Genomic DNA, 57,671 nt, shown 5'->3' with positions numbered 1-57,671 from the left:
TCGCAGTTATTTACAAACACTACAATTAGGGCTCGTGTCTGAGCAGTTGGTTTGTGAAAATAAACGCTTTTACGAAATCATCGTAATGAGTGCGTCATCATCGCAGCTCATCACCCGCATTGGACAGCAAATGTGGCAACTAACAAGTAAAGAGCACCAAGCTTATGTAAAGCAATTATGTGCTCATTACCAACGCATGTTGAATCAAGACGCCGATTATTATCAGCCAGTGCTTGATCAATACAGTGCATTATTATCTTAATTAGAGCTAACTTAATTAAAGTTTATTAATCTCTTGTTTTACGTTGTAGCTTGAATCGGTGACAATGGCTTCGAGCGTTTGCACACGTTCTCTTAACTCTTGCAGCTCTTTTGTCACTTCTGCTACATGCTCGTTCGCTTCTTTTGAATTTTTTAAGGTGCGTGATTTGAATTCGAGGTGCTTTTTATACATATCATAAATCACCCCAGATCCCACAGATATCAGCACAATTAACACCACCATGGTAGTACCTGACATACACTTCTCCTTCCTTTTTAGTACCCAATACCAATTCACTATAATACTTAATCATTTTGAGTGATTAAACCTGTCGCTAACTGCGTTAAAAATTTCTCATTTAGAACAACTAAATAACGAAATTTTTGCCTTGTTATCAACGAGGTTTTATTGCCTCAAAATAGACTACTTAATTAAGCGAATTGGTATAATAGAGTATAGGTTGTATTTAAAAATGCAATTTGCATTCTGTTACAAGGTGTTTCGTTTTAAAAACGGCTTGATACGGATAAAGCCAGTGACCAGCATGGTGCCTGCTATAACACACAGTGCGCCAACTAAGGTATTCGGCCCAATTTGTTCATCTAAAATTAGATTACCCCATATTATGCCAAATAGTGGAATCAAAAAGGTAACAGTCAGTGCTGAGGTTGGGCCAATATCATCAATCAAACGGAAAAACAGGATATATGCTACAGCAGTACACAGCACACCGAGTGCTACTACACCAAGCATAACTTCGTTACTTGGCATTTCTCTGGCAGGAATAATAAAAATAAGCGGGAGTACCATAATACTTGCCGCCCACATACTGCCATGCGCGTTATCAAAAGCAGACAACTTTGGTGCATGTTTGGTGTAATGGGATGCAATGGCATAACTGAGTGAAGCACACAGCGCAGCAACAATTGCCGTAATGGCTTGGCTGTCGATAGTGAGACTATTTTGCCCCACTAAAATGGCCACGCCCGTTAAACCTAACAGCAAGCCTAGCAGCATACTTTTAGTGGGTTTAGTTTTGCTCCAAATAATACCGACGATGGCACCCCAAATTGGGGTTGTTGAGTTTAATATTGATAAGGTTGAAGCGTTAATTGTTTGTGCTGCATAAGCAAACAATAAAAAGGGAATGGCGGAATTAAGCGCACCAATAATGAAAAAATGCTTTTTGTGAGTCGCGAAAGCCAGTTTCTTGCGTAAGTACAGCGCAAAAATAAACAGTGTTATTGCTGCAAAGCCAACTCTTAGCTCAATTAATACCGCAGGGCCTAAGCTATTAGCTGCCATGCGCATAAATAAGAAGGAAGCGCCCCAAATAGCAGCAAGGATGAACAGGCGTAATAAACTTGGCAATGACATGGTTTTACATTCTTAATTTTTAAAACCTGAGCATAACAAATTTATGCCCCAATACTCGCCATTTTCGGACTATTAATCAGTTGATTGTGGAAGTTTTTTTTCGAAGTCAGATTTAACGATTTCTAATGCTGCTAAAACGTCTTCGGCAGGCACATCGTTTTGCTCTAAGAGCATAATGAGATCAACAGCGATTTTTATGTAGTCAGGAGCATTTTCTAAGTCACTGCTCATTCTGTAATTCCTTTTTTTTCGCAACTTGGCTGATGGCTACATCGATAGCTGTTTGTACGCGTTGCTCCATTTTTATTCGCTCTGTTTGTGGTAAATAAAATTCCATATCAACGTCATAGCGAATATAGCGAGCAGGTAATTGATTAAGTACGGTACAGCATAAATCCGCCATAATATCATCATTATACAACGAATCTAACTTGCGCTTAGCGATATCTTCAATAACAAGTTTTTCATAGTAATTGTGGATGTCATCATGCAATTTCATATACCAACAACCTAGTAGAAAAGTCATATTTAAGTGTATACCAAGCCTTAGAATAAATCGACAGCGGCTCTAAAAAGCTGACCATGAACATCAACCAAACGGCTTACATTTCGTTGATAGCCACCGCCCATGGCTGCAAAGAGTGGGATTTTTGCTTCCTTTGCTTGGCTTAATACTAAATGGTCACGTTGATACACGCCCTCTAAACTGACTTGAAAGTGTCCTAACTCATCATCCGTTGCGATATCTGCGCCGGCGTTGTACAAAATGATATCAGGCTGGTGGAGTCTAATTGTTAAGGCTAATGCTTGATTTACTGTCTCAAGGTATTCAGCATCTGAGGTGCCATGCTCTAAAGCAAAGTCGTAATTTGATTGCTGCTTGATACGCGGAAAGTTTTGCTGGCAATGAATAGAGCAGCTAATGATTTGAGGGTGTGCTTGTGTCACTTCGGCTGTGCCATCACCTTGGTGAACGTCACAGTCAAAGATTAATACGGTATCGGCTTGTTCGCTCTCAATTAAGTGTGCTGCGGCTATTGCTAAGTCATTAAAAATACAAAAACCACTACCATAGCTCGTAAAAGCATGGTGATAACCGCCACTTAAGTTAAATGCAGCACCTTGTTGTAGTGCAAATTCAGCACCTTGAATACTTGCACCGACAGAATAGAGTGTTCGTTCGACTAAGGCTTCAGACCAAGGAAAGCCCATTTTTTTTATCGCTTTGCTGTCAAGGCTACCTGTTAAAAAAGCGTCGACATAATCAGGGTCATGGCATAGAGCAAGCTGCGTGCGAGTGGTTTTTTGTGGGGTAATGAAGTGCTGTTCATCAATAAAGTCGCTAACAAGCTGCCTTAACATGCGATATTTTTCAATCGGAAAGCGGTGACACTCGGGTAAAGCTAACGCTGAATAACTTGGGTGGTAGTAAAACATTATCTCAGCTGCTGTTTTTCTACTTGTTGAATTTTATCTTCAGTGGCTGAAATTGCTTTTCGACAGCGACCCAAACGAGCGTGTAAAGCTAAGATCTCTTTATTTATTTCAGTGGCCTTTGCTGGGCTAGCTGCATCAAGTTTAAGCTTTCTTTCTTCAATCATTAAAACTAAGCGGCGCTCAAACTCATGGTTTTGCTTGAGCTCATCGTAAAGTTCATGTGAAGACTGCATGATCTTTTTAACTGCTTGTTTATATATTTGTGGCTTGCTCTTGGGTTTAAAACTGTATTTGTTCTCTTTTGCCCACACAGGTGTTGATTTTATAACATTAAAAACAGCCTGAACTTGCTGTGCAATTCGCTCTAAAGCATATTGGTAAGCGTGACGATGTTCTGTTGGGGGCAGGTTAGCTAACTCTTCTTCTATTTCAGCTACATAATCTGCAAGTTTCATACTTTTAGTCGCAAATACCGCCTTATCAAACAAACTTGGTTGTGCCTGCATGTAGCGATTTTTAGCAAATAGGTTGCCGTTATCAAATTGGCTTGCTTGATGTTTAAGCCTAGATATTTGCTCGCATAGTTTGTCAAAAGCAGGAGAATGCATTTACAAATAAGCCTCATAGATTAACTTTAATGCTAACACTATAACCACAGTATTAAATACTGGGCGGATCATTTTACTACCAAATTTAATTGCTGAATGCGCACCTAACCAGGCACCTAACATCAAGAAAAAGCCCATTGTTATACCAAGCAAAAAGTTAACATGGCCCAGCGCAACAAAGGTGATCAATGAAATAAAGTTCGAAACAAAGTTCATTGAGCGAGCAAGCCCACAATTTAGCAATAAGCTCATCTTGTATAATAGGCTATTTGAGGCAGTCCAAAAGGTGCCAGTACCAGGGCCTGCTAAACCATCAAAAAAACCAAGGCCCAGCCCTTGTAGCCATTGTTTAATTTTGGTTTTGCTATCAAGCTCAGGCAATTCGTTATGCTCTGTCGTACTTAAACTGCCAAAGAGACTGTAACAAGCCACTAAAATAATCACCACCGGTAGTAATTTATTTAAAAACTCAATACTCAAGTAATCTACAACTAATGTACCTACAAGTGCCCCTAAGGCAGTTGCTAAAATAGACGCAGCCCAAAACCGGGGGTTAAATAACTTTTTCCGAAAATATGTCACACTTGCAGTTAATGAGCCAAAACTGGCTGCAAGTTTATTGGTCCCTAGAGTGAGATGCGGTGGTAAACCGGCTGTCAATAAGGCTGGTACAGTTAGCATGCCGCCACCGCCAGCAATGGCATCAATAAAGCCTGCAGCCAGCGCTACTGCGCAAAGGAGTGCCCATGTTGTTGGATCTAAAGCTAATTCAAACATTAATAATCAATTTGTCTTTTAAAGGGTGGCAAGGTATCGAGCATGGCTTTGCCATATCGTTTGGTCACTAAACGGCGATCAAGAATAATAATTCGTCCTTGATCATTCTCTTTTCGAAGTAGTCTACCACAGCTCTGTACTAATTTCTTTGCTGCATCAGGTACAGTAATAGACAAAAATGGATTCCCCCCCTTACTTTGCACAAATTCAGCCTGCGCTTCTTCTATAGGTGAGGTAGGCACCGCGAACGGAATCTTTGTAATGACGAGGTTTTCTAAGTATTTACCCGGTAAATCTAGACCTTCTGATAGGCTTTGTGTGCCAAATAAGTAGCTTGCGCGACCTAAGTCAACATTCGCTTTATGCTTTTTCAATAATGCTTCTCGAGACATTTCACCCTGAACTAATACGTCAATTCCTTTGCTGCGCAGTGCTTTTACTACGTGATCCATCTGCCAATAAGAAGCAAACAACACTAAATTAGCTTTTTTATCATCAAGAAACTTAGGTAATTGTTCAGCCAAGTGATCACTAAAGGCTTTATCTGTTGGCTCGATGTGGCTTGCAGGAATATGCAGTGTTGCTTGTTTAGGATAATCAAACGGCGAGGGAACTTTGATGTATTTGACGCCTTCTTCTTTGGCTAGGCCGCATTCATAAGCAAAATGATCAAATGAGCCAAGTGCAGTTAAAGTAGCTGAACAAAGCACAGCACCAGCACATTGATTCCATAATTTATCTTTTAAGTAATAGCCAACTTCAATAGGGCAATCACTGAGTAAGTGGTCGTGATGGTTCTTATACTCTAGGCGTTTGATCCATCGAGCATGGGGAATACCTTCGCCTTTTGTTGCATAACTAAACCACAATTTGTTTAATAACTCTAGACGGTTAATGTAATGACCACTTTCAGCCAAGATAGGATCAGCTACATAAGGTTTTATATCGCCATCGCTTACGTCTTGTACCAAGGTATCGTGCATTTTGTTTAGTGCTCTTAGAGCATCAAGAGTGGCATCGCTGATATCTTTTGCTTTAGCATGTAAAGATGCAGGGATCTCACCGTGCTCAAAACGATAGGTATCATCACTGTTGTAGCTAAAATCCGCATTATCAAGAATATCACGTACGACTTTTAAGTTTTTTGCAGCATCATTGATACTGTCACTCAGCTTAAAATTTTGCCCAATTGCTTTTTGTCCTACTAATACATTTGCCATTTTACCAGCAAATTTAACAAGCTTGTCGAGCCAATCTATGGTGCCTTTGATTGTTGCTGCTGCAGATGAGAAGTCTCGGGTGATGTGAGCTAAATGGTGTGCTTCGTCAATTACGTAAATAGTATCGTCAGGCTCGGGAAGAATCTTACCACCACCGAGGTCTAGATCAGCCAGCAGTAAAGAATGGTTGATCACCAACACATCCATTTGCATAAGACGCTGACGCGCCATATGAAAAGGGCACAGCTGATGAGCACGCATTTGTCGTTGGCATGAGTGCTTATCGCAGGCTATTAAATTCCAAACTTTATCGGGGATAGTATCAGCCCAACTATCTCGATCACCTTGCCATTGCTTTTTTGAGTAAGCATCATAAAGTTGCTTTAAGCATTTGGTTTCCATATCTGAGAGCGGCGATGATAGGGTCGGCATAAACTCCATTTGCGTTTGGCTATCGCCATTTACTGCCGCACTGAGTTTTTGCGCACATATATAGCGCTGTCGGCCTTTCACTAAATCAAACTTAATATCAAGGCCTGAGTGTTCTTTAAAAAACGGCAGCTCTTTATTGATTAACTGCTCTTGTAGGGCAACGGTGGCCGTCGAAATCACTAATTTCTTTTTTTTGGCCATCGCCAAAGGCAATGCACCTAAACAATAAGCAAGCGACTTGCCGGTTCCTGTACCAGCTTCAATAACACAGATGCGTTGGCTTTTATGGTACTCGCCAGCCAGCGTTTTTGCTATTTCGGCAACTAAATAGTTTTGACTACTTCTAGGGCGGTAATCGGTGAGGTTATCAGCAACATGCTTATGAATTTGCCGAATTGTTTTTTTTAAAGAGTCAGAAAGCATGCCCAGATAACCTAAAGTATGTATATAATTACAGTAATGAATTTTAGAGATTTAACTGGGCAACTACAAGCGACTTGTTACTTTAATTAGCTAATCCACTTAGCTTTGTTTAACTAAAATGCCTAAATTTCCGAAAAAAGGTCTAATAACATGCAGTTAGTTTCTGGCTTTATTCTTTCCACCCAATGCTATGATAGCGCTAAAGGCATTTCTATTGTGGTGTGGATATTATCTCAGCAGGGGCCTGTAAAGCTAATTAGCTCTTTACAACACGCTGTGTTTTTTATTAATAAATCACAATTAGACGCTGCAAGAAGCGTGTTCAACGAGTATGGGATCATCTGCGAAATTAAGCATGTGAAGCTTAAAAGCTTCATGCAGCAACAAGTGGTTTCTTGTTATTTCTCTTCATTGAAACATTATTACAACGCAGCTAAACGACTCAAAGCACAGCATATAAAAGTCTATGAAGATGATATCCGCCCAGTCGATAGGTTTTTAATGGAGCGCTTTATCAGAGGATCTGTTTGGGCCAAAGGTCGTTTAATTAAAAGCCACCCATATCCAGTATTAACTGATGCTAGATTCAAAAAAAATAGCGAGTTTATGCCTCGATTCTCAAGCTTGTCACTCGATATTGAATGTAATGGTGAGGGAGTACTATTTTCAGTTGGCTTAGTGGGCGAAAACATCGATATGGTGTTAATGATAGGACAGCCACAAGATACCAGTGAATTGCCATTTAGCATTCAATGGTGTGTTGATGAAATTGATTTACTAGACCACCTTTGCTCGCTTATTCAAACTATAGATCCAGATGTGATTATAGGTTGGAATGTCATTGAGTTTGATTTTACTGTATTACATGCACGTGCTGAAGCGCTTGGGGTTGAGTTACCTTTAGGGCGCAATAAAGAAAAAATGCAGTTGAGAGTTGGTAGCTTTACCCGCTTAACTATACCTGGTCGGGTTGTGATTGATGGTATCGATACCTTAAAAAATGCAACCTATCATTGCGATAACTTCAGTCTTGCCAATGTAGCAAGCATTGAGCTTGGCGAAGATAAACTGATTAGCACCGACGACCGTCTTGCTGAGATCATTCGTCAGTTTAATGAAGATAAACTTTCACTTGCGAGTTACAACAGACAAGATTGCATTTTAGTACTGCGTATTTTTGAAAAGCTTAGGTTACTCGATTTTGCAGTTGTACGAAGTCAGTTAACAGGTTTAGAGCTTGAAAGAATGGGGGGATCTGTTGCCGCTTTCACTAACCTCTACCTACCTTTATTACATAGAAGTGGCTATGTAGCTCCCAATTTGGGGGATCATGGCCTAACATTTGATAGCCCCGGTGGCTATGTTATGTCATCACAACCAGGGCTTTATAGAAATATACTCGTGCTCGATTACAAAAGCCTGTATCCATCGATAATGAGAACATTTTGTATAGATCCACTTGGCTTGATTGAGGGTTTAAAAAGTCCAGAAAATGCAATAGAGGGTTTTAATCAAGCGCTATTTTCACGAACCGAACATCACTTACCTGAACTGATTCGAGAGCTCGCTGCTAAAAGACAGGTCGCCAAAGATAATGACCAACCTATGCTCTCGCAGGCGATTAAGATCATTATGAATAGTTTATATGGAGTGTTAGGTTCAAAAGGGTGCCGCTTTTATGATCCACGCTTGTCTAGTTCAATCACTCTGCGTGGTCATGAAATAATGCAAACTACCAAGCAGTGGATTGAAGAATGGGGTTATGAAGTAATTTATGGCGATACTGACTCGACATTTGTGAAATTAGTTGATGAGCTGAATCCTCAAGACTGTAATGAAATCGGTACGGAACTGGCAAGAAAAATAAACATACGTTGGCAGCACGAGTTACAACAACATTATAAAATAGACAGTTTTTTAGAAATTGAGTTCGAAATCCACTATAGCCCTTTTTTTATGCCCACGATTAGAGGAAAAACAACGGGTTCTAAAAAGCGATATGTCGGAAATGTGGTTAAAGATGGAATTAGCGAACTTGTTTTTAAAGGAATGGAAACAGTTAGAAGTGATTGGACTGAATTGGCTCATCAATTTCAAAGAGAGCTTTTCAAAATTTTATTTAGTGAACAGAATAGTCAGGATTTAATAATCCAAGTATTTGATAATTATGTCAAAAAGCTTTATGCAGGTGAATTTGACTCAATGCTAGTCTACCGTAAACGATTAGGGCAGCATTTGACAGACTATCAAAAAAATATCCCTCCTCATGTTAAAGCAGCTAAGCAATATATAGTTAAAAATCCTACTGTTAGCTTCAAGCGTGGGCAAATAATTGAATATGTGTACACCGATTGTGGCGCTGAGTACTACACAGGTAAACATCATTACGATTATGGTGTTTATGTTAATAAGCAATTGTTGCCAATAGCTGAAATGATAGTTGCAGATTTGGGTACTATTGTTTCATTTGGAAATAATAAGCAAATTCGAATGTTTTAAGGTCTGAACATTGCTTTTTGTCCCTATTTTTAAGGGTTTTAGCTAGAGATGTCTTTGTACGAATTTTGCGCGATAGATTAAAGTTTGGTTTCATTTGTGGTTTTTTATTAATTTTTTATAAACAAATCTCTGGATATTTTGTTTAATTTGTTTATTATTTGTTGGTCGCAGTCCTGATGTGATAACAAATAATAAACAAGCTTATGCTAAATATAGCCACAATATAGTGGTCCAGGGAGAATCAAATGTTAAATAAAAAAGTTTCTAAAGCAGTTCGCTTAGCGATTGCTTTTGGTGCTGCATCAACAGCTGCATTTTCTGCATCGACTGTTGCAGCTGAAGACGACAGTGCAGAGAAAGTTGAACGCATTCAAGTAACAGGTTCACGCATCAAGCGTACTGACCTTGAAGGTGCATCACCTGTAATCAGCATCACATCTGCTGATATCAAAATGGAAGGTGATTTCACTGTAGCTGACGCTCTTCGTTCAAGTTCATTGAACTCATTCGGCTCATTCTCAGAGCGTTCAGGTAGCTCTGCTCAGTCTCAAGCAACTATTAACTTACGTGGTGCGGGTTCACGCCGTACACTTGTGCTATTAAACGGTCGTCGTTTCCCAGGCTCACCAACACTAGGTGGTGCGTCAGCTAACTTAAATGCTATTCCTATGGCGGCAGTTGAGCGTATCGATATCATGACTGAAGGTGCATCATCTATTTATGGTTCTGATGCAATGGCTGGTGTTGTTAACGTTATCCTAAAAGACAACTATGAAGGCTTAAGCTTCAACGTTGGTGCTGGTCATCGTGATCAAGACGAAGGAACAACGTCTTCAGAGTTCTCAGTAGTAGGTGGTATCTCAAACGATAAAGGTAACATCACGTTTGCATACGATTACCAAAAACGTGAAGGTATCAGTGATGGTGCACGTGATTACACTAAAGCTAAAATCGGTGATTTAGATGGCGATGGTGATATCGAAGCGTACACTGCAGATACTGTTGGTTGGTCTTACTACGGTGCAACAGTTCTTTCTCCTGACTTCTCACAAGCAAAAGCATCACTATTATGTGATGATTTAATTGCAGAGTACGGTGAAAATACGTTCCGTCGTGTAGATGCAAATGAAGACTGGGGTCCAGGCTCTGAGTATTGTATGTATGCGTTTGCAAACGTATCTTACAACACAGCATCAATCGACCGTAACACATTATACATCAGCTCTAACTATGAAATCGCTGAAAATGTAGAGTGGTTTGGTCAAACAATGTTTGTTCAAAACTCATCATTTGGTCGTTATGCTCCTCCAGCTGCTCCTTGGACTGGTATGTCTGCAGACAATGAGCACAACCCATACGGTGAAGATGGTGCATACGGTTTATTCCGTTGGGTTGGTATCGGTACTCGTGACGGTAACGTAGACGACTACAACATCGATTTAACAACTGGTTTACGTGGTTTCCTTGATTGGAACAACGCTTCATGGGAAGTTTACTACCACCGTAACAAAGCAGATAACAAATCTGTTGGTCAATACTACCTTTCTTATTCTGGTTTAGCTTATAACCAAGCTAATGATATTGATTTAGGTTCAGATGAAGGTGTTGCAAACATGAAAGCAACAACACTTCAAGAATCTTCATCGACTTTTGACCAATACTTTGCTGGTATTGGCTTCGATTTATTCGAATTACCTGGTGGTCAAGTATCACACTACGTAGGTATGGAATACTTTGAGCAAACTTATGCAGATATCTACGATGGTCAATCAGCTGCTGGTTTAATCGGTGGTTCAGCAGGTAACTCATCACAGGGTAAACGTGATGTAACAGCATTCTTCTTCGAGTCAGTACTTCCAATTACTGAAACTGTAGAAGTTAACTTAAAAGCTCGTTACGATGACTACTCTGACTTCGGTGACAATATTGCTCCTGCGGTATCTGCTCGTTGGCAAGTAGCTGATAACATCGTTATCCGTGGTTCATATTCTGAGTCTTTCCGTGCACCAGGTCTTGACCTTCTAAATGCTGCACGTACATTCTCAGCTGAATCTGCTATCGACTATGCAAATGGTTCAACTACATCGCGTCAATATGACACTTATTACACGCAAAACTCAGAGTTAGATGCTGAAACTTCAGATTACACTAACCTTGGTATCGCGTGGGATGTAAACGAAAACCTTACTTTCAAAGTTGATTACTTCCAGTTAGCGATTGATAATGTAATTCAATCTAAGTCTCTTCAGTCTTTACTATCTGACGAAGCTGCAGGCCTAATCTCTGCTGTATCAGTAGATACAGACACTTCAAATGAGACTTTCTATCTGAAGCGTGCTGCATCAGGTACTCTAGTTGAAGCAGGTACATCTTACTTCAATGGTGCTGGTTTCGAAATTGAAGGTATCGACTTTACAATTGCTGCAAACCTTGAAACTGGTTTTGGTGACTTCCGTTTCCAAAACGTGAATAGCTTTGTGCTTTCGTATGACCAAGAAGTAGGTGGTGTTGTACAAGATACATCTGGCTGGTCAGGTCAACCTGAGCTTAAGTCTGTTGCAACGGTTGCATGGTCTTATGAAGATCACTCACTAGCGTGGAATGCAACATACACAGACAGCACTACTGAAACTGAAAAAGATGAAGATGGTGATGGCTACTATGAGCAAACAGGTAAGCTTGATAGCTGGTTAATTCACAACTTAACTTACACTTATAATGCAGGTGCATACGGTGCACTTACTTTCACTGTTAATAACTTAACAGATGAAGATCCAGTGTTATCATCAAACGGTACTTGGGATAACCAAGACCTTTATAATAACTTTGGTCGTGATTATCGTGTAAGCTATTCAATCAGCTTCTAATAAAGTTTTTTGAAAGTAAAAAGGCTGAATTTATTCAGCCTTTTTTTATGGAGTATACATGAGCGACCATTGGACAAATTATTGGCAACAAGGACACCTAACCTCATTTGGAAACGGGTTTAAAAAAAATTACCAAGGATCATTACAAGAGTTCTGGTGTAGTTTCGCGACTAAGCTAGATCCAGACTCATTGGTTCTGGATGTTGGCACGGGCAATGGTGCCTTAATTCAGCTGATACAAAGAGACAAAAAGTTAAATTGTGTTGGAATCGATCAGGCAAAAATTCATCCCGAGGTTTCAAAGAGTGTAGGCGGAACCTTTCTGTCAAATACAGCCGTTGAGAATTTACCATTTAAAGATGATGACTTTTCGTCTGTTATTGCACAGTTTTCTCTAGAGTACAGTCAACTTGATAAAAGTATCTCTGAGGTTTTTCGTGTATTAAGTGCTAAGGGAGTATTTGCATTTGTCTGTCATCACCCTGAATCAATAATTGTAAAGCCAAATGCAAATATTTTAGCGGCAGCAAACTTTGTTAGACAAGAGTTAACATCATCTCTAATGGCTTTGATTAACGATCTTGATAGAAAGCAGCTGGAAAGTGCAAAGCATTATTTCAATGAAATTGAAATAAAAATGAAAAGTGAATTTATAAATAGTTTTGATGCTTTAGTGGGGACTAATTTACCTGCGTTCATAAACTTCTTGCGTCAAAATCAGAATAACAAAATAGACTTCAAAAAAGCGTTGTCTCTTTTTATGAATGAATTAGAGCTTCTAATTCTTAGGTTAACTGAGTTAGTAAATGCTGCTAACCAGTCAGCACTTTTGATCGAACAAGTAGAAACAATGAAAGTCAATTGTGAAGTTGGGAAAATCTTTGATAACAATCAAGATGAATTACTAGCAATTTACATTATGGGTGAATCGATTCTTTAAAACCCTCATTTAGATTTAGAAAAAGAAGTAGCATTTAATAAATAGATGTTACTTTTTTGAAATCCACCTCCTTTTTTGCCTGTCATAGATAATTTATTTTATTTCAATTGTTAATTTTGATTGTTGCATTTATTAACTATCAAAAAGCTGTTGATGTGGGTTTTCCACGCTTTTTCTGTATCTTTAAGCAATTATCTTGTACCTAATATTAACGTATTTGGTTTATTGTTGATTATTTGTTTATTGTTTAAATTTCCTTATAAAACAAAGGTTAAAAAAAAGTTGACCAAAAGTTGTACCTGATATTAGTATTTGATAGCTCTAAGGGGGGCTTTGACCCTTTAGTGTTAAATAAATAAATTAATAAAGTCATAACATGGATATGACCAGGGAGAATCAAATGTTAAATAATCAAGTTTCAAAAGCAGTTCGCTTAGCGATTGCTTTTGGTGCAGTGTCAACTGCTGCATTTTCTGCATCGACTGTTGCAGCTGAAGACAACAGTGTAGAAAAAGTTGAACGCATTCAAGTAACAGGTTCACGCATCAAGCGTACTGACCTTGAAGGTGCATCACCTGTAATCAGCATTACATCTGCTGATATCAAAATGGAAGGTGATTTCACTGTAGCTGACGCTCTTCGTTCAAGTTCATTGAACTCATTCGGCTCATTCTCAGAGCGTTCAGGTAGCTCTGCTCAGTCTCAAGCAACTATTAACTTACGTGGTGCGGGTTCACGCCGTACACTTGTGCTATTAAACGGTCGTCGTTTCCCAGGCTCACCAACATTAGGTGGTGCGTCAGCTAACTTAAATGCTATTCCTATGGCGGCAGTTGAGCGTATCGATATCATGACTGAAGGTGCATCATCTATTTATGGTTCTGATGCAATGGCTGGTGTTGTTAACGTTGTATTAAAAGACAATTATGAAGGCCTAAGCTTTAACGTTGGTGCTGGTCATCGTGATCAGGACGAGGGGACAACGTCTTCAGAGTTTTCTGTAGTAGGTGGTATCTCAAACGATAAAGGTAATATCACGTTTGCATACGATTACCAAAAACGTGAAGGTATCAGTGATGGTGCACGTGATTACACTAAAGCTAAAATCGGTGATTTAGATGGTGATGGTGATATCGAAGCGTACACTGCAGATACTGTTGGTTGGTCGTACTTCGGTGCAACAGTTCTTTCTCCTGACTTCTCACAAGCAAAAGCATCACTTTTATGTGATGACTTAATTGCAGAGTACGGTGAAAATACGTTCCGTCGTGTAGATGCAAATGAAGATTGGGGCCCAGGCTCTGAGTATTGTATGTATGCGTTTGGTAACGTATCTTACAACACAGCATCAATCGACCGTAACACATTATACATCAGCTCTAACTATGAAATTTCCGATAACGTAGAGTGGTTTGGTCAAACAATGTTTGTTCAAAACTCATCATTTGGTCGTTATGCTCCTCCTGCTGCAGAGTGGGAAAATATGTCTGCTGATAACCCACACAACCCTTATGGTGTAGACGGTGCGTATGGTTTATTCCGTTGGGTTGGTATCGGTACTCGTGACGGTAACGTAGACGACTACAATATCGACTTAACTACTGGTCTTCGCGGTGACTTCGACTGGAACAATGCTTCATGGGAAGTTTATTACCACCGTAACAAAGCAGATAACAAATCTGTTGGTCAATACTACCTTTCTTATTCTGGTTTAGCATATAACCAAGCTAATGATATTGATTTAGGTTCAGATGAAGGTGTTGCAAACATGAAAGCAACAACACTTCAAGAGTCTTCATCGACTTTTGACCAATACTTTGCAGGTATCGGCTTCGATTTATTCGAATTACCTGGTGGTCAAGTATCACACTACGTAGGTATGGAATATTTTGAGCAAACTTATGCAGATATCTACGATGGTCAATCAGCTGCTGGTTTAATCGGTGGTTCAGCAGGTAACTCATCACAGGGTAAACGTGATGTAACAGCACTGTTCTTCGAGTCAGTTCTTCCAATTACTGAAACTGTAGAAGTTAACTTAAAAGCTCGTTACGATGACTACTCTGACTTCGGTGACAATATTGCTCCTGCGGTATCTGCTCGTTGGCAAGTAGCTGATAACATCGTTATCCGTGGTTCATATTCTGAGTCTTTCCGTGCACCAGGTCTTGACCGTCTTAATGCTGCGCGTTCATTTTCAGCAGAAGACGCTATTGACTATAGAAATGGCTCTACAACAGAGCGTCAGTACAATACATACTATACACAAAACTCAGAGTTAGATGCTGAAGAATCAGATTACACTAACCTTGGTATCGCGTGGGACGTAAACGACAACCTTACTTTCAAACTTGATTACTTCCAGTTACAAATCGATAATGTAATCCAACAAAAGACATTACAAGCTCTTTTATCTGACGAAGCTGCAGGCCTAATCTCTGCTGTATCAGTAGATACAGATACTTCGAATGAGACTTTCTATCTGAAGCGTGCTGCATCTGGAACGCTTATTGAAGCAGGTACATCTTACTTTAATGGTGCTGGTTTCGAAATTGAAGGTATCGACTTTACAATTGCTGCAAATCTTGAAACTGGTTTTGGTGATTTCCGTTTCCAAAACGTGAATAGCTTTGTACTTTCATATGAAGAAGAAGTAGGTGGTCGAGTTCAAGATACATCTGGTTGGTCAGGTCAACCTGAGCTTAAGTCTGTTGCAACGGTTGCATGGTCTTATGAAGATCACTCTTTAGCATGGAACGCAACATTTACTGATAGCACAAGTGAGTTTGAAAAAGCTCCTTTAGATGCTGATGGTAATCCAATTGCTGGTGCTAAATATGATGTGTCTGGTCGACTTGATAGCTGGTTAGTACATAACTTAACTTATACTTATAATGCTGGTGCATATGGTGCTGTTACTTTCACTGTTAATAATTTAACAGATGAAGATCCAGTGCTATCATCAAATGGCACATGGGATGATCAAGACTTATATAACAACTTTGGTCGCGATTATCGTGTAAGCTACTCAATCAGCTTCTAATAAAGTTTTTTGAACGTAAAAAGGCTGAATTTTTTCAGCCTTTTTTTATGGAATATACATGGCGATCATTGGACAAAATATTGATACAAGGCTACCTGATGTCTTTAGCAATTATTTTAATAGTTTATTAAGAAGGAGAGTTAAACGTCTCGCCAAAACCATGATAATGAGCATAAAGTTCTTAATCTTAATCAAAGGCTTGTTTGTCATCACTTTGAATCAATTATTATTATTCCGAACTAGAAAACTCTCAGTATTGTTAGTAAGTAAAATCAAAGAGTGGTTGATATTGAAATGGGTTTTATAAAATAAGAAAGCACAGATATTAATGAGTGCTAATTGCATTGAAACAAGTTAGTTATTTGTACCATTTGAAATAATCTCTTATACTGGAATTTCCTGATTAACAATTAGTTAAGGCTTTTGTTTGGGTAAGATAACTGTCTTTATCTATATATTACTTTCATTACTTGTATCATTTAGTGCGAATTCTGAACAGACTGGTGCAACTTTAAAAGCAGGTATCGTTAGCTATAACTTTTTCCCGTATCATACGCGTGATGCTGATGGTCAGTTTTCAGGCGTGATTGTTGGCTACAGTAATGAAATTGCCAGCTTGCTTGGGGCTGAATTAGATTATGAAGTATATGCAAGTTTAAATGAGCTTTTAGATGCTTTGGAGGCAGGAAAAGTCGACTTTGCTGTTGGCTTAAATGAGACAAAACAACGCAAGAAGCATTTCTTATTTTCTACTCCGTTTATGGAATCGCCGCGCGGAATAGTGACAAAGCAAAAGATAGCCAACGATGCTTTAAAAAATTTGGCTAGCCTGCGCTGGGTTTGTATAACTGGCAGCTCACATTGTGAATATTTAGCCGAAAATGGCGCTCTGTTTATTAATCGCTTTATTCAACCTGAAGATGCATATAAGAAAATTGCTGATGGCACATTTGATGCGTTTTTGGGAGATTATTCTGCTTTATCTCATCAATTTAAAAATCGTACTCATGATAACTTAAAAGTAGTTAGTCCTATTTGGTTATCAAGTGAAACTCTGCATGTAATGTTCAATAAAAACAATACATTGCTACGTAACCAAGTGAATTCTGTTTTGACCTCAATATCTCCAACAACTAAACAGTTGTGGGAAAGTGCTGCGAGCGAAGAGTACTTAGCTGCAAAGGCATATGGGCAGTTTAAGCGCGATTTTAACCGTATTAATGCCGAAGATATTAATAATTATTTACTGACATTTTCATTTATTGATGGCATTTATCCACTAAATTCAACAAACAAGAATGGTGAGGCCAGAGGGTATTTAAACGATACACTGCAGCTTCTTTCACAGCGAAGTGACTTTCAATTTAAGTACATACCAGCCGCTAACTCTAGCGAGTTAGAAAAATTATTTTTAGCTAATAAAGTTGATATTATTCCTACACTTACACCATCTAAAATAGATGAAGGTGTACTAATTGCTTTACCTGCTCACTATAGTTTAGAAATGGTGTTAATTTCTAAGCGTTCAAGAGAAATTAAACGGATAGGGTATTTTGAAACGTTTGCAAATCCATTAGAGAGGCTTGTGGTTAGTGAACAGCTTGATACCGTTTCATTCGATTCAATTCAAACTCTTTTTTATGCGTTAAGAAATGATAACATCGACGGCGTAATCTTGCCTCAAAGCATTGCCGCTTATCAATTAAATCAGTTTTATATTGGTGAATTTTACATCAATCCAAAATATCGTTATTCGCAGCCTATTTACTTCTTAGTAAATAAACACTTTTCTGAATTTGCCACTTTACTCGATAGTTTATTTAAAACATTAACAAGTAATGATTTTACTCATGTAGTCAATCGCCATGGTATTTTTAATATTGAGCAAGGCTACGATAAAAAAACGGTAAACACGACAGCAATTCTTGTTTTAATCCTGTTGGCAGTATCTGTTATTTACTTTATTAGCTGGCGAATAACAATTAATAGAGAAATAGTAAAACGCAAACACGCTGAACAGGTTGCACTAAGTAAACTTAACTTCACTCAAAAGCTGATAGATGACCTTCCTACTATGGTGGTGATACAGGATAAAGATCAACGTCGCATAATGTGGAATAAGGCTTATAGAGATAATTTTGCTCATTTATGGGATAAAGATAATCAATACCTACGTACTGATCTTGATGTGGTTAAGAAACTGCTTTCGCAAAACAGACAAAGTTTAAAGTCAGGAAAAGTGATAAATCAGCAAATAAACTACACCAATAATGAAGGACAAAACCTTGAACTTCTTTATACAAAAAAACCTTATTATGGTGTTGATAGTTTACTTGCAGGCATTATGACAGTAATTACCGATGTTACCGAGCATCACCAATTACAGCGTGAGAATAAATCAGTACAAAAACTACTACAAACAATTACCGATACTATCCCAGGCGGCGTTTTTCAGTACGAGTATTATGATAATGGTGAGGGTAGCTACACTTATATTAGCCGAGGCGCACAAGAGTTATTAGGTATTTCAAATACAACCGTTAATCGCCGAGGCATGACAGGTTGCATTTCGCCTCATATTGTTGATGAAGACAGAGTTAAAATTGCTAAAAGTTTTAAGCTTGCTAACAAACTTAATAGCATGATCGATATTGAGTTTAGAGTGAACCATTTAGGTCAGCAGATTTGGTGTCGATATATAGCAAATGCTGAGCCCAAAAAGCAGTCTTCGCAAGAGGGAGTTCGTTGGAATGGCATTCTATTTGACATTAATTTGCTAAAACGCCAGCAAGCAGACCTTACAAAGGCAAATCAATTAGCACAGCAAGCTGATTTAGCGAAAAGTCGTTTTATTGCAACCATGAGTCATGAACTGCGAACGCCTATTTCAGGCGTTAGTGGCTTTATTGAATTACTAAAAGCTTCAACGATGACTGATGAGCAATACCAATTAGTAGAGCACATTGATGGCTCTTTATTAAAGTTACGCACTTTAGTTGATGATATTCTTTATTTTGCAAATACTAATGCGGGTAATATCGATGTTGAAATACGAAATGTAGATTTAGAGTCGCATTTATGCCGAGTTATACGCGCTCATGAATATCTTGCTAAGCAAAAAGGCATAGAGTTTATTTTATCGTGGCGTACAGCGGCCTATAATTTAGCTTCTGTCGATATAAACCACGTGATGCAAGTTGTTTCTAACGTGCTAAATAATGCAGTTAAGTTTACCGAGCAAGGCACGATTAGTTGTGATGTTTTGTTTGAAAAAAACACCCTTAAACTTGAAGTATCAGATACCGGCAAAGGTATGACTGCTCAGCAACTAAAGCAAACATTTACCCCTTTTGAGCAAGCAGATAATTCTATTCAACGTCGTTTTGGTGGTGCTGGTCTGGGTTTAAGTCTTGCCAAGCAATTACTAGATGCAATGGAAGGTGAGATTAATATTTCTAGTACTTATGGGAAAGGCACCAATGTTTATATCACTGTGCCATTAACCCAAGTTAGCAAATCTAAGCTAAGTCTATCTTCTGTTACTTGGTATGTCTGTAGTCAAAATCAGCCTCTGTTAAATTGTTTAGACAGCATTGGTGTTCAATATAAGCAGCTAGATTGGCCATTAGATAAACATGCTTTTGAGCAGGCGAAAAGTATATTTATTGATGAGTGCTATATGGTGGAGCTTTGGGGTAACGACTGGCGAACAGAGATAAACCAAGCAAGCAATAAATACATTATTGTGTTAAGTCCGAATGGTACTCAAGCACCTGCAAAATGTAGCTGTCACGTATTAGCTGTAGACCCACTGTATCCAGATATACTAAGAGAGTTAATTGATAATATTCACACTAAAAGTAGTGAGCCAACCCGACTAGAAAATACTCCTGTTTATGGTCAAATACTGATAGCTGAGGATAATAAAACCAATCAACTATTACTTGAAAAGCAATGTCAAAAGCTTGGGATTAAGGCTGTAATAGTCGAGGATGGTTTCGCAGGGTTAAAAGCGCTTGAGAATAATCATTTTGACTTATTATTAACAGACTGCCACATGCCGGATTTAGATGGTTTTGGCTTAGCGAAAAGTATACGAGAAAAAGAGCAATTTAAGCATTTACCTATTATCGGTTTTACAGCTGACTCATCGAAAGAATGTCTAAAAAAAGCATTAGATTCAGGTATGAATAGCGTTCTTTTTAAGCCGTATAAACTAAATGAATTATATAATAGATTGGCTGAGTTTATTGACCTCAACACGAGTGATGTTGAAACCATTGATAATACATTTATAAATATACAAGGTGTTAAAGATAAGCAGCATTGGTTAACTGTTTTTGGAAATGAAAATGATGCAAAAATGTTAGCTGAGGTGTTTATAAACAGCTTACAAGAAGATGTGGATAATTTATCTACGCACTTAAAAAATCATGATATTGAAAAGATTTCTCGTTCAATCCATAAGCTTAAAGGTGGGATTGTTATGCTTCAATACCCACCGTTGTCAGAACTTATCGTGCAGACAGAAAATAGATTTAATCAACAACATGACACTTTGGTTGTCGAAGGTTTGATTTCAGAGCTACTTGACGTAATAGATAAAGTTAAGTTATGGCTTTAATATAATGAAAAGTGCTATAAAAAATAAGCATGCCATAGATTAATTTATGATTTAATTATATACTCATGAACGTTTAACATCTAACTTAAATTTTATATCCAAGAGAGCTCTAAATGAAAGAAATCCGATCTTTTGTTAAATCTGCGTCGTTAACTGAGCTTGAAAAAGCCAAGCAGCTAATTGACACAGCAATCGAGAAATATACTCAACAGCAAGAAGCTAAAAAAGAAGTACTCGATTTGTTAAAAGAAAAAGGACTTACATTAGAAGATTTACAAGATGTAGCAAGTACAGATAAGCGTACTAAAGTTAAACCAAAATATCGCATCGAGTATAATGGTGAAATCGTTGAATGGACGGGTCGTGGTAAACGTCCTAAAGCGTTCCAAGGTGTCGATCTAACTAAGCACTTGGCTTAATTTTTTGCTTTAAAGAATATGAAGGGAAGCGTATGCTTCCCTTTTTTATGTCGAATATTCCGATAAAATGAAGTACGTACTCAGACCCTACCAACAAGAGGCCGTAGAACGCACGGTTGCTCACTTTCGACAAACAGATGATGCTGCACTGATCGTATTACCAACAGGGGCAGGAAAAAGCCTTGTTATTGCAGAGCTTGCGCGCATTGCCAAACAAAAAATTATGGTGCTTGCACATGTCAAAGAATTGGTGGAGCAAAACGCAGAGAAATATATGAGCTTTGGCTTTAAGGCGAGTATTTTTTCTGCAGGTTTAAAGCAAAAGTCTTTAACAGAGCAAGTCACCTTTGCAAGTGTGCAGTCCCTGGCGCGCAATACCGATAAGCTGAGTGATGCCTACTCTTTGTTGATCATTGATGAGTGTCACCGTGTCAGCGGTGATGAACAAAGCCAATACGGGCAGGTGATAGCGAGTCTAAAAAAACAAAACCCCAACCTTAAAGTGCTTGGCTTAACTGCGACACCTTTTCGTATGGGGATGGGCTGGGTTTATCATCATCATTATCACGGTTTTGTTAGAGGTGATAAAGATGCGCCATTTAAAAAGTGTATTTTTGAGTTACCACTGCGCTATATGATTAAGAACGGCTATTTAACGCCGCCCCATGAAGTCGATGCTGCTATTAGTCATTATGACTTTTCATCACTACCGAGTGATTCATTTGGTCGATACAGTATCGAAAATATGAATGCATTATTGAAAGATAACACACGGGCAACAAAAGCTATTATCAAGCAAGTTATAGAATACAGTGAACAGCGTCATGGCGTGATGATCTTTGCCGCAACCGTGATGCATGCCAAAGAAATTACCGGTTACTTATCAGAGCAAAATACTGCACTTATAACCGGCGATACCGATAATAACGAACGTGACCGAATTATTAATCAATTTAAAGCAAAACAAATAAAGTATTTGGTTAATGTATCTGTGCTCACGACAGGCTTTGATGCTCCTCATGTTGATTTCATCGCGATTTTACGGCCAACCGAATCGGTCAGTTTATACCAGCAGATTGTAGGTCGGGGCCTGCGCTTAAGTGAAGGAAAAAAAGACTGCTTAGTAATTGACTATGCAGGTAATGGTTTTGATTTGTTTTATCCTGAAGTGGGCAGTAAAAAAGCGCAAAGTGATAATGAGCCTGTTCAAGTACTGTGTCCGGGTTGTGGATTTGCGAATATTTTTTGGGGTAAAACAGACAGCGAGGGCAAAGTGATTGAGCATTTTGGCAGACGTTGCCAAGGCTTGCTGGACGATGGTGAAGAACAAGTTCAGTGCGATTATCGTTTTCGGTTTAAAGAATGTGAGCAGTGTGGTGAACAAAATGACATTGCTGCAAGGCAGTGCCAGTCCTGTGGTGCCATGATGGCAGACCCTGATGATAAACTACGAGAAGCACTAAATTTAAAAGATGCCTTGGTATTAAGGTGTAGTGGTTTGTCAGCTCAGGTGATCGCAAAAGGTTTACTTAAAATTAGTTATTATGATGAAGACGGTGCAAGTTGTGATGAGGTATTTAACTTAGCAAATGACACCGGACGATTTATTTTTAATAAGCAGTTTGGTAAGAGAGCAGCACCAGGTTTTACCCCAATTGAATGGCAAAGCGCTGAGCAGGTTGTCGATTTACAGCAGCAACTACTGGCCCCCGATTTTGTGATTGCGCGTAAAAATAAAAAATATGGTTGGAAAGTGGCAGAAAAGCTATTTGATTATCAGGGGAATTTTCGTAAAGCGAATCAACTAAATTGATTCGCTTACAAAATTGGCTGGCAGGCTTATTGTTCTTCAGCCATTAAACCCCAGCCATCACCATAACCATTATGGCCATTAGCGATGCTTTCTAAGTATTGCTCAGTTTGGCTAAGTAAAGTGTGATCTGGCACCATCTTCACGCGGGTAATTACTTCCCACACCCCTGTATCTGGGCATTTGGTTAACTCTGTTGAAGGAGCAAGCTCATCACTTGTAATCGCTTCAGCAAATTTTTCTGCTTCAGGTTTTTGTTCAAAAAGAATATAGAAATCGATGGTTTGCATACTGGTTAAATCGACACCAGCTTCAGCTATTTCAGCTAATAATTGACCGTTTTCGTCATCAGGGAAGTGCATTTAGTCGCTCATTCATTATAAATCTAGGTATTATCCGCTATTGTAGCGAAAATAATTGTTTAACGCGTACTAATTTTAGCATTTCAATTATGTCGGTGGCTATTGCACTGTGCTAGTATCTTTTTGTACTCATTTTAGATTATGACTCCTCCAAAAAAGTAAGGATATTTTTTGTATACTCGGCATTTCTTTTTTGTCTTTTTGTTTATCTGCTTTTCATACAGCCAGCATGCATCGAGTGCGGCTACGGTTATTAAAGATTATAAAATTCAGGGGATCAGTGATGAGCTCGAAAAGAACGTTGAGCTTTACATAAAACAACTTATCGATGAAAAAACTTCCAAGGCATTAAAGCGTCATGCTAAAAGCCAAGTAGAAATGAGTTTAAAAGCCCTTGGCTATTACAAACCGACCATCAAAATTAGTTTCGATAACGCGCAGCAGCTATTAATTGTCGATGTTGAACGAGGCCCTGTTACCCGAATTGCAGATATCAACGTAACTATCACTGGTGCCGGGAAAGATGACGCTGAATTTATGTCTGCTGTCAATAGTATCAAAATCAAGCAGGGTGACTTTTTAAATCACGGTAAATATGAGGCTGCTAGAAAAGGTCTTGAAAGCCAGCTATTAGAGTTAGGCTATTTTGATGCGAAGTGGCACGAGCATAAATTGGCCGTATCGCTAAAAAATAATAGCGCAAAAGTCATTTTTAATGTCGATACCGGTCCTCGCTATCAGTTTGGTGATATCACCATCGGGAGTGAGACTCCCGCTGAAAAATACATTCGTTCTTTGGCGGAGTTTAAACAAGGTCAGCCATATAAAGCGACCGAGGTTTCTGATTACAACTTAGCGCTATCGAGTACTCCTTATTTTACCAGTGTCCGTGTGTATGCAGACATTGCAAAACGTAAAGATAATCAAGTGCCTGTTAATGTTGATGTACTACATAAGCCAGCCAATAGCTATGAAATCGGCGGTGGTTTCAATACCGACTTTGGCCCAAAAGTTCGTTTTAAATGGACCAAACCTTGGATCACCGAAGATGGCCACTACTTAGAAAGCAATTTAAACGTTTCTGAAAAGCAACAAGACATATCATTAGGCTACACGGTACCGGTCGATGATCCTAATGATGACCTTTGGCGTTTTTCTCTGGGTTACAAGCTCGAAGATGGAGTAACCAATGATCTGTATAGCAAAATATTAACCGGACAATTGCAAAGGCAATGGCTAACCGAAGACGATTGGGTGCGCACGGCCTTTTTAAGACGTGATTATGAAACCTATCGTATTGGTGATGAGGAGCAAAGTGCAAAAATGCTGATGCCCGGTATCAGTTATGCGAAAAAAGATACCGAAGGGGGTACAACACCTTATGAAGGTTACCAATGGATGGTTTCGGCCGAATTTGGTTTAAAAGATATGATGTCTTCAACCAACATTTTACGCTTACAACTGCAAAATGCCTGGCTAACTACTTTTGCAGATCGCCATATGTTGTTTTTAAGAGCCAACCTAGGTGCCATGCTGGTCGATAATATAAATGATGTGCCGTTATCACTGCGTTTTTATGCCGGTGGTGATCAGAGTGTACGTGGTTTTGCCTATGAATCTATTTCCCCAGAAGATGAGGAAGGGCGCTTAATTGGTGGTAAATATTTGATGAGTGGTACTGTTGAATATAACTATCAATTTGCTGAGCATTGGCGCGCAGCCTTATTTGTCGATAGTGGTACTGCGACTAATGATTTTAGTGACCGCGTCGAAGTCGGTGCCGGTTTTGGTTTTCGGTATTTAACACCTGTTGGCCCGGTGCGTATCGACCATGCTTGGGGTCTGACAAAAGAAAGCAAAAGTACCCGATTAAGTATTACCATAGGGCCTGAAATCTAATGAAGATGTTAAAAAAGATAACCAAGGTTCTATCAATCACGATGGCAAGTTTGCTAGTCATTGTGTTTTGTTTGTTATTCACCGCACCCGGTAATCACTTTATTGCATACACAGCTAATAAGTTAGTTGATGGCTTAACAATAAAGCTGCCATCTGGGCGTTTTTTATATAACGATGCGTTTGATGTTCACTTTGAAAATCAAGGCATCAAGCTTGATGCAAAGCAGCTAAAAATTGATTTGTTCTGGTGGCGTTGTGATGGCATTTGTCTTGATAATTTGAGCGCCCAGTCGATAGATTTAAATATTAAAAGCCAAGCTGCATCAACTGAGCAGGGCTCTGAAACAGAGCCTGAAGTTGCACAAGCCGCACAAATTAGCTTACCAATGAAAGTTGCTGTTAAGCGAGTTGCAATTAATCGCTTTAATCTTGCGCACCCGAGCGCCGATGTAACAGTCAATAAATTAAACTTAAGTGGTCGTGGCGAAGCATCGGATCTTACAGTGGATTCACTGACCATTGCTGATATTGCTGTGATGCTGCACGAAGCAAAAGAGCAGCCTAAATCAACGCCATTAACAGAGCTTCCAGCATTACCAGCACTTGATATTACGCTACCGATTAATGTTGAGTTAAAGCAACTTCAAATCAGTAAAGTTGCTGTTACTCCTTATGGCGCAGAAGAGGCTCAGCTTGTCGAAAATATTGAATTGGTAGCTTCAGCCAAGGGAAGCGATATTAATCTTGAAAAGCTTGCTGCAAGTTATCAGCAATGGCAATTGAACACCAATTTAACGGCAGCGCTTGCGGGTAAAAATACAGTTGAGGGGGCTGTGTCTGTAAATAGCACTGAGCATCAAGCTAAGTTATTAGTTTCAGGGCCGCTTGAGGATTTAAAGTTAGACCTAGTTACACAGGGAGCATACCCAGCAGAGTTAAAAGGGGCTGTGAACCTAAAACAAACAAATTACCCATTTGATTTAACTGGTCAAATAGCAAAGTGGCAAATAGCAACAGATACACAACAGCTGCAATTATCGGACTTTGATTTAAAAGCGAAAGGCCATGCCGATGCTTATGCTGTTGATTTGAGTCTAGTAACGCAGTTAGATGCATTACCTGCAATGACTTTGAAATCGCAATTACAAGGTAGTTTAACAAACGCAAAACTTGAGCAGTTAAGCCTTAATACTAACGACAGTAAAGCAGAAATTAACGCATCAGTTGATTGGTCAAATGGCGTAAAAAGCCAATTTAAAGGGGTTTTAAGCCACTTAAAAGCCCAATATTTAACGGATGCACTAAGTAGTGATTTATCTGGTGAATTTAATGGTTCATTTAACTTACAAGCAGGTAAGTGGCAGCTTGCCTTAGATAATACGCAATTAAATGGCTCTGTGAATGACGTGCCAGTGACCTTACTGTCGGACTTTGAACTTGATAGCAGCTTGCATGCGAGTTTTAATAAACTAGAAGTGAAAAGCGGTAAAAATGAAATTGCTTTATCGGGTCAGGTAGATGATGTATGGCAAGTTGACGGCAAATTGCGTTTAGATGCAAGTGGTCAAGATATCTTGCCTATGCAAGGCAAGGGCTTTGCTGATTTGAGTTTGCGTGGTGAGCGTCTTGCGCCAACAGTTGATTTAAATTTAGTTCTTAATACATTGAGCTATCAAGATATTCAGGTTGATGGTTTAACATTAAAAGGGCAATTTGATTACGCTGCAGACTGGCAAACGGATGTGTCATTGGTGCTTGATTCTGCATCGATTAGCGAACACAAAATTAATCAAATTGAGTTAGACGCTAGCGGCGATAAAACAGATCACCATTTAACTTTTTTACTCGATGCAGACCAAGGCAAGGCGTCATTTGATATTGACGGTAAATTTAATAAAGAAACCTGGCAAGGTGCGCTGAGCCAAATTCTTGTTACCGATAATCAGGTGCGCTTTGGCACTAATAAACCAGTTAATATTCAAGTTAATACCAAGACATTTGACTTTAATGTCGCTGCACATTGCTGGCAAAGTGATAACTCAAAATTATGCTTTGAGACTTTGCAGCAAACTAAGCAGTTAGGCCAGTTAAATGCACAGCTTGCAGCGTTATCGATTGCTGAATTTAAACACTTCTTACCAGATAACTTGAAAGTAATTGGCGATGCAAGCGGGGAGTTTGTTGCCAACTGGAATAATGGCGCACTAAAAACCATTCGTGCCAATATCAAAACTCAGCAGCTTGAAGCATCCTTAATCGATGGTGCAAGTGTATATAAATTACCGGTTGAGGTTTTAGATATATCGGCAATGAGCGATGCACAAGTCGGTAAACTTAATGCCACTATTGATTCATCCGTATTAGGTAAAGTAACGTCAGAGCTCAACATTGATGATATTCAAAATCAACAGACCTTAGCGGGCGACTTGGTTATTGAGAAAATTGAGTTAACAAACTTACGACCCTTTATTGCTTCACTTGAGCAACTAACAGGCGACATTAAAGGTCGATTAGCAATCGCAGGTACTTTAAAAGAACCATTACTCAATGGTGATTTTGATGTAGAAAAAATCAACCTTGAAGGGGCAAACCTGCCTGTATCGCTGCAAAACTCTTATGTGAACATTGCCTTTAATAACCAAAGTGCGAAGCTGACAGGTGAGCTTAAAGATACCGAAGGGGGCGCGCTTAATTTATCTGGTGGTGTTGATTGGCAGCAAGATTTACCTGACATTGACGTGAAATTAAACGGTAAGGAGTTTTTTGTGCGTGCCCAGCAAGATGTCACCTTTAAAGTATCGCCAGATTTAACTATGTCGTTGAAGAATAATGCGTTTAATCTAGATGGCCAAGTTGTAGTGCCATGGGGTCGTATTGCCATTGAAGAGCTACCAGAAGGCGCTGTACAAGTCAGCGATGATGAAGTCATTGTTGATATTGAGCAGCAACAGTCAGAAAAAGTGCCCTTTGATTATGCTATTAACTTAAAGGTGTTGGTTGAAAATGATGTGCGCGTTGACTCGTTTGGCTTACAGTCGAAAGTTGAAGGTGACATAAACATCAGCATGGACCAAGTTACGCCGATGATAGCAACTGGTGAGTTGAACCTAGTTCAAGGTACCTATCGTGCCTTTGGGCAAGACTTGCAAATTCGCACCGGTCAGGTGGGCTTTAGTGGCTCAATTGATAAACCGTACTTGAACATTAAGGCAATTCGTAATCCAGACAACACCTCGAATGGCGTGATTGCAGGTATTACGTTAACTGGTAATGTCGAACAACCTTCATTAAAAGTGTTCTCAGAGCCTGCGATGGACCAAGCCCAAGCATTGGCTTATTTATTAAACGGGCAACCTCTTGATGAAGGAGATAGCTCAACCGATGCGATGCTCACCCAATTACTGCTTGCCCAAGGTGTAAATCGCAGTGAAGGTGTGGTATCCAAAATCGGTGAAAGCTTTGGTTTGTCTGATGTCAGTTTAAGCTCCAGCGGCAGCGGGGACGACACCAAAGTTGAAATATCTGGTTACGTCACACCAGGTATTCAAGTGAAATACAGTGTCGGCATTTTTGATTCATTAAGTGAAGTGGCAGTTCGTTATCAATTGTTGTCGCAATTGTATATCGAGGTAACCAGCGGTTTAAATAGAAATGTTGATATTCTTTATAAATTTGATTGGGACTAATACATCTACTTGGCACCATAAATCGCTTTTACTTGCTTATTAAGGCATAAGTTAATAGGCTGAATTGTCAATTACTTAAAAGATAATAACAATGAAATTAAGTCTATTAACTCTGTGCCTTGGCGTAGTATTAGCTGCACCAATTGCTGCAAAAGAAACAAGCCAAAAACGTTCTGCTGGCGAAATCATTAAAACCGCAAGTAGCAGTGAGTGGCGAAAAGTCAGTGCCGAAAACGTTATTAAATTAACCTTACCTACAGGCGCTGCTTATATCGAACTAAACGATAAACTAGCGCCCATTCACGCAAATAACATGCGACAGCTTGCCAAAGAAGGGTTTTATCAAGGCCTGAGTATGTATCGCTTTGTTGAAGGATTTGTTGCGCAGGGCGGGGATGCCAGCGAAAGTAAACCCGTTAAAAATGCCAAAAAAGGGTTACCTGCTGAGTTTTATCTACGCACCGAGACTCCTTTAGCGATTACAGAGCTTAAAGGACCTGATGGCTATGCCGCTAAAACGGGCTTTTTAAATGGCTTTGCTGTAGCACAAAACCAAAGCCAAACCGAAACATGGCAAGTACATTGCCCAGGAATTTTTGCTATGGCCCGCGGTAATGATATTAATTCGGGTGGTACCGAATTTTATGTAACCATCGGCAATAGCCAGCGCTATTTAGACCGTAATATCACTGTGTTTGGTCGTGTTTTAGAAGGGATGGAGCACTTTAATCTCTTGCAGCGTAAAGTCACTGATAGTCAGGCATTTAACCCCATCACAGATATGCAAGTATTAGCAGATATCAAAGACACAGATAACAGTGAATTTCGGGTGATGAAAACAGACTCAAATGCGTTTAAAGCCCTTATTGAAGCGCGTAAAAATCGCGTAGAAGCATGGTTTGTTGAAAGCCCTGATTACATCGACGTTTGTGCCATGCCAATTCCAACAGAACGGATTAAATAAAGCCATGACCACCTGATAGATTATTTGATACAATATCAGTCTATTGGTTAAGAAATATAAGGGTATCGGGTGGTTAACCTAGGTCCGCTGTTCGGCGAATTAAAAACGTGTTTACGCAAAGATCAATTCATCTTCAAAAAACGCCTACATGGCATCAAAAAAATCAACGATGAAACTAAGCAAGCGAGCATAGCGCAAAAAATAGCAGAAGATATTAGCCGTTCGCAGCAATTACGCGAGCATCGTTTGGCTGCCTTGCCTAAAGTGACCTACCCAGAACAACTTCCTGTTAGTCAAAAGAAAGATGACATTAAACAGGCGATCGCCAATAACCAAGTGGTGATCATCGCTGGTGAAACAGGCTCAGGTAAAACGACACAGATCCCAAAAATGTGTTTAGAGCTTGGCCGAGGTGTTGACGGATACATTGGTCATACTCAACCTCGTCGACTCGCGGCTCGAAGTGTCGCGAATCGTATTGCAGAAGAAATGCAATGCGAGCTAGGCCAACAAGTGGGCTTTAAAATTCGCTTTAGCGACCAAGTTTCTGACAATAGTTACATTAAATTGATGACAGACGGTATTCTGCTGGCTGAAATTCAACAAGATAGGTACCTAAATCAGTACGATACCATCATCATCGATGAGGCCCACGAACGCAGCCTAAATATCGATTTCATCTTAGGCTATTTAAAAAATTTACTGCCAAAACGCCCTGACTTAAAAGTTATTATCACCTCAGCAACAATTGACCCTGAGCGTTTTTCTAAACATTTTGATAATGCGCCAATCATTGAAGTATCTGGTCGTACATTTCCCGTAGAGGTTCGTTACAGACCAACCACTGAAATTAATAAAGACGACATGGAAGCAGATGGTGACCAACTACAGGGAATTTTTGATGCAGTCGATGAGCTTTGCGATGAAGGCCCCGGCGATATTCTGATTTTCATGAATGGTGAACGAGAAATCCGTGATACCGCCGATGCGTTATCGAAGCGAAACCTCAAAGGCACGGATGTTTTACCGCTATATTCGCGTTTATCAAACGCTGAACAAAACCGAATTTTTGCGCCGCACAGTCGCCGTCATATTATTTTAGCCACCAACGTTGCTGAAACGTCATTAACGGTGCCGGGTATTCGCTATGTTATCGACCCAGGTACCGCGCGTATTAGCCGCTACAGCTATCGAACAAAGGTTCAACGATTACCGATTGAGCCAATTTCACAAGCCAGTGCCAATCAGCGTAAAGGTCGCTGTGGTCGTATTGAAGCGGGTATCTGTATTCGTTTATACAGTGAAGAAGACTTTAATTCGCGACCAGAGTTTACCGATCCTGAAATTTTACGCACCAACTTAGCTTCTGTTATTTTGCAAATGCTCGGCTTGGGACTTGGCGATATGCAGCAGTTCCCGTTTGTGCAAGCGCCAGATAGTCGCAATATCAACGATGGTTTAACGCTACTTGAAGAACTCGAAGCAATTAAGCCTGCTAAACGTCATAAAAAGACGGAACTCACTAAATCAGGCAGAAGTTTAAGTCGCTTACCTGTTGACCCGCGCCTAGCAAAAATGGTGCTCACGGCTGATGGCTTAGGCGCACTGCGTGAAGTGATTATTATTGTTGCAGCATTGTCGATTCAAGATCCAAGAGAGCGACCACAAGAAAAACGCGGCGCAGCGGATGAAAAGCATGGCCGCTTTGACGACCCTGATTCAGATTTTATCGCCTTTTTAAATCTGTGGAATTACCTTGAAGAGCAGCAATCTGAATTGAGCAATAGCCAGTTTAGAAAGTTATGCCAAAAGGACTTTTTAGCCTATATGCGTATCCGTGAATGGCAAGATATTGTTTATCAGCTATCAACGGTGTGCAATGAAATGGGCATGAAGGCCACCACCAATGTTGCTGATAGTGACCGAATCCATCAATCTTTATTAAGCGGTATGTTAAGCCATATTGGTTTTAAAGATGAAAAACAAATCTATAAAGGCGCCCGTAATAGCCAGTTTCATATTTTCCCAGGTTCTGGATTATTTAAAAAGAGCCCAAAATGGATTATGGCGGCGGAGCTTGTCGAAACCAGTAAGCTTTATGCTCGCATCAACGCGCGTATAGACTTGAAATGGGTGGAAGGCTTTGCACAGCATTTAGTGAAACGCAGCTACAGTGAACCGCACTGGGAGAAAAAGCCGGGTGCAGTTATCGCGTTTGAACAGCAAACCTTGTATGGCCTATTAATCGTTAATAAGCGCCGCTGTGTGTATAGCAATATTGATCCGAAAGTAAGTCGCGAGTTATTTATTCGCACCGCCTTGGTAGAGCAAGAACTGGGTCAAAATGAAGGTTTTTTACAATATAACCAAGAATTAATTGAAGATATTCAAGTTCTTGAAAATAAATCACGTCGCCGTGATATCTTGGTTGATGAACAAACCTTATTTGAATTTTACGACAAGAAAATTCCGCAAGATGTAAATAATCGTGCCGCGTTTAATAAGTGGTGGAAAGGGCAAAAGCAAAAAGATAAGCGCTTTTTGCATATGTCTCGAGAAGAGTTAATGCAGCATGGTGCCGATCATGTCACCGAGTTTGATTACCCTGATACTTGGCAGCAAGAAAACTTATTATTACCACTGGCTTATCATTTTGACCCGGGCCAAGCCGTTGATGGTGTGGCGGTACAAATTCCGGTGGCACTGTTAAACCAAGTACAAGAAACTGGCTTTGATTGGCATATTCCAGCATTTCGACATGAGTTAATTTGTGCGCTGATCAAATCACTACCAAAAACAATTCGTCGTAATTTCGTGCCTGCACCAAACTATGCCGATGCGGTACTCGCTGCAATCGAGCCAATGCAAGGTAACTTAATTGATGCAATTAGCACGCGTTTATTGCGTATGACTGGGGTGCGTGTTGAGCCTGATGCATGGGATTTATCAACCCTTGCTCCGCATTTACGGCTGCAGTTTGAAGTGCGCGATGAAAACGATAAGTTACTTGCTCGCGGTTTAAATCTGACTAAGCTTAAAGCTCAGTTGCAAGGTAAAGTGACGGATACTTTATCTAAAGTAGCTGACAAGGGTATAGAGAAAGCTGATTTGACCGAGTGGAGTTTTGGTGAGTTACCAAGCTCTTACGTGAAAAAGCAAGGTCAATACGAAATTAAAGCATTTCCGGCGCTGGTGGATAAAAAAGATTCAGCAGCAGTTGAGCTATTTGATAATGAACACAAAGCACAGCAGGCGCACCAACAAGGTTTACGCCGCTTGGTATTATTAAACGTGCCATCACCGATTAAATATTTACAGCAAAACTTACCGAACAAATCTAAATTAGGTTTGTACTTTAATCCGTTTGGTAAGGTGAATGACTTAATTGATGACTGTATCGCAGCAGCCGTCGATAGCCTATTAACTAAATATGGCAACATCCGCACTGCAGAGTCATTTGAAAAGGCCAAAGAGCAAATTCGCGGCGAGCTTGGTGACACAGTTGTTGAGATTGCCACCCAAGTAGAGCAAGTGCTGAGTATAGCTCATGGCTTAAATAAACGTATGAAAGGACGCGTTGATTTAACCATGATTACGGCGCACGGTGATATTAAATCACAGTTACAAAGCTTAGTGTTCAAAGGCTTTGTAAGCCAGCACGGCGCAGCAAAAATGACAGATTTAATTCGTTACTTAAAAGCTATTGAACGCCGCTTAGAAAAGTTACCGGTTGATCCTAATCGCGATCGTTTATGTGTATTAGAGCTTGAAAAAGTGGCCGAGCAATATCAAAAACTTACTAACAAAATTCCAAAGGGGATGCCTGTACCAGAAGAGATTTCAAATATCTTTTGGATGCAACAGGAGTTGCGCGTTTCTTTATTTGCACAAACACTGGGGACACCCTATCCTGTATCTACAAAGCGTGTACTAAACGCAATTAAAGAAAGTGAGTTATAATTAATGTAAAGGTATTATGGTGAGGGTGAATTCTCATCAAATTGAGTCAAATACGTGACTACTAAAAGGAGAGAGTGTGGGCATTGAAAAGGAAAGACCGATTTCTATTCCTGAGCGCAGCATAAATCGGCCTCAACAAACTATCTTAATTGTTGATGATGAATATTTTAATTATGAGATGCTCAAAGCAAGTTTAGGAAATGAGTTTTCGCTAAGTTACGCGAATTCAGGGGCCTCTTGTTTAACATCGGCTATTGCTGAGCCCCCTGATGCAATCCTTTTAGATGTATGTATGCCTGGCCTTGATGGTTATGACACGTGTCGATTATTAAAAAATACACCTGAAACAGCAAAAATTCCTGTGGTTATGGTGTCTGGACTTGAGACAGAGCTTGAGAAAAAAGCGGGTTTTGATGCCGGATGTGACGCCTATGTAGTGAAGCCATTTTCTGTTAAAACACTTATTGAGAAAATAAAAACACTGGTATAGGAGGCCATATGTTTCATGAGGAGAAACGTGACTTTCGCCGTATGCAAATTCACACCCCTGCAAAGTTAATTCCGCTAGAAGGCGGAGAGGGCAAAGAAGTTGCTGCAATTTGTACAGATTTAAGTGCCACAGGGTTAGCTGTGCAGCTTGATGATGTATTAGAAATAGGTAGCTTGTATCGAGTGTTAATTGCTTCTACAAGTACAGCAATTACTTCGTTTGATGCCACAGCTAAAGTTGTGCGAGCAACCAAGGAGCAAGATGGCTCCTTGAGTGCCGGTTTAGAAATTGTAAATTTTAACTAGTAAACCTTACAGATCAGGCCTTTCAGATAAAAGCCTTCTGGGTAGCTGCCAGCAATTGGGTGGTCGGCAGCTTGGTTTAGTCGCTCCATGATCAATAAGTCTTTACCTGCATCAAGGGCAGCATCCGCAACCACTTTTTGAAATAAGTTTTGTTCCATTAATCCAGAGCACGAGAAGGTGAGTAAGGTTCCACCTGGTTTTAAGATTTGCATCGCAATCATATTGATATCTTTATAACCACGACACGCACCCGTTAATTGCGCTTTGTTGTCAGCAAATTTTGGTGGATCCATAACGATAGTATCAAATTGCACACCTTCATCACGGTATTGGCGTAATAACTTAAAGACATCTTGCTTCACAAAATCAACTTTAGATAAATCGAGGTTGTTGTGCTCAACGTTACGCTTAGCAGTATCAAGCGCTGGCTGTGACACATCCACGTTAGTAACGTGCTTACAGCCACCACGTAACGCATAAAGCGAGAAAGTACCAGTGTAGCTAAAGCAGTTTAATACTGTTTTGTCTTTAACAAAGCGCTCAAGAGCAGCACGACTATCACGTTGGTCTAAATAAAAGCCTGTTTTGTGGCCTTCAAGAATGTCTACTTCGAGTTTAAGGCCATTTTCTTCGATGATGACAGGTTTTGTTGGTTCCTTACCCCAAAGTAGGCCCTTGATTGGCTCAAGACCTTCTTTAGTGCGAACATCAACGTCTGAACGTTCATAAATATCGCAACCTGGGAAAATAGCCATCAGTGCAGCAACAATTTCACCTTTATGGCGTTCTGCACCGGCACTTAGTAGTTGACAAACAAGTACATTATCAAATTTATCGATAGTAATACCAGGTAGGTAATCAGACTCAGCAGCACTTAAACGAAAACCGGTTAAACCGCCTTCGCTGATCACCTGCTCACGGGCAGCATAGGCACGGCGCAAACGTTTTTCAAAGAATGCTTGGTCAATGATTTCGTTTTGATCAAAACTCCATACACGAGCTCGAATTTGCGATTGCGGACTGTAAGCAGCAATCGCTAAAAACTTACCGTCATTGTCATAGATAGTGACAGTATCCCCTAGTCCTGGCTTACCTTTTACTTTCTTAATGGCTTTTGAGAACACCCATGGGTGTTTTCTTTTTAATGATTTTTCACGTCCAGCTTGCAGGTAAATAGCAGATGACATAGGGATTCTCGCGTCAAACAAAAGGGGGCATAGTTTAATGAAGCACTGGCAAACATACAATGAATGTTTTGAACAAATCCAGCAAGCACGCTAAAGTAAGCATAATTTCAATTAGTTAATGGTAATAGCCTGTATATGCAGCCAGAAATAGACTTTGCAGCTTTAGAAACTCAGTGTCGAGATTTTATTATGTCTTTACTCCATGCCGATGTCGCACACGATATAAGTCATATCGAGCGTGTTGTGAGGGTTGCAAAACAGTTATGTATTGCCGAGCAGGCAGAAATGGCAGTAGTGTTACCAGCTGCTTGGTTACATGATTGCGTTGCGGTTGCAAAAAATCACCCAGACCGTGCAAAAGCATCGACTATGGCCGCAGACAAAGCGTTGAGTTTTTTAGCCTCAATTCATTATCCTGAGCAGTATTTTAGCGCAATTCATCATGCTATTGCGGCACATAGTTTTAGTGCCAATATCAAAGTACAAAGCGTCGAAGCGCAAATAGTGCAAGATGCTGATCGAATGGATGCATTAGGCGCAATTGGGGTAAGCCGCTGCATGAAAGTAGGGGGCTCAATTGGTCGCTACCTGTATCATAAAGACGATCCATTTTGTTTAAACCGCGAACCAGACGATACAAAATATACCCTCGATCATTTTTTCATTAAGTTGTTACACATCAGCGAGAGTATGAACACGCCATCAGCAAAGGATGAGGCTAAACGACGCACAGAATACATGCTCGCATTTTTAGAACAGTTGAAAACTGAGATAGGGGAGTAACATGGCTATTCCGTCACTATCTGGAGTTGATCACTGCCATTTAAATGTTGATGATTTAGCGGCTGCAGTAAAGTGGTATCAACAAGTACTTGGTTTTAGTGTGGTACCTGAACTCGCTTTTTGGGATGAAGGAAAAGGCCCTTTAACTTTAGAAGATCAAGCAAAGACGATTCGTTTGGCGCTATTTGAAGCAGAAGGCACCAGTAAAGGAATTGCCTTTGGCGCAGATGCAGCACAGTTTTTAGCGTGGCTTGAGCATCTAGCTCAATTTGATATTAAAACCGTTGTTGCAGATCATGGTGTTACTTACTCAATGTATTTTAAAGACTGTGCCGGTAACAGCCATGAAATTACTTCTCACGATTATGAAGCAATTAAAAAAGGCCTCAAATGAGGCCTTAAATACACTATTAGTTGCTATAAGTGTTTTTGATTTCTATGATACTGTCTATTTGACCGATAAATAAATCGATAAGTTGTGGGTCAAAATGCTTACCGGCTTCGTCTTTTAACAAATCGATGGCTTCTTCAACTGACCAGGCTTTTTTGTAAGGGCGCTTCGACGTCAATGCATCAAATACATCTGCAATTGTGACAATACGTCCTTCAATACTGATCTCTTCGCCTTTAAGGCCATACGGGTAACCTGTACCATCCCATTTTTCATGGTGTTCAAGCGCAAGCTTATGAGCAAGCTGTAATAATGGCGAACTTGAGTTTTCTAGAATTTTAGCGCCAATGAGAGCATGTTGTTTCATATGCTCATACTCTTGCTCATTTAAACGTCCTGGTTTTAAAAGAACAGCATCAGGAATTCCTATCTTGCCGATATCATGCATAGGCGCTGCTTGCCTAAGTTGCTCTGCTTCATGCTCACTCATACCATAGGCAAGTGCTAATATTTTACTGTAACGGCTCATACGAGAAATGTGCTCGCCAGTGTCGGTGTCTTTGTATTCTGCGGCGCGGCCTAAGCGTTGGATCAAATCAATATGCGCCAGTTGTAACTGTTCAGCATGAACTAACGATAGATGGTTTTTTACACGAGCCTTTACAATCGCAGGGCTAATTGGTTTGGTAATATAATCGACTGCACCAAGGGCAAAGCCTTCAGATTCATCTTGCTCATGAGAGAGCGCGGTGACAAAAATGACAGGAATATGCGCTGTTTTTGGGTTTGCTTTTAATACTTTGCAGACTTCAAAACCAGTCATATCTGGCATCATGATATCCAGTAAAATTAGCTTTGGTGGTTCATTTTCAACAAGCTGCAATGCAAGCTCGCCAGACTTAGCAAATGATAGCCGGTAATCTTTAGCGAGCACTTCTCTGAGCACTTTGAGGTTTGCAGGTTCGTCGTCGACTACAAGAATTCTTTCACGTTCTGAAACGGGAGTCATTTGTGTTCCTTAGCAGCTAAGAGGCATTGCTTTAACTCAGTTAAAGCCTGCATCGCTGCATCAAAATCAAAATTATCAAAATGCGCACAAATTTCAACAACCCTGTCTTTATACTCCGCTGGGGCCTCTGTTTGAACAAGGTTTAATAGTTCATCGTCTATTTCTGCGTGTTCAGCTTGCGTGAGCAGTTTATTAACTTTAGCTATTAATGCGCCTATGGGAATAGCGTGCTCCAGTGGTTGATCAACTTTTGACTGGTTAAGGTCCCCAAGCTGAGAGTAAAGAATACGCCATTCTTGTTCACACTCGTCAATCAGTGCAGCAAAGCTATCCTTTTCTCGCTCTTTTTCAGCTAAAGTCAGTAGGTCTAATAATTTTGCAAGTGCTAAATTCCCTGCAACACCTTTTAAGGTATGTAAAATTGATTTTTGCTCTGCTTCGCTGAGTGTGGATCCCTTAAGTCGTAGAATACTATGTTGGTGGTTAGCTAGGAATAAGCCAATTTCAGTATTTAGCTTTTCTTTCGAACCCCACAATAACACCCCTTTATCGTAGTTTATGTGTTTTTTATCATTACTTTCGTAGTAATCATGGGTAGTACTAATGTCTAAACCAAGTACTTTGGCTATTTCATGATTTAGTTGACTAATGTCCACAGGTTTATTCGCAAAGCCATTCATGCCAGCTTCTTTAGTTGTCAACTTATCTTGTTGAAGAACGCTTGCGGTGAGGGCGATAATTGGCGTAACCTTTATTTGTTGTATTTGCTCTAATTCCCGTATCTTCTTACACGCGGTTAAACCGTCACACTCAGGCATATGAATATCCATTAAAATGACATCGAAAGTTTGCTTTTCGAACGCTGCAATAGCCTCAAAACCATTGCTTGCGGTTGTGATAGTATGACCTGCCTGCGATAACAAGATTTTAAGTAGCTCGATATTTTGCTCAATATCGTCAACAACTAAAATTCGTAAAGGTGGTAAGGTGAGCTTACTGTGATTAAGAATATCAACTTGTTTTGCATCTCCCTCTTGTAAGGGGAGCGTGAAATAAAAACAACTACCTTGTCCTTCATCGCTAATTACATTGATACTCCCACCCATTAATTCAACTAATTGCTTGCTGATAGTCGTACCAAGACCTGTGCCTCCAAAACGTCGAGTCATTGTGCCATCAGCTTGCTCAAATGGTTGAAAAATAGCATTTAAACGGTGTTTAGCAATACCAATACCTGTGTCTTTAATTTCAAAGAAGAGTTGATTATTTTGCGTTTTACTGACGCTGACTGTCACAGAGCCTTGCTCTGTAAACTTGATAGCATTGCCTAGCAAGTTATTCATAACTTGGCGAATACGTATTTCATCACCGATATAAACAGGTGCAACATCGTCGTTGATCTTCAGATCAAGCAGTAAATTTTTTCGCTTTGCTTCAAGCCAAAAAGTAGAAACGATGTTATCGAGCAGTGTCTGTAAATTAAAATGCTCAAGTTGTATGTCGAGTTTGCCCTTTTCTAACTTAGCAGAATCTAATACTTCATTAAGCAAGTGCAGTAATGAGCGTGCTGACTTATTAACGGTAATAATATGCTTTTGCTGTTCTTTACTTAATGGGCTATCCATTAAAATATCACTAAAGCCAATAATAGCATTCATAGGTGTGCGAATTTCATGACTCATATTTGCCATAAATGATTGCTTCGCATGAGCCGCAGCCTCAGCTTCTTGTTTTGCTTGCTTTAGTGATTCTTCATATTCATGACGAGCCGTGATATCGATTAATACACCATCAATGCACTTTTTATCAGTATCGACAGTTTCGTTTACTAATCCTTGCTCTAGTAGCCAGATAATCTTACCGTTGCGATGGCGAATGCGATATTCAACGGCGTATTGAGTGTTGTTTACTGCAGCATTTGAGATAATTTCATTAATAGATTGTTTATCATCGCCATGAATGATTTGCTCAAAATTAATTCGACCTGAAACAAACTCATCAGGGCTGTATCCCGTTAAATCTAAAACGCTGGGGCTAATAAACAGCATGCTCCAGTTTTCGTCTAATAGGCACCGAAATACAGCACCCGGCATATTATCCATCAAGGTGCGGTATTGTTTCTCTTTTTCTTCAAGACTTTGCTGCAAAGCACGCTGTTCTGTTAGATCAGTAATAAAACCGACAAATAGTGGCTCTTTGTCTGGTTGTTTTACTTCGCCAAGCCCTAACCGGATAGGAAATAAGTGTCCATGCTTGTGTTTAGCATAAACATTTCGGTTTACCCCGATGATTTTTTTAACTTCATGATTACTGCTATTTGATAAGTAGTCATCATGTTGGGCTGCAATATCATCATTCATTAGTATTTTTACATTTTTGCCTAACACTTCGTGTTGCTGCCAGCCAAAAATGTTCTCTGCTGCTTTATTAAAGCTCAATATCACTCCTTTGATGTTGATAGTCACAATACCATCAACAGCAGTGCTTAAAATGGCTTCTAGACGAGATTCTTCTGCAGACTTTTCAGCGAGTAGCAAGCGAAAACGCACCATACCGTTAAATATTCCGACTAAAGTGGTAAGTAATACGGTGGCGAATGAGACGCTAATTGCAATAAAAACCAGCTGCGATGTTTGGACATTTTCAGATAGCAGAGGGGATGTGGCTACAAACCGAGTTGCAGCCATACCCATGTAATGCATTCCTGATACTGCAAAACCAAATATAATGGCGCAAATAAGGCGATTTTGGAGCGCTGATAGTGCCTTGAAGTGATCACTCAAATGAAAACGTGAATACAACCCGATAAAAGATAAAAGGACAGCAACAATTATGGAGGCAGAAAACCAGCTAGGGTCATAGCGAAGCAGAGGGCTCATCTCCATCGCAGCCATGCCTGTATAATGCATTGTGCCAATACCTGCTCCAAGTAAAACTGATCCCAAGGCTAATTTAATTGCACGCGGGATACCCGACATATAATGGCGCCTGAAGATTGAAAAGCATATGTAACAAGCTAAAAATGCAGGTAGGAAGGATAAAAACGTGAGTGTGGGGTCGTAATTAACTGTCGTACACAGAGAAAAAGCGAGCATACCGATAAAATGCATACTCCATATCCCACCAGACATCACTAATGCGCCCGTTGCACTGCCTAACCTTTGGTACGAGATAAACTCAGTCTTGTTTGCTAAATCTATAATATAAAGTGAAAAATAGGCGGCAAAAATAGCTGTTGCGATTGAAAGCGTCACTAATGTGGGGTCGTAGATCCCATTAACAATTAAGCTGGGATTTTGATCGGTTATAAAAAACGTATTTATCATCATATTTATTCGTCACTGCCTTTATAACTAGTCTAATATAAATTGTTAGTTATTTTGAGAAAATACTCTAACTAAACTTCGTAGGTTTTAATTCCTTGGCTATATTTAGTTAAAAAGGAGTATTTTGAGGTGGTAAATGCGTAGAACTGAACAGACTTTAGTAGACCAAATGAAAATTAATGACGTTGAAATTCAGCACAGAATGAGTTTACTGGGGCTCACTTCGAAAAGTTTATCATCACTAATTAATTACAAACCAATTATTGAATCAGCGATTGAAGATGTGGTGAGTGATTTTTATAAAAAGCAAACAGAAGTCGATGAAATATCATTGTTAATTGGTGATGCCGATACATTAACCCGATTAAGAGATGCGCAGCGTCAATATATTATTGATTTATTTTGTGGTCGCTATGAGCATGAATATGTCAACAATAGACTAAGAATTGGTATGGTTCACAAACGTATTGGGGTAGAACCTAAACTCTATTTGTCGGCAGTTTGTACGCTTAAAGAACTGATCTTTGATGTGCTTAGAGATAAGATTAGTGACCAAGCTGAATTACAACAAACTCTAACGGTTATTGATAGATTAATTTATTTTGATACTACCTTAGTGTTTGATACTTACATAGATAGCTTAGTTGGAGAGATTGAGAACGCAAAACGTCGAACAGAAGTCTACGCAAAAGGACTTGAAGAAAAGGTCGCACAACGAACTCAAGAGCTTGAAAAGCTGGCTAAACTAGACCCTCTTACGAACCTTTATAATCGACGCGTAATGCAAGAGCTTTTACAGCGTGACTTAGCAAGAGCTCGGCGCCATAAATCACCGCTTACAATTGTCTATTTTGACTTAGATGACTTTAAATCAATCAACGATACGCAAGGCCATCAAAAAGGTGATGAAGTTCTTAAGTACATAGGCCAATATTTGTTGGAAAATATTCGTGAAATAGACGTTCCATGTCGTTACGGCGGTGATGAATTTTGCATCATTTTGCCAGATTGTGAAGTTGCTAGTGCAACCCATATCTGTGAAAAGCTAATAGGTATTTTTGAGGAGCAGTATCCGGAATTACATTTAAGTGTTGGCATAATCGCAGCCCCACTTGATAGCACTGTTGATGCAGAAGAACTAATTAACCGAGCAGATAAAAAAATGTATCAAGCTAAAAAGCACGTTGGTTCATACATTATGCTTTAGCGAGTCATACGTTTTACAAATACAACCACAAACAAAGCGAGAGAAAAACTACCACAAAATGCTTCTAATGCAGCAATAAATCGTGAAAAACCTATGGGAGTTATATCTCCGTATCCAAGCGTTGTGAATGTTACTACACTAAAGTAAAAACTATTCAATAAGGCAGATAAGTTGTCTTGCCAAGTGTTATCAAGGCTAAGTTGCAAAATTGTATCGCTATAGCTGACACCGAATAGAAAGTAACAAATTGCGCAGCAGATTATCAGCGAAAGGCTAAAGCGAATAACGTTTTCAGGCTTTTCACCATACCCACAAAGCATATCAATAAAACTCGACGTAATTTGTTTTGTTGATCCTTTTGGATATTGGGCATGGCGCATTCTAAGCTCTTTATAAGTAAAGTTGCCAGCCAGTTCAAAAAGTCCTTGGTTTTCAGATGCCTTCCTTAAGTTTCGATATATCTCTTCGGATTGTTCGAATAAGTCACGAGCTTCATCATACTGTCTATTTTTGCGAGCTTTAATGGCCTGTGCTTCTTGCAGTAAATGGTCGCCTAAATCGATATTGTCAATACGACTATCATTAAACTTAACCCCTAATAAGTTTGTATTCTTTAAATCGCAATAATGTAAGCTGGCATCGTGAAGATTTGCTTTCATTAATGATGCGTTAGCGATTTTGTTATTAAAAAGGTGTGCGCCTGATAGGTTTGCTCGATAAAAGTTACAGTAGGATAGGTCATATCCCTCCTCATCATCCTGCTTAATAAGATTAAGACCACTGAGGTTAGCGCGCTTTAGCTGTAACCCATGCAGTAAACCACCTTTTTTCGCATAACGCTCTAATTTCTGGGTTAGATCTAGTCCTGACTTATCAAACTTACTATCGTGCCAAAAACAGAATCCAGACCCCATATCGGTTTCCAAGCATTTCTTTCCTGAAGGCGAGGTATAACTACAACAAGGTTTATCAGACATAAACATGAAAATTATTTGTTGGTCATCTTTATAGATTAGCAGTTATTTTACAGGGTAAAATGGAATCCATACTTTTTATTAATTGAATTGGCTTATATTTGTTGAACTACACCCTAAAGCGCAGTAAACGCAGAACCACAGTGGCTATTAAAGTTGCTGAACAGAAACTCACTGTTTATGCGCCTTTTTATGTTCCACAAACTGAGATTGATGCCTGGTTAAAGACCAAGCAAGATTGGGTCGATGAACAAATTGCCAAACAATCCATTCATGCTGAACGCCGCCAACTTCCTCTTGTAAACGCGGCGATTAAGTTATTTGGACAAAATGTGCCGATAGTATTTGCTAAAGGCACTAAAAGCACTTGGCAACAAGATGCACAGTGTCGGCTTATTTTATCTATTTCATCACGGGTCAAACATCAAGAAGCAAACTATTTAGCACTGCTCGAGCAGTTTTTACACGAAAAGCTAGAGAGTTATATCGAAATGCGTGTTCATGATTATTGTTTGCAGATGTCTGAAGCTCTGCCCACAAAACTTAAAATTCAACATTATAAACGTCGTTGGGGAAGTTGTAATAAGCGTCGAGAGCTGACCTTTAATTTACATTTAGTGAGTGCACCGACATGGGTGATTGATTATGTGGTTGTACACGAACTTGCTCATCTTAAACATATGAATCACAGTGCTAAGTTTTGGCAACGTGTTAGACAGTTTTATCCAGACTATAAAAACGCTGAGCAATGGTTGAAACAAAATGGCAGTAGTTTGAGTTGGTAGCGATAAGCTAGAAAGAGTAAAGCTAGAAAGAGTAAAGCTAGAAAGAGTAAAGCTAGAAAGAGTAAAGAGTGGTGGAGGGAGCTGGATTCGAACCAGCGAAGGCTGAGCCGTCAGATTTACAGTCTGATCCCTTTGGCCGCTCGGGAACCCCTCCACACAGATTTTACTATTGCATTTGGCCACACTACCAGAAGGAAGTGGTGGAGGGAGCTGGATTCGAACCAGCGAAGGCTGAGCCGTCAGATTTACAGTCTGATCCCTTTGGCCGCTCGGGAACCCCTCCAATGCAACGGCGCTGATAATAGCAAACTGGTTATTTAAGTAAAGAAAAAAACTAAAGAAAATTGGATTAATGCCGATAACTGATTAATCTGGAATCTATTTGGCTAAAGTCTATGCAAGTTGATGGTTTGTTGCTCAATGAGAGTCAACTCGATAATCGTCTTAATAAAAGTGTTCATGAACATCGCTCTGGTGAGTTTGCATTATTATTAGCAATGCTCTCACATGACGCACTTGATTTTAGTCAATTTCATCTACCTAAAACAGAAATAAGTAATCCTCACGTTTCAGAAGAGGTGCTTAGAGCCCAGTTAGGGGCAGGTCCTAAGCAATCATTAGCACCAGAGCAATTTGATATGTTGATTGGTCAAGATAATGCTCTTCGATTACTTCAAGGTGGTCTTTCAGACATTCGCTTACGTCATTGTTTAGCACCTGAGCCATTGCATGTTCGAGATGATAAAAATCACATTCCACTAGAAGTGATAGACAATTGTGAGCCCGCAGTAAGAAAACGCTACCTTGATAAAAATCAACCAACTGAGCGTGCCCAAATTGACGCTGCAGCTTTTTACGATAGTTTAACAGAAGATGCTATTCATCAACCTTTGCATTTAATTTCAGCCTAATTGATTAACTACATTGTCACATAAATAAATTAATCTACACTTTAATAAGTAAATTCAAGCAACATAAGAAAAAATACAGCTAATTTTTTATGGCCTTGTTATACTGTGTGCCTATGGCTTAGCGCCATTGTCATTGAACCAAGCTATTAGGACTATAATGAAGAAGACATTCACGCTTAACCACGAGAAGATTAAGTACCCTCGCATGGTTGATGCAGCCAAACACGAAGTAAAAAAATATTTGAAACGTGAGCGTAATAAAACACTCCCAGCTGGTGCTGATTATTGGGCATTTGACTGTAAGTTTGGTGAATCAGCGGATGAAGCCGAAGTTGTTCACGTAGCAGAGATTAATAAATGTATTAGTGATATTGAAGCCAAAGGCTTAACATCGTTTTATGTTGAGATCTTAGCGCGCCCTGCACAGCGTCAACACCAAGAATTTGATGAAGAGTAATTTATACACGGAATCAAAAAATGGGCCTTTTTAGGCCCATTTTTACTTTAAGATAACTATCTATCGAGCAAATGGATCGGCGTTAATCTTTTCTATATACCAATTACCTTTTTTGCGGATCATTTTTACACTGCGCATATCATCCACTTTTTTACCGTTGAAGTAACCCGTAAAGATTAAATTAATATTAGCCTTATCACCGTACTGTTCACGTAAACTCATATTGGTCATATCAACTTCAATTACAACTTCGTCGTATTGCATGTTAATTAGGTTACGAGCGAATTGGTTTGCGGTGCCATAAGATTTCATAATGCGAGCCATTTTTGGAGTTGCGTATTCCATGGCTTGATTTAAATCGTTTTGGTTATACAGTGCATCAAAATAAAGCGTGGCTGTGTTGCCTGGGGTATTTTTTTCGCCCTGAGGTGACTCTTCAGAGCCACAACCCAACATTAAGCAACTACTCAATAGAGCAAAAATTAAGAGTACGTTTTTCATTATGCTTTGATTTGCTAGATTAAATAATTTTAAGTGTGTGACTAAATGACTGAGATGTAAAGTTAACTTAGTAAAATTGTGGGATTTATTTTTGCTTGGCAATAAAAAAGGATGCCTTGGCATCCTTTCTTAAATTAACTGCACTCGTTATTGAACTAACTCTTTTTCACTGAATTCTTCAGCAAATAATGGGCTAGATAAGTAACGCTCAGTAGCACTTGGTAAAATAACAACGATGTTTTTACCCGCATTTTCAGGTTTTTCAGCAAGGCGTTTTGCAGCAACCACTGCAGCACCAGACGAAATACCTACTAAAATACCTTCGTTTTTCATAAGCTCGTGAGCCATTGCAATTGCATCTTCATTTGATACTTGCTCAGCGGCATCAACAACTTCTAAATCAAGGTTGCCTGGGATGAAGCCAGCACCGATACCTTGGATTTTATGAGGACCCGGTTTAATTTCTTCACCAGCTAAGGTTTGGCTAATAACTGGAGAATTAGTTGGCTCAACAGCAACAGATTGCACGTTTAGGCCTTTTTCTAGTTTAAGGTAACGGCTAACACCTGTAATAGTACCACCTGTACCAACACCTGCTACGAAGATGTCGATTTTACCGTCCATTGCTTCATAGATTTCAGGACCCGTTGTTTCAAAGTGAATTTTTGGGTTAGCTGGGTTTTCGAATTGTTGTAAAAGAATGTATTTTCCAGGCTCACTTGCTTGAATTTCTTTTGCTTTTTCAATCGCGCCATTCATACCTTTAGCGCCATCAGTTAAAACTAGGTTAGCACCTAACGCTTTTAATAGTTTACGACGCTCTAGGCTCATCGTATTAGGCATAGTCAGGGTTAATTTATAGCCACGAGAAGCTGCTACAAACGCAAGTGCAATACCTGTGTTGCCAGAAGTCGGCTCGATTAACTCTTTGTCTTTGGTTAATACGCCTGACTTTTCTGCTTCCCAGATCATTGAAGCGCCAATACGGCATTTAACACTAAAGCTTGGGTTACGTGATTCTACTTTAGCAAAAACATTACCTGAGGTTACGCGGTTAAGCTTTACAATCGGTGTATTACCAATTGTTAATGAATTATCTTCAAAAATGTTAGACATAGTGTTCCCTTGGAAGCAATTTATTCAATCGTGATCAACTAGCTTAGGCTATTGATCTGTAATAGTCACACTTTACTGTGACTATTAAAAAACGAAAGTAAAGTTTGGCTATAACATATAGCGAATAGGCTTATAGCATTTAGTAATAAGGTGGAAAAAGAAGGGCGCGCACCGAAAGGTGCGCTAGTGGAGTCTTAAAGTAACCAAGCGTAGCTAAATTTAGCAAATAGGGTACGCTGCTCTTTAGTTATCGATGAAAGTTCATCATCTTGATAGCCATTATCAGAGTAACCTGCAAAGAATACTGTTTGCGGGTTCAGTTTGTAAGAATACAATAACTGGGTGGCTAACTTTTTATATTGGCTATCTACATCATCAATGTAATTAGCTTGATTACGTTCTAAATCGGTATAAATGACTGCAAGGCGTAAAAAGCTATTCACGTTAAACTGGTAAGTTAACCGCACATCACTTAAATTTGCGGTAAATACTTCGCTTCCATCAGCTTCAAGTTGCTCATAAGTATGACGTAAACGTACTTCAAAATGTTTACCAAGATTCATATTCAGTACCGGGCGTATATGAAACTTATCACCAGTGCGGTTATTGGCTAAGTCAACGGCATTACCTGTATACATATATAAAGAAGCAAAGACCCCAGCGGTTGGTTTAAAATCACTGTAAAAGCCAACGCCATTTTCGCTAAATAAATCTGTGTTGCCGTCTATATCTAAACGTGATTTATCGTGGCGAAGACCTGTACGGTTTCGGTGTTCAACAGAGACTTCAAAAAAGCTTTGTAATGGGCCGCTGACAGAAAAGCTGGTTTGTGCTTCTTTTTCAAGAAGTTCATTATTTTCGTTGTGGGTAATATCCCAATCGGCATACAGGTTAGCGCGGTTCCACCAATTACCTTTATCACCATACCAGCGGTATTCGCCACCTGTAGTAAACTTTTTAAAATCAACTTGCGAGATAAAACCTAAGTCAGCTCTTAAATCAGCATCGCGATAATTATAGTCAGCAAATGCACGCCAGTACTTCTCATCATGTTGATACTTAACATAGTAGCCAGTACCCGATTGTTGTTCTTTACTTAAAACACGAAGTACACCTTCGTTATAGTCGCAATCACTATTTAATTCACAAATTACTTGCTCAGGTTGTAAACAGTTATCACCATCACATAACTCGCCAATAAAATCCTGACTGTATTGCGTTTGTGACTTTAATACTTGTACTAGGAAAACATCGTTCACTGTTGGTTTGTATTTACTATCAATACTATAAACCGTGTTTCTATAATCATCACTTTGTCTGTGAGTTGCTGTTGAACCAAGTGATAACCCTGATTCAAAGTCGTATCGGTATCGCAGAGCACCGTTTTCACTTTTCTCGTCAAGGGCGACAAGAGATGAACCTAAATTGCCCGGGATCAACACATTGGTTTGCGTATCATTGGCAATAAAACCGGCAAATGTATGGCCATTTTTGCTACCTGTGATCTTGGTTCCATAATCTGGTTGGGCAATATTACGGGTATGAATAAGGTTAAGTGTTGATGCAAAGTAGTCAGCGTTATCTAAAAAGAAGGCACGCTTTTCTGGGAAGAACAAGCTGAAATTATTATTCACACTCAATTGAGCAACATCCGCTTCAACCTGTGAAAAGTCAGGGTTAATCGTCGCATTTAAGGTAATATCTGGGGTGATCCCCCATTTAACATCCAGGCTGGCTTCAGTATTGTTCTCTGACTCCCAATCAGCCACTTGTGCGCCATCGATATCACGAGTCTCATTTTTGCCAAGCACCACAGATGGAATAATCGCCACGTTATTGCCTTGCTTTGCTTGTTCAAAACCTTGGTAACTTGGCATTTGGCAAATCCAACAATTGTTACCATGGTCAATTTGCATATTTGAGATACGCAAACGTTCACTACGCGGTAAAAATCGTAAAAACTCCATCGCCATCGTTTTGGTTGCTACGCTGTCGTCAAAATTCAATACGCGTAAGGGAATAGCCACTTCTACTGTGTAGCCTTTATCGTGAATAACACCAACACTATCCCAAATACCGTCCCATGATGAGCTTTCATGTTTAGTCAGTTCGTTTTCTATCGAGTCTTGTTGTACGCCAAGTGGGTTAATAAAAAACTGATAAGCTAATTGAGCATTATTGTATGAATCAATTTTCAGCCCCACTAAGTCATCATCCCATGCTGCATCACGGTCACGATAGAAAGCGCGAATTAGTTCTGGATTTGGGTCGTTTGCTTCAAAGCCAATAAATAACGTCTCGCCATCTTCATAGACATAGGCGTGTGTGGTCACTGGGCTTTTGCTGTTTTCATAAGGCCACGTGACATTATCAATCGTGATTTTTTTTGCGTGTTGCCAACTTGCTTCATTTAGCTTTCCGTCAATTGTTGCTTTTTCCGCAACAAAAGGGAGGGTGATGGGTTGGCTGGTGGCCAAGGAAGTAAAAGGTGTGCTCAGTAGAGCGGCACTTAATATAGATTTATACATAAGAACTACACGGGTATTCAAAATTGCGAGCATGTTATTAACTTGCAACTTTGTTAACAAATGCAACGCGATAGGACGCATATATTTACGTTCAAATTAGATTCTGCGAAGCTGTGGTGGTAATTTGCGCAGTTAAACGTTAATTTGGCTGTTTTATAACAAAAGTAAACTAAAACGTGGTAAAAGGTTACCACCTAAAAATTGAAGTGATCGTTATGAATTTAATTCTAAAATTAATTGCTGGTATTGTTGCCGGTATTTTAGTGGGCTTGTATGTGCCGCTAACAGGTGTTGAACTCCTCTATACAGTAAAAGAAATAATAGGTCAGTTGATCACCTTTACCATTCCACTGATTATTTTATTTTTTATCGCATCTGGTATTGCTGGCTTACCAAAAGGTTCTGGCCACTTACTTGGCAAAACTGTCGGTTTTGCTTATGGGTCAACGATTATTGCTGGCACCTTAGCGTTTTTATTAGTCAGCGCCATGATCCCATTGTTTGATGGGGGCTTAACGTTTGAAGCTGAAGTAGCTACAGAAGTGGGCAGCTTTATTGATTTAGAAATTCCACCACTTATGAGCGTAATGACGGCGTTAGCTGCGGCTTTCATTTTTGGTATTGGTATGAGCCAAATGCAACTTGATATGTTGAAGAAAGTTTCTGATCAGGGTCGTGATGTAATTGATGGCTTATTAGCAAAGGTTATTATTCCAGCATTACCGTTTTATATTGCCGGTGTATTTGCAGAGATGACAGTCGCTGGCACTGTGGTAGATACGCTGCAAACATTTGGTATTGTATTACTTGCAGCATTGATCATGCATTGGTTATGGCTAACCGTTTTATATGTCTCAACGGGACTTTTATTAAAAAGAAACCCATTAGAGCTTGTAAAAAATATGCTACCCGCTTACTTTACTGCTTTAGGTACAATGTCGAGTGCAGCAACAATTCCTGTATCGCTGCGCTCAAGTAAAGCTAATAATGTAAAAGAAGATGTTGCAAACTTTACAGTGCCGTTATGTGCAACCATCCATTTATCGGGTTCAACAATTACCATTGTGACATGTGCAATGGCAGTGATGTTCTTATCACCGAATATGGATGTACCATCTTTATTTGGTATGTTGCCATTTATTATGATGTTAGGTGTTGTCATGATTGCAGCTCCTGGAGCGCCGGGTGGTGCGGTTATGTCGGCATTAGGACTATTAACAAGCATGCTTGGTTTCAATGAAGGCGCAGTGGCATTAATGATTGCACTTTATTTAGCACAGGATAGTTTTGGTACAGCTTGTAATGTTACAGGTGATGGTATTATTGCGCTGTGGGTTGATCGTTTTAGCGAGAAAAACGCCGCATAAAATGATGAGTGAAACAATAATTTGATTTATTGTTTCACTCATTCTGTGCTAATGTGGCACATTAAATTTACACAAGCATGTATTTGGGTTATTTGAGGGTGTTCCATTGATTAATGTACTTTTAGTTGATGACCATGAGCTTGTACGGACAGGTATCAGACGTATACTTGATGATGTTCGTGGTTTTAAAGTGGTTGGTGAAGCTAAAACCGGTGAAGAAGCGGTGCAATTTTGCCGTCAACATTCGCCTGATATCGTGTTGATGGACATGAACATGCCAGGTATCGGTGGTTTAGAGGCAACTAAGAAAATCTGTCGTTATTGCCCTGATGTAAAAATTATCGTGCTGACGGTGCATTGTGAAGATCCATTCCCAAGCAAAGTGATGCAAATCGGAGCTCATGGTTATCTAACTAAAGGTGCCGGCTCTGATGAAATGGTTAACGCTATTCGTGCTGTAAATGCCGGCCAACGTTATATCGCGCCTGAAATTGCTCAGCAAATTGCCCTTGCACAGGTAAGCGGACGCACAGACGAAAATCCGTTTCAGAGTCTTTCTGAGCGTGAACTGCAAATTATGCTGATGATCACCAAAGGTGAAAAGGCACAAGACATAGCAGAGCGTTTGAACCTAAGTTCTAAAACAGTGAATAGCTATCGCTATCGCATGTTTGAAAAGCTAAATGTGGGTGGTGATGTTGAACTTACGCATTTAGCAATTCGTCACAAAATGATCGACATTGATAGTTCGCATTAATTTGCTCAATGTCTGATTTCGAACCAGCCCGTTTTCTTAAAACACTATCAAGTGAGCCCGGTGTCTACCGAATGCTTGATAGTGAAGGGCAAGTTATTTATGTAGGTAAGGCTAAAAATCTAAAAAAGCGCGTAACTAGTTACTTTCGCAGTAATGTAACTGATAGTAAAACACGTGTCTTAGTAAGCAATATTTGCGGTATCGAAGTCACCCTGACTAACACAGAGACCGAAGCCTTATTACTTGAAAACAACTTAATAAAAAAATATCAGCCTCGTTACAACATTTTACTGCGCGATGATAAATCATACCCTTATATTCTTTTAACTGATCACAAACACCCGCGACTCGCTTTTCATCGTGGTAGTCGTAAAATCAAAGGCGAGTATTTTGGTCCATTCCCAAGTGCAGGGGCGGTATCTGAAAGCCTGCGTTTAATGCAAAAAATCTTTCCGGTTCGCCAATGTGAAGATGCCTATTACCGAGCTCGAAGTCGTCCATGTTTACAATATCAGTTAAAACGTTGCTCAGCGCCGTGTGTTAATAAAATTACCGATGAAGAATATCAACAAGAAGTCGATTTTGTACGTAAGTTTTTACTAGGCAAATCTCATGAAGTTATTGCTGATTTAATTGCTAAAATGGAGCAAGCAAGCAAAGAGCTTAAATTTGAGCTCGCTGCAAAAGTACGCGACCAAATTATGTTACTTCGGAAAATGCAGGAACAGCAATCGATTTCCGGTAATCATGCCGAAATGGATGTGGTTGGCTTTGCGCATTTAAATGGTTTAAATGCGGTTCACTTATTAATGATCCGCGATCATAAGGTACTTGGTAGCAAAACCTATTTCCCTAAAGTGCCTAAAGACTCTGGGCAAGAAGAGATTTTAACTTCCTTTTTAGGCCAGTATTACTTAGCACCTGGTGCAACAGGGCGCATTGCCAAAGAAATCATCTTACCGTTTACAATCGAAGAGAGTGAGCCTCTAAGCGATGCACTTACGGCAATTTCTGAGCGTAAAGTGAGTTTAAAAGTCGCTAATCGTGGTGAGCGAGCTCAGTATCTTAAGCTTGCTAATAAAAATGCCCTTAACAGCATTAGTGTTAAGCAAAGCACGCAGGACTCAATTAATAAACGCTACGCACAATTAAAAGAAACGTTACGCCTAGATGATATAAATCGTATGGAATGTTTTGATATCAGCCATACAATGGGTGAAAACACGGTTGCAAGTTGTGTGGTGTTTGATTCGCAAGGTCCAAATAATAAAGAGTATCGCCGTTTTAATGTTACCGGCATCACTGGCGGTGATGACTATGCTGCAATGGAATTTGCACTTAATAAACGCTACAACAAAGTAGTCGATGAAGAAAAAATTCCAGATGTCATCTTTATTGATGGGGGTAAAGGGCAATTATCTCGTGCTGAACAATATTTTGAAAACTGGCCACATAATAAAATGCCATTGCTGGTGGGTGTTGCAAAAGGCACAAGCCGAAAACCAGGTTTAGAAACGCTATTAATTGATGGTGGACGAAAAACAATACCACTTGATTCAGACGCGCCGGCACTGCATTTAATCCAACATATACGTGATGAGTCGCACCGTTTTGCTATTGCTGGGCATCGTAATAAACGTCAAAAACAACGCACGCAATCATTATTAGAAGAAATTACCGGTGTTGGACAAAAGCGCCGACAGGCATTATTAAAATATTTAGGGGGCATGCAAGGGGTAAAAGCTGCTAATATAGACCAATTAAAACAAGTTCCTGGGATCAGCCCTGAAATGGCTGAAAAGATATTTAATCATTTGCATGACAAGGCGTAGCCTTCGTGCGAATATAGTAAAAAAAGACATCTCCAAGTAGTTATGTGGAATATTCCAAACACACTCACAACCTTTAGACTTTTTCTTATCCCCATTTTTTTGGTGATATTTTATTTGCCTTTCTCATGGGCGTTTTTCGCAGCTGCGTTTGTTTTCTGGCTTGCGTCAATCACAGATATCCTTGATGGCTATCTTGCGCGTCGTTTAAATCAGTCAACGCCATTTGGTGCGTTTTTAGATCCTGTTGCTGACAAAGTAATGGTGTGTGCAGCACTGGTTGCTTTATCAAGCCATTATCAAAGTTTGTATATGACTATACCTGCATTAGTTATTATTAGCCGCGAAATCGTTATTTCTGCATTACGTGAATGGATGGCAGAGCAGGGTAAGCGTGACAATGTAGCCGTATCTAACATGGGTAAGTTTAAAACTGCGGCACAAATGCTAGCCATTATTGGTTTGATTTGGCAATTTGATACATGGATGATCTACTTAAGTTATGGTCTTTTATACGTTGCAACATTCTTAACGCTTAGTTCTATGCTGCAGTATTTAATGGCAGCATGGTCAGAATTGACCAAAAATTGATCCTAAGCGTATAATTACACACCGTTTTAGATAAAAAATAAGCAAACAGTTCAAAACTAGCATTTTTTATATTGACGCGTTTAATAATCTCTGTAGAATGCGTCCGTGTTGAGAGGGCATAGCCCCCAAGATAAAGAAAGCGGCACTAGCTCAGTTGGTAGAGCGCAACCTTGCCAAGGTTGAGGTCACGAGTTCGAGCCTCGTGTGCCGCTCCAATTATCTAATTTGGCGGAATGGCAGAGTGGCCATGCAGCGGATTGCAAATCCGTCCACCTCGGTTCGACTCCGGGTTCCGCCTCCATTCAACACTCCACGCGCTCTATGAGCAACCCGATGCCCGGGTGGTGGAATTGGTAGACACAAGGGATTTAAAATCCCTCGCTGGTAACAGCGTGCCGGTTCAAGTCCGGCCCCGGGCACCATTTTGTGGTTAACTACAATACCAAATGTAGTTTTAAAATTACGATTTAACTCTAGAGTTAATATGATGCGGCACTAGCTCAGTTGGTAGAGCGCAACCTTGCCAAGGTTGAGGTCACGAGTTCGAGCCTCGTGTGCCGCTCCATATTAGCTTTATCCACTTGCTTTAAATAGCAAACCCGATGCCCGGGTGGTGGAATTGGTAGACACAAGGGATTTAAAATCCCTCGCTGGTAACAGCGTGCCGGTTCAAGTCCGGCCCCGGGCACCATTTTTAGTGGTAACTAATTAAAATTTTGCGGCACTAGCTCAGTTGCCAGAACGTTATCATCGCAACCTAAAGGTTGTGCACCAACGGACAAAACACTGACAGAAACAAATTTGCGGCACTAGCTCAGTTGGTAGAGCGCAACCTTGCCAAGGTTGAGGTCACGAGTTCGAGCCTCGTGTGCCGCTCCAATTATTTGGAAGCGATAAGGCGGAATGGCAGAGTGGCCATGCAGCGGATTGCAAATCCGTCTACCTCGGTTCGACTCCGGGTTCCGCCTCCATATAATACTCCACATGCTCTTACGAGCGACCCGATGCCCGGGTGGTGGAATTGGTAGACACAAGGGATTTAAAATCCCTCGCTGGTAACAGCGTGCCGGTTCAAGTCCGGCCCCGGGCACCATTTACATAAAATACCTCTTCTCTATTTCATTTATATTTCTTTTTATAATCTCATCAAATTATTTTTTTATTGCCAAAATAGCTTTATAGTTTCCTTAGTCTTTTTAAAACAGCTAACGCGTTTCAAGTTTTAATCAATAAATAGGATCAAGGAAAGATAATGGAGCAATTTAAACGTGGCTTAAATCAGTTTTGGGTGGGCGCCGTATTTGGGCTTTGTTTAGCAATCTCACTAGTACTAATACCTGTTGCGATTATTATGTCGAACATTAACGACGTACTTAAAATTCATGAAGTCAGTGTGCTTGTTGATAAAGTATCGACCGCATTTGAAAAGTCAGAACAAGTCATCAGTAATGCGAAAGCGGCGCTAACCGACTTTGATAATGACGTGGTGATGGCTATGCTCACCGCCGTGCAATCTTATCAGCAACAATCGCAGCCATTATTAACTGCAGAGCAAAAACAAGCATTAAAAGCGCAAATAAAAGAGCAGCTTGTTACGCAGCTTGAATCCAAACTTAACGAACAGCAAATCACATTCATATTGTCTGTTTTTGAAAAATTAGCAAATACAAAAAAGGGAGCACAATCGCTCCCTAATTAAGTAATCACTTGGCTTGATTATTTGCGCCACGCGCCTTTAGGAATAGTTTGATCGAGCTTTTTGTTTTGCGAAGGATCGAAAGTAGGTAATTTACCTGCTTTACGTTGTGAGTTGTAATCCTTCGCAAGCCAAATAACGACACCCGAAAGCATAAATAAAGCGATGACGTTAACAATTGCCATCAAGCCCATCGAAATATCGGCAAGCGTCCATACTAAAGGTAATTCGCCGAGCGCACCAAACATCACCATACCAAGTACTAATAATCGGAAGATCAACATGCCCGATGCATGGTTATGTTCTAAAAATAATAAATTGGTTTCCGCGTAAGAATAATTAGCAACAATCGAGGTAAATGCAAAAAACAAAATTGCAATCGCAACAAAGGTTGCTCCCCAGCTACCAACATGTTCTTCAAGGGCAGCTTGCGTCAATGCAATACCAGTCACACCTGAATCAGGTATAAGCTGTTGTGATAATAAAATAAGGGCTGCGGTTGCAGTACAAATAATAATTGTATCTACAAATACACCGAGCATTTGCACATAACCTTGTGAGGCAGGGTGAGGCGGGTTAGGTGTTGCCGTTGCAGCAGCATTTGCAGCGCTACCCATACCAGCTTCATTAGAGAATAAGCCACGTTTAATACCCTGGATCATCGCCTGCATAACACCATAACCAATTGCACCAGCGCCTGCTTGCTCGATACCAAAGGCACTATTAATAACATGCATGAACACATTTGGTAGTAAATCGTAGTTCATGGCACATACATAGAGTGCAACTAGCAAATAAGCCAGCGCCATAAATGGCACAACCATTTCTGCAAAACGTGAAATAGTTTTTAAGCCACCAAAAATGATAATGCCAGACCCTAATACTAAGCCGATGCCTACAACATAGTTTGGAATCCCAAACGCAACATCAAATGCAGCAGCAATAGAGTTTGATTGAACTGCATTAAATACCAAACCAAAAGCAAGAATAAGGCAAAGAGAGAAAATGACTCCCATCCAACGTTTGCCCAAACCATATTCCATATAATAAGCAGGGCCACCGCGAAAGTTGCCATCTTCATCGACGGTTTTATATGCCTGAGCAAGAGTACTCTCGGCAAAACTTGTCGCCATACCTATTAAAGCAATAAGCCACATCCAAAAAATTGCCCCGGCACCGCCTAAATAAAGTGCAACGGCAACACCTGCCATATTACCCGTACCTACTCGCGCAGCTAAAGAAGTACAAAATGCTTGGAATGAAGAAATGCCATCGCCAGAACCTTGGCGGCTCTGAAACATCACTTTGATCATATGTGGGAATTGAGTGAATTGAATAAAACCGAGTCGAAGAGTGAAAAATAGCCCCGCAGCTATTAAAAGGTAAACCAGAATGTGACCCCAAAGGAGACCACTTATACTATTTATAATGTCTGTCATTTTTCTTGCCTTGTGAGCGAGTGGAAAATCTGCGGCGCAAGTTACCATAACAAGCGAGGAGAGTTTAGTTATTCTGCTAAAAAACATCAGTTATCCACAGGTGTTTGTGGGTAACCTGTTTGCGCTTGGTGGGTATCTGATTAATTTGAAAATATTCAAAAAAACCTTCAAAAAGTGCTTGCGTTAAAAATCCATCTCCCTATAATGCGCATCCACTGACACGGCGGGCAGCAATGAAAAGCGCTGAACAAACTGACAGAGAGTTAAGTAAAACTTCGGTTTAAAACGGTCTAAAAAGAAAGTTTAAAATTAAGTATTGACTCAAAAAATTAAGGGTGTATTATACGCATCCCTCGAGACGCGAAAGCAACTCGAAACGTTCTTTAACAATATAAAGCAATCATCTGTGTGGG

42 protein-coding genes and 10 tRNA genes (1 of these 52 running past the window's edge) are annotated in these 57,671 nt (G+C 39.8%); 33 read left to right on the top strand and 19 right to left on the bottom strand.

Features of this window, described 5'->3' with window-relative positions; genetic code table 11:
* A protein-coding gene (locus ACSFVZ_RS15440; protein WP_435559180.1) for a tRNA (adenine(22)-N(1))-methyltransferase crosses the window boundary here: on the top strand, positions 1-262 show its end. 395 nt of this gene lie to the left of the window's left edge; only the last 262 of its 657 coding nucleotides appear in the window; its start codon lies off the left edge, out of view; the stop codon is at positions 260-262.
* A gap of 15 nt (positions 263-277) precedes the next feature.
* Here ACSFVZ_RS15440 and ACSFVZ_RS15435 read toward each other — a convergent pair whose 3' ends face one another.
* The 8 genes from ACSFVZ_RS15435 to dinG form a co-directional block, all read right to left on the bottom strand.
* Positions 278-520, bottom strand: coding sequence for a hypothetical protein (locus ACSFVZ_RS15435; RefSeq protein ID WP_058583760.1), 243 nt, complete (start codon positions 518-520; stop codon positions 278-280).
* 231 nt (positions 521-751) lie between these two features.
* Positions 752-1,639, bottom strand: a complete 888-nt coding sequence (locus ACSFVZ_RS15430) for a DMT family transporter (protein ID WP_138558017.1) — start codon at positions 1,637-1,639, stop codon at positions 752-754.
* Positions 1,640-1,711: 72 nt separating this feature from the next.
* The gene (locus tag ACSFVZ_RS15425) at positions 1,712-1,870 is read right to left on the bottom strand and encodes a DUF2496 domain-containing protein (protein WP_135925381.1); all 159 of its coding nucleotides are present in this window, start codon (positions 1,868-1,870) and stop codon (positions 1,712-1,714) included.
* On the bottom strand, positions 1,860-2,138 hold the full coding sequence (locus ACSFVZ_RS15420; RefSeq protein WP_135925378.1) for a late competence development ComFB family protein: 279 nt from the start codon (positions 2,136-2,138) through the stop codon (positions 1,860-1,862). The genes ACSFVZ_RS15425 and ACSFVZ_RS15420 overlap by 11 nt, the downstream gene beginning before the upstream one ends.
* Positions 2,139-2,185: 47 nt before the next feature.
* Entirely contained in the window at positions 2,186-3,079 is an 894-nt protein-coding gene (locus tag ACSFVZ_RS15415; protein ID WP_253039719.1) for a histone deacetylase family protein, read from the bottom strand.
* Positions 3,076-3,684, bottom strand: coding sequence for a primosomal replication protein (locus ACSFVZ_RS15410; RefSeq protein WP_435559179.1), 609 nt, complete (start codon positions 3,682-3,684; stop codon positions 3,076-3,078). The genes ACSFVZ_RS15415 and ACSFVZ_RS15410 overlap by 4 nt, the downstream gene beginning before the upstream one ends.
* Complete coding sequence (locus tag ACSFVZ_RS15405; protein WP_435559178.1) at positions 3,685-4,461, bottom strand: TSUP family transporter; 777 nt, start codon at positions 4,459-4,461, stop codon at positions 3,685-3,687. It abuts the gene before it with no gap.
* On the bottom strand, positions 4,461-6,536 hold the full coding sequence (dinG, locus tag ACSFVZ_RS15400) for an ATP-dependent DNA helicase DinG (protein WP_435559177.1): 2,076 nt from the start codon (positions 6,534-6,536) through the stop codon (positions 4,461-4,463). Before dinG ends, ACSFVZ_RS15405 begins: the two co-directional genes overlap by 1 nt.
* A gap of 150 nt (positions 6,537-6,686) precedes the next feature.
* Between dinG and ACSFVZ_RS15395 the strand changes: the two genes are divergently transcribed.
* The 7 genes from ACSFVZ_RS15395 to radD all read left to right on the top strand — a co-directional run bounded on the left by ACSFVZ_RS15395 (position 6,687) and on the right by radD (position 22,741).
* Complete coding sequence (locus ACSFVZ_RS15395; RefSeq protein WP_435559176.1) at positions 6,687-9,035, top strand: DNA polymerase II; 2,349 nt, start codon at positions 6,687-6,689, stop codon at positions 9,033-9,035.
* Positions 9,036-9,280: 245 nt separating this feature from the next.
* Positions 9,281-11,902, top strand: coding sequence for a TonB-dependent receptor domain-containing protein (locus tag ACSFVZ_RS15390; RefSeq protein ID WP_253039706.1), 2,622 nt, complete (start codon positions 9,281-9,283; stop codon positions 11,900-11,902).
* 58 nt (positions 11,903-11,960) lie between these two features.
* Positions 11,961-12,842, top strand: coding sequence for a class I SAM-dependent methyltransferase (locus ACSFVZ_RS15385; protein WP_435559175.1), 882 nt, complete (start codon positions 11,961-11,963; stop codon positions 12,840-12,842).
* 400 nt (positions 12,843-13,242) lie between these two features.
* Entirely contained in the window at positions 13,243-15,885 is a 2,643-nt protein-coding gene (locus tag ACSFVZ_RS15380) for a TonB-dependent receptor domain-containing protein (protein WP_138558011.1), read from the top strand.
* Between the two features lie 427 nt (positions 15,886-16,312).
* Positions 16,313-20,509, top strand: a complete 4,197-nt coding sequence (locus ACSFVZ_RS15375; protein WP_435559174.1) for an ATP-binding protein — start codon at positions 16,313-16,315, stop codon at positions 20,507-20,509.
* A gap of 113 nt (positions 20,510-20,622) precedes the next feature.
* Positions 20,623-20,928 carry an H-NS histone family protein gene (locus ACSFVZ_RS15370; protein ID WP_135925343.1) on the top strand — a complete coding sequence of 102 codons (306 nt, stop codon included), beginning with the start codon at positions 20,623-20,625 and terminating at the stop codon, positions 20,926-20,928.
* A 67-nt stretch (positions 20,929-20,995) separates the two neighbouring features.
* On the top strand, positions 20,996-22,741 hold the full coding sequence (gene radD / locus ACSFVZ_RS15365; protein ID WP_435559173.1) for a DNA repair helicase RadD: 1,746 nt from the start codon (positions 20,996-20,998) through the stop codon (positions 22,739-22,741).
* Between the two features lie 26 nt (positions 22,742-22,767).
* Here the strand turns inward: radD and ACSFVZ_RS15360 are convergent, their stop codons facing one another.
* Positions 22,768-23,100: a ribonuclease E inhibitor RraB gene (locus tag ACSFVZ_RS15360; protein WP_135925338.1), complete on the bottom strand. Its 333-nt coding sequence runs from the start codon at positions 23,098-23,100 to the stop codon at positions 22,768-22,770.
* Positions 23,101-23,271: 171 nt separating this feature from the next.
* Between ACSFVZ_RS15360 and ACSFVZ_RS15355 the strand changes: the two genes are divergently transcribed.
* The 6 genes from ACSFVZ_RS15355 to ACSFVZ_RS15330 all read left to right on the top strand — a co-directional run bounded on the left by ACSFVZ_RS15355 (position 23,272) and on the right by ACSFVZ_RS15330 (position 34,404).
* A complete protein-coding gene (locus tag ACSFVZ_RS15355; RefSeq protein WP_435559172.1) occupies positions 23,272-24,999 on the top strand; it encodes an autotransporter assembly complex protein TamA in 1,728 nt (575 codons plus the stop codon).
* Positions 24,999-28,685, top strand: coding sequence for an autotransporter assembly complex protein TamB (tamB, locus tag ACSFVZ_RS15350; protein ID WP_435559171.1), 3,687 nt, complete (start codon positions 24,999-25,001; stop codon positions 28,683-28,685). The genes ACSFVZ_RS15355 and tamB overlap by 1 nt, the downstream gene beginning before the upstream one ends.
* Positions 28,686-28,776: 91 nt before the next feature.
* Positions 28,777-29,649 carry a peptidylprolyl isomerase gene (locus ACSFVZ_RS15345; protein WP_435559170.1) on the top strand — a complete coding sequence of 291 codons (873 nt, stop codon included), beginning with the start codon at positions 28,777-28,779 and terminating at the stop codon, positions 29,647-29,649.
* Between the two features lie 69 nt (positions 29,650-29,718).
* Complete coding sequence (gene hrpA / locus ACSFVZ_RS15340; RefSeq protein ID WP_435559169.1) at positions 29,719-33,609, top strand: ATP-dependent RNA helicase HrpA; 3,891 nt, start codon at positions 29,719-29,721, stop codon at positions 33,607-33,609.
* Positions 33,610-33,730: 121 nt separating this feature from the next.
* Positions 33,731-34,099 (top strand): response regulator, encoded by a 369-nt coding sequence (locus ACSFVZ_RS15335; protein ID WP_421967025.1) that lies wholly within the window; start codon positions 33,731-33,733, stop codon positions 34,097-34,099.
* 8 nt (positions 34,100-34,107) lie between these two features.
* Entirely contained in the window at positions 34,108-34,404 is a 297-nt protein-coding gene (locus ACSFVZ_RS15330; protein ID WP_235383609.1) for a PilZ domain-containing protein, read from the top strand.
* On the opposite strand, the gene ACSFVZ_RS15325 is transcribed toward ACSFVZ_RS15330, so the two are convergent.
* Entirely contained in the window at positions 34,401-35,591 is a 1,191-nt protein-coding gene (locus tag ACSFVZ_RS15325) for a class I SAM-dependent methyltransferase (RefSeq protein ID WP_435559168.1), read from the bottom strand. The two genes, ACSFVZ_RS15330 and ACSFVZ_RS15325, sit on opposite strands and share 4 nt — an antisense overlap.
* Before the next feature lie 135 nt (positions 35,592-35,726).
* Between ACSFVZ_RS15325 and ACSFVZ_RS15320 the strand changes: the two genes are divergently transcribed.
* Both ACSFVZ_RS15320 and ACSFVZ_RS15315 read left to right on the top strand, forming a co-directional pair.
* On the top strand, positions 35,727-36,374 hold the full coding sequence (locus ACSFVZ_RS15320) for an HD domain-containing protein (RefSeq protein ID WP_135925325.1): 648 nt from the start codon (positions 35,727-35,729) through the stop codon (positions 36,372-36,374).
* Position 36,375: 1 nt separating this feature from the next.
* Positions 36,376-36,768 (top strand): VOC family protein, encoded by a 393-nt coding sequence (locus ACSFVZ_RS15315; RefSeq protein ID WP_135925323.1) that lies wholly within the window; start codon positions 36,376-36,378, stop codon positions 36,766-36,768.
* 16 nt (positions 36,769-36,784) lie between these two features.
* On the opposite strand, the gene ACSFVZ_RS15310 is transcribed toward ACSFVZ_RS15315, so the two are convergent.
* Entirely contained in the window at positions 36,785-37,774 is a 990-nt protein-coding gene (locus ACSFVZ_RS15310; RefSeq protein ID WP_135925320.1) for a response regulator, read from the bottom strand.
* On the bottom strand, positions 37,771-41,100 hold the full coding sequence (locus tag ACSFVZ_RS15305) for a PAS domain S-box protein (RefSeq protein ID WP_435559190.1): 3,330 nt from the start codon (positions 41,098-41,100) through the stop codon (positions 37,771-37,773). Before ACSFVZ_RS15305 ends, ACSFVZ_RS15310 begins: the two co-directional genes overlap by 4 nt.
* A gap of 136 nt (positions 41,101-41,236) precedes the next feature.
* Here ACSFVZ_RS15305 and ACSFVZ_RS15300 point away from each other — a divergent pair, with 136 nt between their 5' ends.
* A complete protein-coding gene (locus tag ACSFVZ_RS15300; RefSeq protein ID WP_435559167.1) occupies positions 41,237-42,307 on the top strand; it encodes a GGDEF domain-containing protein in 1,071 nt (356 codons plus the stop codon).
* Here the strand turns inward: ACSFVZ_RS15300 and ACSFVZ_RS15295 are convergent.
* Positions 42,304-43,284, bottom strand: coding sequence for an ion channel (locus ACSFVZ_RS15295; RefSeq protein WP_199527407.1), 981 nt, complete (start codon positions 43,282-43,284; stop codon positions 42,304-42,306). The genes ACSFVZ_RS15300 and ACSFVZ_RS15295 overlap by 4 nt on opposite strands.
* A 101-nt stretch (positions 43,285-43,385) precedes the next feature.
* Between ACSFVZ_RS15295 and ACSFVZ_RS15290 the strand changes: the two genes are divergently transcribed.
* The gene (locus tag ACSFVZ_RS15290; protein WP_253039716.1) at positions 43,386-44,066 is read left to right on the top strand and encodes a M48 family metallopeptidase; all 681 of its coding nucleotides are present in this window, start codon (positions 43,386-43,388) and stop codon (positions 44,064-44,066) included.
* A gap of 69 nt (positions 44,067-44,135) precedes the next feature.
* Here the strand turns inward: ACSFVZ_RS15290 and ACSFVZ_RS15285 are convergent.
* Together ACSFVZ_RS15285 and ACSFVZ_RS15280 are read right to left on the bottom strand one after the other, a co-directional pair.
* Positions 44,136-44,220: transfer RNA gene (locus ACSFVZ_RS15285), tRNA-Tyr, on the bottom strand.
* A 44-nt stretch (positions 44,221-44,264) separates the two neighbouring features.
* Positions 44,265-44,349, bottom strand: a tRNA-Tyr gene (locus tag ACSFVZ_RS15280).
* 112 nt (positions 44,350-44,461) lie between these two features.
* Between ACSFVZ_RS15280 and ACSFVZ_RS15275 the strand changes: the two genes are divergently transcribed.
* Together ACSFVZ_RS15275 and ACSFVZ_RS15270 are read left to right on the top strand one after the other, a co-directional pair.
* On the top strand, positions 44,462-44,977 hold the full coding sequence (locus tag ACSFVZ_RS15275; RefSeq protein WP_138557482.1) for a VC2046/SO_2500 family protein: 516 nt from the start codon (positions 44,462-44,464) through the stop codon (positions 44,975-44,977).
* A gap of 157 nt (positions 44,978-45,134) precedes the next feature.
* The gene (locus ACSFVZ_RS15270) at positions 45,135-45,434 is read left to right on the top strand and encodes a DUF6172 family protein (protein WP_135925308.1); all 300 of its coding nucleotides are present in this window, start codon (positions 45,135-45,137) and stop codon (positions 45,432-45,434) included.
* 60 nt (positions 45,435-45,494) lie between these two features.
* Here the strand turns inward: ACSFVZ_RS15270 and ACSFVZ_RS15265 are convergent, their stop codons facing one another.
* The 3 genes from ACSFVZ_RS15265 to ACSFVZ_RS15255 all read right to left on the bottom strand — a co-directional run bounded on the left by ACSFVZ_RS15265 (position 45,495) and on the right by ACSFVZ_RS15255 (position 49,579).
* Positions 45,495-45,890 carry a hypothetical protein gene (locus ACSFVZ_RS15265; protein WP_235383619.1) on the bottom strand — a complete coding sequence of 132 codons (396 nt, stop codon included), beginning with the start codon at positions 45,888-45,890 and terminating at the stop codon, positions 45,495-45,497.
* A gap of 192 nt (positions 45,891-46,082) precedes the next feature.
* Positions 46,083-47,051 carry a cysteine synthase A gene (gene cysK, locus ACSFVZ_RS15260; RefSeq protein WP_135925303.1) on the bottom strand — a complete coding sequence of 323 codons (969 nt, stop codon included), beginning with the start codon at positions 47,049-47,051 and terminating at the stop codon, positions 46,083-46,085.
* A 194-nt stretch (positions 47,052-47,245) separates the two neighbouring features.
* Complete coding sequence (locus tag ACSFVZ_RS15255) at positions 47,246-49,579, bottom strand: carbohydrate binding family 9 domain-containing protein (protein ID WP_435559166.1); 2,334 nt, start codon at positions 49,577-49,579, stop codon at positions 47,246-47,248.
* A gap of 215 nt (positions 49,580-49,794) precedes the next feature.
* On the opposite strand from ACSFVZ_RS15255, the gene ACSFVZ_RS15250 reads away from it, so the two are divergent.
* The 13 genes from ACSFVZ_RS15250 to ACSFVZ_RS15190 all read left to right on the top strand — a co-directional run bounded on the left by ACSFVZ_RS15250 (position 49,795) and on the right by ACSFVZ_RS15190 (position 55,822).
* Entirely contained in the window at positions 49,795-50,946 is a 1,152-nt protein-coding gene (locus tag ACSFVZ_RS15250; protein WP_135925298.1) for a dicarboxylate/amino acid:cation symporter, read from the top strand.
* 106 nt (positions 50,947-51,052) lie between these two features.
* Complete coding sequence (gene uvrY, locus ACSFVZ_RS15245; protein ID WP_054553647.1) at positions 51,053-51,703, top strand: UvrY/SirA/GacA family response regulator transcription factor; 651 nt, start codon at positions 51,053-51,055, stop codon at positions 51,701-51,703.
* Between the two features lie 8 nt (positions 51,704-51,711).
* Positions 51,712-53,535, top strand: a complete 1,824-nt coding sequence (uvrC, locus tag ACSFVZ_RS15240; protein WP_235383615.1) for an excinuclease ABC subunit UvrC — start codon at positions 51,712-51,714, stop codon at positions 53,533-53,535.
* A 42-nt stretch (positions 53,536-53,577) separates the two neighbouring features.
* Entirely contained in the window at positions 53,578-54,123 is a 546-nt protein-coding gene (gene pgsA / locus ACSFVZ_RS15235; RefSeq protein WP_062566986.1) for a CDP-diacylglycerol--glycerol-3-phosphate 3-phosphatidyltransferase, read from the top strand.
* Positions 54,124-54,262: 139 nt separating this feature from the next.
* Positions 54,263-54,338: transfer RNA gene (locus tag ACSFVZ_RS15230), tRNA-Gly, on the top strand.
* Positions 54,339-54,350: 12 nt separating this feature from the next.
* Positions 54,351-54,424: transfer RNA gene (locus ACSFVZ_RS15225), tRNA-Cys, on the top strand.
* Positions 54,425-54,458: 34 nt separating this feature from the next.
* Positions 54,459-54,545: transfer RNA gene (locus tag ACSFVZ_RS15220), tRNA-Leu, on the top strand.
* Positions 54,546-54,612: 67 nt separating this feature from the next.
* A tRNA-Gly gene (locus tag ACSFVZ_RS15215) sits at positions 54,613-54,688 on the top strand.
* A 39-nt stretch (positions 54,689-54,727) separates the two neighbouring features.
* A tRNA-Leu gene (locus tag ACSFVZ_RS15210) sits at positions 54,728-54,814 on the top strand.
* Between the two features lie 112 nt (positions 54,815-54,926).
* A tRNA-Gly gene (locus ACSFVZ_RS15205) sits at positions 54,927-55,002 on the top strand.
* 18 nt (positions 55,003-55,020) lie between these two features.
* Positions 55,021-55,094 (top strand) — tRNA-Cys (locus ACSFVZ_RS15200).
* Positions 55,095-55,129: 35 nt separating this feature from the next.
* A tRNA-Leu gene (locus tag ACSFVZ_RS15195) sits at positions 55,130-55,216 on the top strand.
* 159 nt (positions 55,217-55,375) lie between these two features.
* Positions 55,376-55,822: a hypothetical protein gene (locus tag ACSFVZ_RS15190; protein WP_138558982.1), complete on the top strand. Its 447-nt coding sequence runs from the start codon at positions 55,376-55,378 to the stop codon at positions 55,820-55,822.
* Between the two features lie 17 nt (positions 55,823-55,839).
* Here the strand turns inward: ACSFVZ_RS15190 and ACSFVZ_RS15185 are convergent, their stop codons facing one another.
* Complete coding sequence (locus tag ACSFVZ_RS15185) at positions 55,840-57,258, bottom strand: alanine/glycine:cation symporter family protein (RefSeq protein ID WP_063707173.1); 1,419 nt, start codon at positions 57,256-57,258, stop codon at positions 55,840-55,842.
* Positions 57,259-57,671 lie beyond the last annotated feature (413 nt).

It is taken from the genome of Pseudoalteromonas nanhaiensis, assembly GCF_051235485.1.
Taxonomy (GTDB): domain Bacteria; phylum Pseudomonadota; class Gammaproteobacteria; order Enterobacterales; family Alteromonadaceae; genus Pseudoalteromonas; species Pseudoalteromonas lipolytica_C.
The sequence above is the reverse complement of the archived record's forward strand: the minus strand, read 5'-3'. Positions and strand labels throughout refer to the sequence as shown.

Bases quoted from the DNA above. Each gene is read 5' to 3' on its own strand.
- ACSFVZ_RS15275 (WP_138557482.1), top strand. From the start codon at position 44,462: ATGCAAGTTGATGGTTTGTTGCTCAATGAGAGTCAACTCGATAATCGT.
- ACSFVZ_RS15185 (WP_063707173.1), bottom strand. From the start codon at position 57,258: ATGACAGACATTATAAATAGTATAAGTGGTCTCCTTTGGGGTCACATT.
- ACSFVZ_RS15385 (WP_435559175.1), top strand. From the start codon at position 11,961: ATGAGCGACCATTGGACAAATTATTGGCAACAAGGACACCTAACCTCA.
- ACSFVZ_RS15360 (WP_135925338.1), bottom strand. From the start codon at position 23,100: ATGCACTTCCCTGATGACGAAAACGGTCAATTATTAGCTGAAATAGCT.
- ACSFVZ_RS15295 (WP_199527407.1), bottom strand. From the start codon at position 43,284: ATGTCTGATAAACCTTGTTGTAGTTATACCTCGCCTTCAGGAAAGAAA.
- ACSFVZ_RS15305 (WP_435559190.1), bottom strand. From the start codon at position 41,100: ATGATAAATACGTTTTTTATAACCGATCAAAATCCCAGCTTAATTGTT.
- ACSFVZ_RS15265 (WP_235383619.1), bottom strand. From the start codon at position 45,890: ATGTTGGGTTGTGGCTCTGAAGAGTCACCTCAGGGCGAAAAAAATACC.
- ACSFVZ_RS15190 (WP_138558982.1), top strand. From the start codon at position 55,376: ATGGAGCAATTTAAACGTGGCTTAAATCAGTTTTGGGTGGGCGCCGTA.
- ACSFVZ_RS15315 (WP_135925323.1), top strand. From the start codon at position 36,376: ATGGCTATTCCGTCACTATCTGGAGTTGATCACTGCCATTTAAATGTT.
- ACSFVZ_RS15270 (WP_135925308.1), top strand. From the start codon at position 45,135: ATGAAGAAGACATTCACGCTTAACCACGAGAAGATTAAGTACCCTCGC.
- ACSFVZ_RS15345 (WP_435559170.1), top strand. From the start codon at position 28,777: ATGAAATTAAGTCTATTAACTCTGTGCCTTGGCGTAGTATTAGCTGCA.
- ACSFVZ_RS15425 (WP_135925381.1), bottom strand. From the start codon at position 1,870: ATGAGCAGTGACTTAGAAAATGCTCCTGACTACATAAAAATCGCTGTT.
- ACSFVZ_RS15320 (WP_135925325.1), top strand. From the start codon at position 35,727: ATGCAGCCAGAAATAGACTTTGCAGCTTTAGAAACTCAGTGTCGAGAT.
- ACSFVZ_RS15420 (WP_135925378.1), bottom strand. From the start codon at position 2,138: ATGAAATTGCATGATGACATCCACAATTACTATGAAAAACTTGTTATT.
- ACSFVZ_RS15325 (WP_435559168.1), bottom strand. From the start codon at position 35,591: ATGTCATCTGCTATTTACCTGCAAGCTGGACGTGAAAAATCATTAAAA.
- ACSFVZ_RS15435 (WP_058583760.1), bottom strand. From the start codon at position 520: ATGTCAGGTACTACCATGGTGGTGTTAATTGTGCTGATATCTGTGGGA.
- ACSFVZ_RS15300 (WP_435559167.1), top strand. From the start codon at position 41,237: ATGCGTAGAACTGAACAGACTTTAGTAGACCAAATGAAAATTAATGAC.
- ACSFVZ_RS15405 (WP_435559178.1), bottom strand. From the start codon at position 4,461: ATGTTTGAATTAGCTTTAGATCCAACAACATGGGCACTCCTTTGCGCA.
- ACSFVZ_RS15330 (WP_235383609.1), top strand. From the start codon at position 34,108: ATGTTTCATGAGGAGAAACGTGACTTTCGCCGTATGCAAATTCACACC.
- ACSFVZ_RS15380 (WP_138558011.1), top strand. From the start codon at position 13,243: ATGTTAAATAATCAAGTTTCAAAAGCAGTTCGCTTAGCGATTGCTTTT.
- radD (WP_435559173.1), top strand. From the start codon at position 20,996: ATGAAGTACGTACTCAGACCCTACCAACAAGAGGCCGTAGAACGCACG.
- ACSFVZ_RS15390 (WP_253039706.1), top strand. From the start codon at position 9,281: ATGTTAAATAAAAAAGTTTCTAAAGCAGTTCGCTTAGCGATTGCTTTT.
- dinG (WP_435559177.1), bottom strand. From the start codon at position 6,536: ATGCTTTCTGACTCTTTAAAAAAAACAATTCGGCAAATTCATAAGCAT.
- pgsA (WP_062566986.1), top strand. From the start codon at position 53,578: ATGTGGAATATTCCAAACACACTCACAACCTTTAGACTTTTTCTTATC.
- ACSFVZ_RS15395 (WP_435559176.1), top strand. From the start codon at position 6,687: ATGCAGTTAGTTTCTGGCTTTATTCTTTCCACCCAATGCTATGATAGC.
- uvrC (WP_235383615.1), top strand. From the start codon at position 51,712: ATGTCTGATTTCGAACCAGCCCGTTTTCTTAAAACACTATCAAGTGAG.
- ACSFVZ_RS15370 (WP_135925343.1), top strand. From the start codon at position 20,623: ATGAAAGAAATCCGATCTTTTGTTAAATCTGCGTCGTTAACTGAGCTT.
- ACSFVZ_RS15430 (WP_138558017.1), bottom strand. From the start codon at position 1,639: ATGTCATTGCCAAGTTTATTACGCCTGTTCATCCTTGCTGCTATTTGG.
- ACSFVZ_RS15310 (WP_135925320.1), bottom strand. From the start codon at position 37,774: ATGACTCCCGTTTCAGAACGTGAAAGAATTCTTGTAGTCGACGACGAA.
- cysK (WP_135925303.1), bottom strand. From the start codon at position 47,051: ATGTCTAACATTTTTGAAGATAATTCATTAACAATTGGTAATACACCG.
- ACSFVZ_RS15255 (WP_435559166.1), bottom strand. From the start codon at position 49,579: ATGTATAAATCTATATTAAGTGCCGCTCTACTGAGCACACCTTTTACT.
- ACSFVZ_RS15410 (WP_435559179.1), bottom strand. From the start codon at position 3,684: ATGCATTCTCCTGCTTTTGACAAACTATGCGAGCAAATATCTAGGCTT.
- tamB (WP_435559171.1), top strand. From the start codon at position 24,999: ATGAAGATGTTAAAAAAGATAACCAAGGTTCTATCAATCACGATGGCA.
- ACSFVZ_RS15250 (WP_135925298.1), top strand. From the start codon at position 49,795: ATGAATTTAATTCTAAAATTAATTGCTGGTATTGTTGCCGGTATTTTA.